Here is a 56,969-nt window from a genome sequence, read left to right on the forward strand (position 1 = left end):
CCAACCTGCACGACTTCCCGATGCTGGTGCTGGCGTTTGCCGTGCCGTTCATTTGCGTCGGCACGCTGACCGTGCAGCCGCGATTCTACCTCGGCATGCTGCTGACGCTGGTTAATACCTCGTCGTTCATCAGTATTCAGGGTGCTTACGACGCGGACTTTTTCGCCTTTGCCAACTCCAACCTTGCCGGGCCGCTGGGGCTGTTGTTCGCCTTTATCTGGACGCTGGTGGCGCGACCGTTCGGCGCCGAGCTGGCGGCCAAGCGTCTGACCCGGTTCAGCTGGAAAGACATCGTCAGCATGACCGAGCCGGCCAGTCTCGCCGAGCATCGGCATTTGGGCGTGCAGCTGCTCGATCGGCTGATGCAGCACCTGCCGCGTCTTGCCCTGACCGGTCAGGACACCGGTATTGCCATGCGTGAAGTGCGTGTCGGTCTGAATATGCTCGATCTGCTTGCCTACACCCCGCGCGTCACTGGCGTGCCAAACGCCCTGCTGCGACAAGTGGTGGGCGAGGTTGGCGAGTATTTCCGCGCCTGCCTCAAAGCCGACGAACGCCTGCCCGCACCGAGCGGTCTGCTGATGACCCTTGATCGCACCCGCCGTGCGCTGAACGGCCAGGGCGACGATGAAACCCGTCGACACCTGTTGCACGCCTTGAGCGGTCTGCGTCTGGCCTTGCTGCCCGGCGTCGAATTCGTCTCCAGCGCCGAGCCCGAAGAACCGCTGCCCGATGGAGCGCCCCTATGATCGGTGATCTGGATATCAGCGGCATCTTCCTGCCGACCCTGCTGGTGCTGATGGGCATCACTTACGTGCTGTTTTTGTTGGTGCATGGCGTGCTGCAACGCCTGCACTTTTACCGTCTGGTCTGGCACCGGGCATTGTTCAACGTGGCGCTCTACGCCGTGCTGCTGTACGGCGTGGACTCACTCAGTCGATACCTGATGACATGAAAAAACCGTTTCTGACCATCGGTCGCGTGGTCCTGACCCTGCTGATCGTGACTTTTGCCGTTGTCCTCGTCTGGCGCATGGTGATGTATTACATGTTCGCGCCGTGGACGCGCGACGGCCACATTCGCGCCGACATCATCCAGATCGCCCCGGACGTGTCCGGGTTGATCCAGCAGGTCGAGGTAAAGGACAACCAGTTGATCAAGCGTGGCCAGGTGCTGTTCAGCATCGACCAGGATCGCTTCAAACTGGCCCTGCGCCAGGCCAAGGCCGCCGTTGCCGATCGCGAAGAAACCCTCGCCCAGGCCCAGCGTGAAGCCAAGCGTAACCGTGGCCTCGGCAATCTGGTGCCGGCCGAACAGCTGGAAGAAAGCCAGTCGCGCGTCGCCCGTGCACAGTCGGCATTGGCCGAGGCGTTGGTGGCGGTCGACAGTGCGCAGCTCAACCTCGATCGCTCGGTGATCCGCAGCCCGGTCGACGGTTACGTCAACGACCGCGCGCCGCGTCCGCAGGAATTCGTCACCGCCGGGCGCCCGGTGTTGTCGGTGGTCGACAGCAACTCCTTCCACATCGACGGCTATTTTGAAGAAACCAAACTCGACGGCATCCACGTCGGGCAATCGGTGGATATTCGCGTGATCGGCGACCGCGCGCGGTTGCGCGGACATGTCGAAAGTATCGTCGCCGGCATCGAAGACCGCGACCGCACCAGCGGCAGCAACCTGCTGCCCAACGTCAACCCGGCGTTCAGTTGGGTGCGCCTGGCGCAGCGGATTCCGGTGCGCATCGCTTTTGATGAGGTGCCGGCCGACTTCCGCATGATCGCCGGGCGTACCGCCACCGTGTCGATCATCGACGACCAGCATGAGGAGTCGCAGCCATGAGCAGGGCCTGGTTGATCGCCGGGTTGGGCGTGATGCTCTCGGCCTGTCAGATGGTCGGCCCGGATTATCAGGTGCCCGCCGACGCGGCGGTGCAGCGCAAGGATATTCAGGGTGAGCTGGCAGTCGCCGGCAAACCGGTGGTCTCGGCGCCGGTGCCGGCGGACTGGTGGCGGCTGTATAAAGACCCGCGCCTCGATCAACTGGTGCAGCAGGCCATGGCTTCCAATACCGACCTGCGCGTGGCGGCGGCGAACCTGTCGAGGGCACGTGCTCAGGTGGATGAAGCCGAGGCCGCTGGCGGCTGGAGCGGCGGGGTGAAAATGGGCGCGCAACGTTTGCAGGAATCCGGTCAGGCGTTCCTGCTGCCGGAGAAAGTCCCGGTGGCCAACATTGCCGATATCGGCATCAGCGCTTCGTACCAGTTCGACCTGTGGGGCACCTTGCAACGCGGCATCGAAGCGGCCAAAGCCAATGCCGATGCGACTCAGGCCGCAGCCGACACGGCGCGTATCACCTTGGTGGCGGACGTGGTTCGCGCCTATACGCAAGTCTGCGCAGCCAACGAAGAGCGGGAAATCGCCGAGCACTCTCTCGACCTGCAATCGCAGAGCACCACGCTGATCCAGCGTCTGCGCGATGCCGGGCGTGGTGACGAGACTCAGGTCACCCGTTCGCAGACCCAATTCAAATCCCTGCGCGCCGACTTGCCGCGCTATGAAGCAGCGCGTCAGGCCGGGCTGTTTCGTTTGTCGATGCTGCTGGCCAAACCGGTCGAACAGTTGCCGGCAGGTACCGCCAGTTGCGCCGAGTTGCCGAAGATCGCGCAACTGGTGCCGGTCGGTGACGGCGCTGCGCTGCTCAAGCGCCGCCCGGATATTCGTCAGGCCGAGCGGCGTCTTGCAGCGGCAACCGCCGGCATCGGCATCGCCACCGGTGAGCTGTACCCGGACATCAGCATCGGCGCGACCATCGGCACCGTCGGCATCATTGATGACCTCGGCGATCCGTCGACCAACCGCTGGGGCTTTGGCCCGTCGCTGAGCTGGAAAGTACCGACCAACGGCGCCCGTGCGCGCATTCGTGAAGCCGAGGCCAACACTCAAGGCGCGCTGGCGCATTTCGACGGCGTGGTGCTCAACGCCATCCGCGAAACGCAGACCGGTCTGGCCCAGTACAGCGCCTTGCTGCAACGCCGCGATGCGCTGGCCGAAGCCGAGCAGTCGGCCAAGCTCGCCGCCGAGCAGACGCACCGCTTCTTCCAGGCCGGCCGCGAGTCGTTCCTTGCCGACCTGCAAGCAACCCGCACCTACACCGATGTCACCGCGCAACTGGCCGCCGCCAACACCCAGGTCGCGATGAGCCAGATCGATTTGTTCCTCGCCCTGGGCGGTGGCTGGGAAAGCGGACGAACGAACACCTCGAGCGCCAGCAAACCCTGAGGCCGTTGCTATGCTTTGAAGTGTTGGAGGGGCGCCCCATGCCAAGCGCTCCTGCAATGCACATTGCTAGTGCTGGTCCAGGGGAAACCAATAATGAAAAACCCTTACGCTCTCGGCTTCTGGTGCGCTCTGGTGGCACTGGTGCTGCTCTCGGCCACGTATTTCTACGGGATCATGCTGGCCCACCAGATCGATACGGCGATGATCTTCCTCGACAGCGCCGTTGCGCTGATCGCGGTGATGGCGATCGTCGTCGTCGCGTGGACCTCGATTCAGCTGCAACGGGTCAAGAAGCGCCAGCTCGAACGCGGCAAGATGCTCGTGCTGATCTGGGATACCAAAGTCGCCCTGCGCCGCGTCGAGACCGTGTTCGACCGCTATTTCTGGGGCAGCTACTGGCAGCCCGGGCGAACCTTCGCCGAAGTCATGGGCGAGCTCACCGGCACGCCGCTGGAAAAAAGCCTCGAAGCCCTGAAGAAGCAATGCCTGGAACTCGACAAGCAGATCGCCGATGACGGCTGGCACTGGCTGAACAACGCCCGCGAGCTGTCCGACGTCGCCACGGCCATGGCTCGTGAACGCTATCAGCTGGATTTCTGCGATGTGCGAGCGGATACCACCGGCGGGGCGGTGATCGATCGCGACTTTGAAGTGCTGGTGTATACCTGGACCGCGCGGCTGAAGAGCTTTGATCATCAGCTGAATGAAATCGAGGTTCAGTATTCCTGATTTGCTGTGAATCCACCGACCTCTTCGCGAGCAGGCTCGCTCCCACAAGTACAGCACTGTCCCGGTGGGAGCGAGCCTGCTCGCGAAGAGGCCCGCAAAAACACTGAAACTCTTCGCTCCTGCCGACTGTCCATTCCCCCCATAGACACTCTTTAACCTTTAAACATTGGGCCGTCGTCCGCGCCCGGTGCTAATCTCCACCGCTTAATTGCGCACAGTCGAGCCGCGACCCGATCCCGGGTTCAAGGAAGACGACTTCATCCACAGCCACGGAAACCGATCAGGTCATTCATGAATAAATCAGCAGGCGTGCTTCTCGGAATTGTTGTTGCCATTGGCGCGATCAGCGCAGGCGGGGCCTGGTACACCGGGACCAAGATCGAAGGCGTGCTGAACAACGCCGTGACCAATGCCAACAAAGAGTTGCAGACCGCCATGGCCGGCTCCAACGGCACCGCGTCGCTGGAACTGGTGTCGCTGGAACGCCACACCTTCACCAGCACCGCGCACTATCGCCTCAAGGGCGAAGGCGAAATGTTCGGTGATGCGCCGGTCGAGCTGCTGTTTGTCGACCACATCGAGCACGGCCCGCTGCCGTTCTCGCGTCTGGTTTCGCTGAAGTGGCTGCCGGTCATGGCCACCAGCAACTACGAGCTGGAAAAGAGCCCGTCCACGGAAAAATGGTTCGCCGCCACCAACGGCGCCGCGCCGCTCAAGGGCGTGACCAACATCGGTTACGACGAATCGACCACCAGCACTCTGAATCTGGTGCCGTTCGAAACTGCGCTGGATGAGCAATCGAGCCTGAAGTTTTCCGGTCTGAGCATGGACATCGCCGCCAGCGCCCAGGCGCAGAAGGTCAAGGCCGACGGCTACATGGACAACCTGAAACTGGTCACCGTGTCGGAAGACCAGGCGCCGGTGCAGGTCGAGCTCAACGGCCTGACCCTGGCCAGCAACCTCGCCAAGAGCAGCTACGGCTACTACACCGGGGAAAACACCCTGGAAGTGACCAGCAGCAAAACTACCTTCGGCGCCAAGCCGATGGTGCTGGGCGTGAAGAACTTCGAAATGAAGAACCGCACCGAAGAAAACGGCAGCAACGCCTCGGGCCGCGCCGACTACAAAATCGGCGAAGTAACGCTCAATGACAAGAAAGTCGGTTCGGCGGCCATGGCCATGAGCCTGAAGAACCTCGACATTCCATCGACCATGTCGCTGATGCAGATCTACCAGACCAAATTGCAGCCATACGAAAAAGCTGCCGCCGAGGCCGCCGCGCAGGGTCTGCCGGCACCGGAGCTGAACCTGACCGAAGCGGAAAACGCCCAGGTCAAAGCCGATCTGCAGAAGCTGCTGGCTGCCGGCCCGCAACTGGCGCTGGAGAACCTGTCGTTCAACACCGCCAACGGTGAAAGCCGCGCCAATCTGGTGATCGACCTGACCAAGCCGCAATCGATGGATCTGCCGCCGGATCAACTCGGCAAGCAACTGATCGCGCTGCTCGACCTGAATATCCAGGTGTCCAAACCCATGCTGGTCGATCTGCTCAACGTGCAGGCGCAGCTCGATGGCCAGACTGACGCCAAAGCCATCGTCGATCAGTCCAAGGAAGCGGCGGACATGTTCGCCGGCATGGCGGTCGGCTCGCAATTGGCTGTCGCCGACGGCACCAACGTGGTGACCAAACTGCATTACGCGGCCAATCAGGTCGAATTCAACGGCCAGAAAATGACCGTCGAGCAGTTCATCGGCTTCCTCATGAGCAAGTTTGCCGGCGTCACCCAAGAGCAATAAGCCCAACCGCGCGCCCTCCAGACGCCCGGCCCCTGTGTGAACAGGCGCCGGGCGTTTTGCTGTACGGGTTTTGTACATGCGTGCCGATTCTGAACAATTATTGCGTTGTGAAAATTCGACTACGCTTGCGTGCAGACTGCCTCACCAAGCTTGGCCGAGGGCTGTCATTGTCGGCCACCGTTACGAATGGGCAAGGAGGGCATTGCGACCCGGCTGGCCATGTAAGGATGCTGACAAATGCCGCGTATTGATGGCCCTGTATTACATCGTGGTTTGCGCCCTTTGTTCCGATTCGCCCTGTGCAGCCAGTTGCTCTGGCCAGTGCTGGCGTTGGCCGACACACCCTACGACGAGATGGTGCGCGATGCCCGCGCCGGGCATTACACGCCTGCGCTGACGGTTTTGCGTCAGGTGCCGCCGGGCCAGGCCAGCGACGGCCAGGTCAGCGATCACCTGCAAATCGCCAGTTGGGCCGGGCTCGATGCCGAAGTGGTCAAGGTCTATGAAACCCAAGGTCGCGACCGCGTCCTGCCGGTGCAGGCACTGACCGCCGCCGCGCGTGCCTATCGCAACCTCAAGCGCTGGGATCAGGCCACCCAGGTCTACAACAAAGCGCTGGCGCTGGAGCCGGACAACGCTGACCTGCAACTGGGCCTCGCGCTGACTCAGGCCGATGCTGGCAAGCCCGATCAGGCCGTCACCCGCGCGCAGGCGCTGGTTGCCGCCAAACCCGACGATCCGTCGCGCCGCCTGGCCTTGGGCTATGCCCTCGGTCGCGCCGGCAAACAGTACGATGCGCTGTTTGAATTCGATCAAGCCTTCATCCGCGCCGGCAACAAACCGGAAGTCGCCCGCGAGTACGTGGTCGCCCTGCAAAAGGCCCGTCTGCCTGAACCGGCGCTGCGTCTGGCCAGTCAACGACCCGGCCTGATTGATCCGGTGACCTTGCGCCGCCTGGAAGGCGATCTCGCCGCCGAACGCGTGCGCCTCGCCGAACTGGCCACGCGCAGCGAGAAGGAACGCTACGTCATTGCCGACCGCGCGCTGGCCGATTACGACAAATTGCTCGCGACCTGGACCCCTGACGCCACTGCTCACGACGACGTGACGCGCTGGCGCATCGACCGCATGGGCGCGCTCAAGGCCCGCGCGCGCACTGCCGACGTCATCAGTGAATACCAGAAACTGCAAGCCGAGGGTGTGGAGATTCCGACTTACGCCTTGCGTTGGGTGGCGGCGTCTTATCTGGATCAACGCGAGCCTGAGATTGCCACCGATCTGTATCGCCAGGTGCTTTCGGCGCCGGACGCCGATGTCGGTGATCGTCTTGAGGACACCACTGCGCTGTACTACTCGCTGCTGGAAAGCGACCGCGCCGATGAGGCGCGCAAGGTCGCCGAAGACGCAGCGAAAGCGCAGCGTCCGCGCGTCGAGCTCAAGGGCTTGCCGATCGGCAACCCCAACGACGAATGGATGGACGCCCAGCAACTCGCCGCCCAGGCCGGTACCTACGGTTCCGATCTTCCGCACGGCGAAGAGCGTTTGCAGACGCTGGTCGATCAGGCGCCGGGCAACCTTGGCTTGCGTCTGGCCCAGGCCGATCTCTACCTCGCCCGCCAGATGCCGCGCCGCGCGGAAAGCCAGCTCAAGGAAACCGAGAGCATGGCGCCCCGCGATGCCGGCCTGGAGGTCGCGCAGGCGCGCACCGCGATGGAGTTGCAGGAGTGGCGGCAGAACGATGCACTGGTCGACGACGTGGTCGCGCGCTATCCGGACAACCGCCAGGTGCAGCGCCTGGCTCGCGAACGGGAAGTGCATGACATGGCCGAACTGCGCGTCGAAGCCTACGGCGGCAAGGCCAACGGTGGCGGCAGCGGCGATGCCGGTGCGGTCAGCGGCAGCCGTGATTTCGGTATCCAGAGCACCCTTTACAGCCCACCGATCAACGAAGACTGGCGCGTGTTCGCCGGTGCCGGTTATGCCACCGGTGATTTCGCCGAAGGCACCGGTCACCATCGCTTCCAGCGCGTCGGCCTGGAACGGCGCACCCGTGACATGACCCTCGAAGCCGAGGTGTCGAATCACGATTACGGCTTCGGTGACAAACAGGGCGCGCGCCTGGCGATTGCCCGCGACATCAACGATCACTGGCAGTACGGCGGCAGCCTCGAATACCTCTCGGCGGAAACGCCGTTGCGCGCGCTCAACAGCGACATCAAGGCTAACGGCGGCAGTGCGTTCCTGCGCTGGCGCGCCAACGAAAGCCGCGAGTGGCGCGTGTCGGTCAGCCCGTCGCACTTCAGCGATGGCAACAATCGCGTCGAAGCCCTGGTGACCGGGCGCGAGGGCATTTACACCGCGCCGAACATTCAGGTCGACGCCGGCCTGGAAGTCGGCACCAGCCACAACTCGAAATCCGACGACGTGCCGTACTTCAACCCGAAATCGGACTTCAGCGTGATGCCGCTGGTCAACGTCAATCACGTGCTCTACCACCGCTACGAGACTTCCTGGAGCCAGCAATTTCAGGCCGGCGCGGGCACCTACAGCCAGCGCGACCACGGCACCGGCGGCATGGCATTGCTCGGTTACGGCCAACGGTACGCCTGGAACGACGTGTTCGATGTGGGCGGCATGTTCAGTGTGATCAACCGGCCTTACGACGGTGATCGGGAAACTGATCTGCGTCTGCTCGTCGACCTCACTTTCCGCTTCTAGAAGAGTTTGAAGATGCCTTTTATCTCGCGTTTCATCCTTCTGCTGGGAGCGCTGCTGATCAGCGCCTGCGCCCAGCAAGCCCCGGCCTTCGCGCCGCCCTCCGAGCGCCCGGTCGCGGCCAGTGAACAACCGTGGCCAAAAAACCATGTGCTCGGCATTGCCTACCACGATGTCGAAGACCGTGATCCCGATCAGGCCGTGGTGGCGGTGCGCACCGAGCGCATGATCGAGCAGCTCGCCTGGCTGCGCGAGAACGGCTACAAACCAGTGACCGTCGACCAGATCATGGCCGCGCGCAAGGGTGGCCCGGAGCTGCCGGCGAGAGCGGTGCTGCTCAGTTTCGACGACGGTTACGCCAGCTTCTATACCCGCGTGCTGCCGGTGCTGCGCGCCTACAACTGGCCAGCCTTGCTGGCGCCGGTGGGCACCTGGATCGACACGCCGCTCAATCAACCGGTGGATTTCGCCGGCACGCCGCGTAACCGTGACAACTTCCTGACCTGGCAGCAGATCCGCGAAATTTCCAAGTCCGGTCTGGTAGAGATCGCCGCTCACACCGATGCCAACCACAAAGGCATCCTTGGCAACCCGCAGGGCAACCTGCAGCCGGCCGCCGCGACCCGGCGTTATGACCCGGTGACCAAGCGCTATGAATCCGAAGCCGATTTCCAGGCACGCATTCGTACCGACGTGAAGAACATTTCCGAGAAGATCCGCAAGGCCACCGGTTACAAACCTCGGGTCTGGGTCTGGCCGTACGGCACCGCCGACGGTACCTCGCTGACCGTGGTCGGTGAGGAGGGCTATGAAATGGCCCTGACCCTGGACGACGGCCTCGACACCCTCGATAACCTGATGAGCGGGCCGCGCTTCCTCGTCGCGTCCGATCCTGACGGCGAGCATTTCGCCAACAGCATCGTTTCGGTGCAGGCCGAAGGGCCGATGCGCGTGGTGCATGTCGATCTCGACAACGTCTACGACCCGGACCCGGCCCAGCAGGACATCAACCTCGGCAAACTGGTGCAGCGCATGGCTGACCTGGGCGCCAGCACGGTGTTCCTGCAAGCCTTCGCCGATCCCAAGGGCGATGGTCTGGTGCATTCGCTGTACTTCCCCAACCGCCACCTGCCGATGCGCGCCGACCTGTTCGACCGCGTCGCCTGGCAACTGCGCACCCGTGCCCATGTGAAAGTCTTTGCTTGGATGCCGGTGCTGAGTTTCGAGCTGGATTCGAAGCTGCCGCGTGTAACCCGCTGGGACCCGAAAACCGCCATCACCTCGGTCGATCCGAAGCAGTACAAACGCCTGTCACCGTTCAATCCCGAAGTGCGCAAGATCATCGGTGAAATCTATGAAGACGTGGCGCGGCTGACCTCGGTCGACGGCATTCTCTACCACGACGATGCGGTGCTCTCGGATTTCGAAGACGCCAGCCCGGATGCCATGAAGGCCTACGCCGCTCAAGGTCTGCCGGGTTCGATTGCCGCGCTGCGTGACGATCCGGCGGCGATGCAACGCTGGACGCGCTTCAAGAGCCGCTACCTGATCGACTTCACCAACGAACTGACCGCCAAGGTCCGTGCGATTCGCGGCCCGCAAGTGCTGACCGCGCGCAACATCTTCGCCGAACCGATGCTCAACCCTGAAAGCGAAGCGTGGTTCGCGCAGAACCTCGATGACTTCCTCGCCACCTACGACTGGACGGCGCCGATGGCCATGCCATTGATGGAAAAACAGACGCTGGCCGAATCCGGCCCGTGGCTGGAAGAACTGGTTGCCACGGTGAAGAAACGTCCCGGCGCGCTCAACCGCACCGTGTTCGAATTGCAGGCGCGTGACTGGAACCAGAAGGATCAGGCCGATATCGATGCCGTGCATCTGGCGGACTGGATGGGCCGGCTCAAGCGCCAGGGCGCGACCAGTTTCGGTTACTACCCGGACAACTTCCTCGACAACCTGCCAGACCTGAAAACCGTAAGGCCTGCACTCTCCAACAAATGGAATCCATAACATGCTGGATAGACTGTTAGCCCTGCTTGTTCTGGCGATTGTCCTTGGCGTTCCGCTGGGGCTGATCTTCCTCGTGACCGGCCAGTTCCTGATGTCGTTCGTGTTCTTCTACCCACTGTTCATGTCCGGGTTGTGGATCGCCGGCGGCCTGTATTTCTGGCTGCACTGGGAGCGTCACTGGCCATGGCAGGACGACACGCTGCCGCCGCCGCTGGAAGGCGAGCCGCTGATTTCGATCCTGATTCCTTGCTACAACGAAGGCGATAACGCTGCCGATACCATTTACGCGGCGCTGGCCCAGCACTACCCGAACATCGAAGTCATCGCGATCAACGACGGCTCCAAGGACAACACTGCCGAAGTGCTCGATGCGCTGGCCAAGGAAGATCCGCGACTGCGGGTTCTGCATCTGGCGGAAAACCAGGGCAAGGCTGTGGCTCTGCGCATGGGCGCGATCGCTGCGCGCAGCGAGTATCTGGTGTGCATCGACGGCGACGCCTTGCTGGCCCCGAACACTGCGGCTTATCTGGTCGCGCCGATGCTGGATAACGCACGTCTTGGCGCGGTCACCGGCAACCCGCGTATCCGCACGCGTTCGACCTTGATCGGGCGGGTGCAGGTCGGCGAGTTCTCTTCGATCATCGGTCTGATCAAACGCACGCAACGGGTGTTCGGGCGCATCTTTACCGTCTCCGGCGTGATCGTCGCGTTCCGTCGTACTGCGCTGAACCGGGTCGGCTACTGGAGCCCGGACATGATCACCGAAGACATCGACATCAGCTGGAAGCTGCAACTCGATCACTGGAGCATCTTCTACGAACCGCGTGCGCTGTGCTGGATCCTCATGCCGGAAACCCTTGGTGGCCTGTGGAAGCAGCGTCTGCGCTGGGCTCAGGGCGGCGCCGAAGTGCTGTTCAAGAACATTCGCGGCATCTGGCAGTACCGCCATCGCTACCTGTGGCCGCTGCTGTTCGAGTACTGCCTGTCCACCGGTTGGGCGTTCACTTTCCTGCTGTCGGTGATTTTCTGGGGCATGGGCAAGTTCATGGTCATGCCCGACGCGATCGCCGTCGATCACCTGATGCCACCGGCCTTTACCGGTCTGTTGCTGGCGTTCGTCTGCCTGGTGCAGTTCGCTGTCAGCATCATCATCGATCGGCGCTATGAACCGGGTCTGGGCAAGACCATGTTCTGGGTGGTCTGGTATCCGCTGGTGTTCTGGCTCGTCAGTCTGCTGACCACCCTGGTCAGCTTCCCCAAGGTGTTGTTCAGCCAACACAAAAAACGCGCGCGCTGGGTCAGTCCTGATCGGGGTATCAAACCGCTGGGCGACGACCAGGAGGAAGTCATCAAATGAAAATTATCCGGACTCGCCAACGGCCCTTTCTGGTGGTGATCGACGTGATCCTCACCGTCCTGGCCTGGGTCGGCCTGTTGTTCCTGCTGGTACGCGGGTTATGGCCATTGATCGAAACCAGCGGCGGCCCGCGCATCGAGAACTCGGCGTTCGATGCCTTAGGCACTCTGCAGGTTTATATGTGGGTGGCGCTGGTCAACGCGGTAATCCTGATCGGCTGGGCGCGTTACCAGCAACGCAAAAGCCGCAGCTTCGCCCAGCGCCGTTTGCCGTCACCGGTGATTGGCGATGAAGGTCTGAGCAAGAGTTTCAAGCTGTGCGACGAGCGTTTCCAGAAATTGCGCACGCCGGGAGTGATGACCATTCACAACGATCAGGACGGCGACATCAGCCATGTCGAAACGCATTTGTGGCCGCTTCAGCAGCAAGCACTACCGGCGCCGCTGGCACCTTTGGAGCATCCACGGGTGATCTTTCTGCATGCCGAAGAAGACGACAGTCGCGAGCCGGTGAAACGCCTGACCTGACCTCGTACAGCGCCGGTGTCAGGCCTGGATCAGCGTCCAGGCCTCTTTCATCCGCAAAGGTTGCTTCATGCGCTCAGCCAGCAGCGCCATTGCGCGTTGCTTGTCGCAGGCCACCGCCGCAACAACGATGCCGTCTTTTGCGAACAGGCCAATGAACGGCGGCTGTTCCGGCTCACCGCTGAACTCGACCTCGTCCCATTCTTGCGCGTGACCGAGATAGTCGTAGTTCTTGCCAAAGTGGTAGGTCCAGAAAAACGGCACATCCAGATAATGTTCCTCGCCACCGAGCATGTTGGCCGCAGCGATGCGCGCGTGTTGCTGGGCCAGGCGCCAATGCTCAATGCGGGTTGGCTGGCCGTTCAACGGAAACGTGGCGATATCGCCGATGGCCCACAGGCCATCGGCGACGCGCATGCCGTCATCGACACGCAAGGATTGGTCTTCTTCCTTGGGCAATGATTCGAAAGGTTCAGTGGCCGGGTGAACGCCGACGCCGGCGAGAACCAGATCTGCCGCCAGCCTCAAGCCATTATCGAGCAGCACGCCCTCGACCTTGTCCTCGCCAAAGATCTGCGTAGCCTCGTGTTCGCTGATGAACTTCACCCCGTGCTCTTCGTGCAGGGCGCGAATCGCCTTGCCCACGGCCTCGCCGAATTGCTTGGCAAACGGGATCGCATGACGTGCCAGTACGGTGACGTCGAGGCCGAACTCGCGCAGGGCTGACGCGCATTCGAGGGCGATGAAACTGTCGCCGATGATCACCGCGCGCTGGCCCGGTTGAGCGGCGTTGATGATCTGTTCAGCCTGTGCTTTCGAACGCAGGACGAAGACGTTGGCCAACTCGGCACCAGGCAGCTTCAACGGATTGGGCACGCCACCGGTGGCGAGTACAGCGGCGTCGTAGCGCAGGATGCCGCCGTTGTTCAGATGGAGCGCTTTGCCTGGGGCGTCGAGTGAAGTCACTTCGCTTTGTGCGCGTTCAATGCGTTGCGCTTGATAGAACGCCTCATCGCGCAGGGGCGGCACTTCTTTCGGCGACATCTCCCCGGCGAGAACAAATTTGCTCAACACCGTGCGGTCGTAGCCGGCATCCGGTTCGCCATCGACCAGCACGATGCGTCCGCCGAAACCCTTCTCCCGTAGCGCCGCCGCGCAAGCCGTGCCCGCGGCGCCGGCACCCACGACAACAAAGGTTCTTGGATCGTCAGCGGGCGGGGTGTGCGGATCGGGCAGGGGCTGGTCATCGACCCAGACTTCATCGCCGCGCAACTCCAGCGGATAGCGCTTGAGACTGTCCAGCGATGGCGGCTCGCACAGGCCACCGTCCTCGGCGCGGTACGCGGCTTTGTGCCAGGGGCAGATCAACCGGCCGTGACACAACGCCCCCTCGGCCAACGGTGCGCCGGCATGTGGACACAGGCCCTGAAACGCCCGCAACTCGCCGTTGGCACGCAGCAGGACGATCTTGCAGTCACCGATTTCGACTTGCAGGCCACGGTCTTGCGGGACGTCGGCGAAACGGGCGACACGGTGCAGGGACATTTTCGGCTTCCTCGCAGGCATTTCTCTTGTGAGTTGGCGGCGCCGCGCGAGGTTCAGCCATTTGCTACTGCCAAGGCACGAACGGTACAGCTATAGTTTGCGGGCCGACGACGGCCTCACTGCACAAGGTGCTCCCGGAATGACCCGATTGACCTCTCTCAACCCATGTCTGGCGGCCATCGCCGTGACCCTTTGCGTGCAGTTCCCGGCACAGGCCCAGGAGCGCTTCACCCTGAGCATCCCCGGCGTGTCGGATAACCGTCTGTTCACCTCAGCCGCCGCCAGCGACGCACCCGGTTGCGGCGGCAAGAACCAGTCGCCGGCGCTGAGCTGGAACGCCGGCCCGGCCGGAACCCAGAGCTACGCCATCGTCATGCACGACCCGGATGGCCAGAAAGGTCTGGGCGTCGATCACTGGATTCACTACGGCATCAAACCCACCACCCACCAGATCGCGGCCGGCGTCGGCGCCAAATCCGCGCTCGAAGGCGTCGGCGGCACCAACAGCAAAGGCAACACCCACTACATGGGTCCGTGCCCGCCAGTGGGCGACAGCGCGCACCACTACATCATCCAGATCTACGCCCTCGATCTTGCCCCGGACGCCCTGCCTGCCGGCCTGACCCGCGCCGAGCTGATGGAGAAAATCAAAGGCCATGTGCTGCGTAACAGCAGCGCGGTGCGGCGTTATCACCGCTGAGGTTCGGCCGCTCACGGGCGGCTGACTGCCCTGATTCCCCAGCCATTTGGCATTGCCCCGCGAAAACGCGCACTATCGAGCCATTGCCAATGCGCTGGAGGACACCGTGGCAGCAAAAATCGACCGCATCGCCCAGCTACTCAACTGCCCGGAAAAGGGCGAACAAATGCGGCGCGCAGTAACCGAGACACGTAAGGAATTTCTGCTGAATCAGCCGGAAGAAGACCTCGTTGAAGAAGACGAGGTATTTGACGAGGCTGAGGAGGAGGGGGATGACGACGATGAATATGATGAGTTTGACTGGACCACGGAATGACGTGCTTTGAAATCCTACCTCCATAGGCGATGGATGCGTTTGACCCTTGACCGCGAATAGCTGACGCCTGCACGCCGTTGGCTATTTGCTGATTGACCCAAGACTTCTGAAAAGAGCACTATTAGGTACTTTTTTACGTACCCTTGGAGTCGTTATGGAGCAGCTGCTTGCTAATCGCTCGGTGAGTATTACCGAATTGAAACGCAGTCCCAGTACGGTGATTGACCAGGCTGGGACAGAACCCATCGCCGTTCTCAACCATAACCGTCCGGCTGCCTATTTATTAGCCCATGCGACATATCAAGAACTATTGGATCGTCTTCGAGCGGCTGAATTGCGTGAAGCGATTGCTGCAAGTCGAAATGATCTTCGTCCGCCTGTTGCAGCCGATACGGTATTTGCGGAGCTTGATGCGCTTATAGATGGCATCGAAGCTGAGCAAAATCATGGATGAAGCGATTATTATTTTCTGAAATCTCTCGAGATGATCTGTTGCAGATTGCCCGCTATATCGCTCGTGACAATCCTGGACGTGCTCGTTCTTTCGTCGCCGAATTACGTATGCGATGTGCTCGATTGACCAGTTTGCCAAATCAAGGAATTGCCCGGGAGGATTGCGCCAGAGGTCTGAAAATGATCACTCACGGCAGATACCTCATTTTCTACTCAATATTGAAAAGTGATGTGCTGATAGAGCGGGTACTACGTGGCGCGCGGGATATAACGCGGCTATTTGATACCCCCACCACGGATCAGCCTCAATAAGTCTCATATATCGTTACCCACAAAAAAGCCCCGGACCATCACAGTCCGGGGCTTTCTCGTTTGATTCATGGTGCACCAGGCGGGATTCGAACCCACGACCCCTGCCTTCGGAGGGCAGTACTCTATCCAGCTGAGCTACTGGTGCAGCGGGCGACATCATACCTAGGTCGGCTCGGGGCGTCCATGCCGGGTTTGGCGGGTTTTGTCAGTGTGCGTGTCGGCACAAAATCGCTGCATTCCTTAAAGCGGTAACGTCCTGCAAAACCCTCGCTTGGCGCTTTGCCGGGGTTGATCTAAGGTTTTTCCTGCGGCAAGGGTTTTCGGTACGTTGATCTGAAAAGCGGCATTTTTGTTCTTTTTTTCGAACGACCTATTGTCCTTTACCCCCTTTGAACCTACGATCCGTTTGAGATTTCAAACGCTCTTTGGCGGGATGTTGCAGCGCAAGTGCGCCCGGTCGTGCACTGTTGATGCGCCACAATCCGCTCACTGATTTCCCTGACGGCAGCCTTGCGAGGCGCCTTTCTACAATCATAATTTGCTCCGCGCAGGCCGCGGTGCTGTTAAGGAAAGCCGACATGCAGCTTAAAGACACCCAGTTGTTCCGCCAGCAAGCCTTCATCGATGGCGCTTGGGTCGATGCCGACAACGGTCAGACGATCAAGGTCAACAACCCGGCCACCGGCGAAATCCTCGGCACCGTGCCGAAGATGGGCGCCGCTGAAACCCGCCGTGCCATCGAGGCCGCCGACAAGGCGCTGCCGGCCTGGCGTGCACTGACCGCCAAAGAGCGTGCCGGCAAGCTGCGTCGCTGGTTCGAACTGATGATCGAGAACCAGGACGACCTCGCGCGCCTGATGACCCTCGAGCAAGGCAAGCCGCTGGCCGAAGCCAAGGGCGAAATCGTTTACGCCGCATCGTTCATCGAGTGGTTCGCCGAAGAAGCCAAGCGCATCTACGGTGATGTGATTCCAGGCCACCAGCCGGACAAGCGCCTGATCGTGATCAAGCAGCCGATCGGCGTCACAGCTGCGATCACCCCGTGGAACTTCCCGGCAGCAATGATCACTCGCAAGGCCGGCCCGGCGCTGGCCGCCGGTTGCACCATGGTGCTCAAGCCGGCTTCGCAAACTCCGTTTTCCGCTTTCGCCCTGGCCGAACTGGCTCAGCGTGCAGGCATTCCGGCGGGCGTGTTCAGCGTGGTATCCGGCAGCGCCGGCGACATCGGCAGCGAGCTGACCAGCAACCCGATCGTGCGCAAACTGTCCTTCACCGGCTCGACCGAAATCGGTCGCCAGTTGATGGCCGAATGCGCCAAGGACATCAAGAAAGTCTCGCTGGAACTGGGCGGCAACGCGCCGTTCATCGTGTTCGACGACGCCGATCTGGATAAGGCCGTCGAAGGCGCGATCATTTCCAAGTACCGCAACAACGGTCAGACCTGCGTCTGCGCCAACCGTCTGTACATTCAGGACGCGGTCTACGATGCGTTCGCCGAGAAGCTGAAAGTGGCGGTGGCCAAACTGAAGATCGGCAACGGTCTGGAAGACGGCACCACCACCGGCCCGCTGATCGACGAAAAAGCCGTGGCCAAGGTTCAGGAACACATCGCTGACGCCGTAAGCAAAGGCGCCACCGTACTGGCTGGCGGCAAGGCGATGGAAGGCAACTTCTTCGAGCCCACCATCCTCACCAACGTGCCGAAAAACGCGGCCGTGGCCAAGGAAGAAACCTTTGGTCCGCTGGCGCCGCTGTTCCGCTTCAAAGACGAAGCCGAAGTGATCGCCATGTCCAACGACACCGAATTCGGTCTGGCCTCGTATTTCTATGCACGTGATCTGGGCCGCGTGTTCCGTGTCGCCGAAGCGCTGGAGTACGGCATGGTCGGCGTCAACACCGGGCTGATCTCCAACGAAGTCGCGCCGTTTGGCGGCATCAAGGCTTCCGGCCTGGGCCGTGAAGGCTCCAAGTACGGCATTGAAGATTACCTGGAAATCAAATACCTCTGCCTGGGCATCTAAGCCGGGAAAGGGATCGCTGCAAACGCAAAGGGCACGAGAGCGCTGTCCCTTTGCGTGGTTTCAAACAGAAATTTTCTCTGCGGCCGGGAACGCCGTGGCAGTCGATCATCGCATGCTGCCACCGCCGATTCCTCCCGCTTCATCCTTGAACCACGCCGCCCGATGAGCGGCGAATGAGGACTGTAATGAGCAAGACTAACGCTGAACTGATGGCCCGCCGCACCAATGCCGTACCTCGTGGTGTTGGCCAGATTCACCCGATCTTCGCCGAGTCGGCAAAGAACGCCACCGTGACCGACGTTGAAGGTCGTGAGTTCATCGACTTCGCCGGCGGTATCGCTGTACTGAACACCGGCCACGTGCACCCGAAAATCATCGCCGCCGTGACTGAACAGCTGAACAAGCTGACCCACACCTGCTTCCAGGTGCTGGCTTACGAGCCCTACGTTGAGCTGTGCGAAAAAATCAACGCCAAGGTTCCGGGTGACTACGCCAAGAAAACCCTGCTGGTCACCACCGGTTCCGAAGCCGTTGAAAACGCTGTGAAGATCGCCCGTGCCGCCACTGGCCGCGCTGGCGTGATTGCCTTCACCGGCGCTTACCACGGTCGCACCATGATGACCCTGGGTTTGACCGGTAAAGTTGTGCCGTACTCGGCGGGCATGGGCCTGATGCCAGGCGGCATCTTCCGCGCGTTGTACCCGAACGAACTGCACGGCGTGAGCATTGACGATTCGATCGCTTCGATCGAGCGCATCTTCAAGAACGACGCCGAGCCGAAAGACATCGCTGCGATCATCATCGAGCCGGTGCAGGGCGAAGGTGGTTTCTACGTCGCGCCGAAGGAATTCATGAAGCGTCTGCGTGCGCTGTGCGACCAGCACGGCATCCTGCTGATCGCTGACGAAGTGCAGACTGGCGCTGGCCGTACCGGCACCTTCTTCGCCATGGAACAGATGGGCGTTGCCGCCGATCTGACCACCTTCGCCAAGTCCATCGCTGGCGGCTTCCCGCTGGCCGGCGTGTGCGGCAAGGCCGAATACATGGACGCCATTGCTCCGGGCGGCCTGGGCGGCACCTACGCCGGTAGCCCGATCGCTTGCGCAGCTGCGCTGGCAGTCATGGAAGTGTTTGAAGAAGAGCAATTGCTGGACCGCTGCAAGGCTGTCGGCGAGCGCCTGGTCACCGGTTTGAAGGCGATTCAGGCCAAGTACCCGGTCATCGGTGAAGTGCGTGCGCTGGGCGCGATGATCGCGGTCGAGCTGTTCGAAAACGGCGACAGCCACAAGCCGAACCCGACTGCCGTGGCTGCCGTGGTGGCCAAGGCGCGTGACAAGGGCCTGATCCTGCTGTCCTGCGGCACTTACGGTAACGTGTTGCGTGTGCTGGTTCCGCTGACGTCGCCGGACGAGCAACTGGACAAAGGGCTGGCGATCATCGAAGAGTGCTTCTCTGAACTCTGATCCGCTCGTGTGACCCGCTCGACAAAAACCCGCTTCGGCGGGTTTTTTTCGTCCCTTGAAACACATCGGACCTGTTTGCGCTGTATCGAATCGCCAGCATTGGCTAAGGTTCAGGCATTGCAAGGAGAGCGCGCATGACTGCCGTTGATTTACCCGCCGTACCCCGGGTGCTGATTGCCGAGGCTGATCCCTGGTCCCGCGACCTGCTCAAACAAGTGCTGCTCAACGTGCGCTGCGATGCGCGCCTGGATTTGTGTGCCGATGGCCAGCAGGCGATGTCGTTGCTCAACGAGGTGCCCTATGACTTGGCCATCGTCGATTGGGAGCTGCCTGGCATCGACGGATTACATGTGCTGCGCAGCGTCCGCCAGCGCAAACGCAATCCGCCGCTGCCGTTCATTCTGATGAGCAGCCGCAACGACAGCGCCAGCGTGCGCGAAGCGATTCCGCTGGCGCCGACGGCGTACCTGACCAAACCGTTGAACATGGAAGGCCTGACCGAGCGCTTGCAGGGCTTGCTGCTCAACGCTGGCGAAGCGGTGGTTTGCGAAGTGCCGGCACTGGCGCCGGGCATGACCCTGTCGGTGTTCCTTGAGCGGCGTCGCGAGCAGGCCGATGGCGCGCCGTTGATGACCGACGTGCAAGTGGCGGTCAAGCGCAGCCTCAATCCCGAGGGGCTGGACCTCAAACTGCTGGAAGAAGAGGTCCGCACTGACCCGCAGATTACCGCCGTGCTGATCGCAGCCGCCAACAGTGCCGCGCAACACTACGGCGCGCCGGTGCAAACCCTGGCCCAGGCGCTGCACCGACTCGGCACCGGGCAGAGCATGAACCTGATTCTCGGCCTGGCGCTCAAACGCAGCGCGCGGCTCAGCGATCCATGCCTGGCGGATTACGCCGAGCGCTACTGGAGGCTGTCACTGCACACGGCGGAATACGCCCGCACGCTGGCGCGCCTGCTCGATCTGGATCAGGAGCGCTGCTATTGCGCGGGCATGCTGCATCGGCTCGGTGATCTGGCGCTGCTGCGCTGCTTGCAGGAATGGCAGCAAGCTGGCGGCGAACTGGACGAGTTGGAGGAGGTCGGTGAAGCGTTGGCGAAGTTTGGCGCCTCTTATGGCTCGGCATTGCGCACCCGCTGGCGTCTGCCGCTGGAGTTGCGCGAGTTGATTGCTTCGGCCTACCAGCTCGGTGGTGGCGTTTACAGTCGCGAGGCGCTGGTGATGCACATGGCCGCGCAGATGGCGCGGCTGACCGAGCATGAAGGCGTAGAGGAGCTGGCGAAGAGCCGGACGGCGCGGTTGCTCAAGATCGGGCTGCCGGAGTTGATGCGGATGCGCAAATGACAGATCACCACATTCCGATGTGGGAGAGAGCCTGCTCGCGAAGGCGCCAGCGCAGGCAACATTTTTTGTTGAAGGTGCGGGCCTCAACGCGGGCAAGCCCGCTCTCACAGGAATTGCGGCAGCCACAAAATATGGGTCAGACCGCAATGATCCGGTTTTTGCCCTGCCGTTTCGCCTCGTACATCGCGGCATCCGCGCGGGCGAACAGGCTGTCCAGGCTCTTGTCTTCGTCGGTGAGGTTGGTCAGGCCCTGGCTTACGGTGATGCTGAATGCTTGGCCGTCGTGGTTGAAGCGCAGTCGCTGGATCTCCTGTTGCAGGCGCTCCGCCACTTGCACGGCCATCTCCGGCGCGCAGCCGGGAAACACCGCGGCGAACTCCTCACCGCCAATCCGCCCGAACAGGTCGCCACGGCGCAATGAGCCGCGCCCGCATTCGGCGATCCGTTGCAGCACATTGTCGCCTTCGGGGTGGCCGTAGCTGTCGTTGATCACTTTGAAATCGTCGATGTCCAGCAGCAGGAAGGCCAGCGGTGTGCCTTGGCGCCGCGCCTCGGCGAACTCGCGGTGGGCGCATTCGAAGAAGTGGCGGCGGTTGCTGCTTTGCGTCAGCACATCGGTGGTGGCCAAGCGTTGCAGCTCGGTTTCCATGTGTTTTTTGTCGGTGATGTCTTCGGCGATGCCGACGATGATCACCGGCTGCCCGGGCTCGTCCTGGCGATTGATAAAGCATTTGTCGCTGAGCCAGCGCACCTGGCCATCGGCCGCGATGATGCGGTACTCGCGATCTTCCACCGCACCTCGGTGCAGGACTTCGGCAAGGCTTTGTTCAGCGTACTCCAGATCATCGGGGTAAATGCTGTCACGCCACTGGTTGTAGTCAGCCAGCACAAGCGCGGCGGAACGGCCGAAGATCCGCTCATAGGCCGGACTGACGTACAGCACCTGCCGGGTTTCCCAGTTGAAAGCCCAGAGCACGGCGTTGACGCTGACCAGCAGCGAACTGATCAATTGTTCGCGCTCGCTCAGGCGCGCGACTTCGCCCTGCGCATGCATCAGCGCCATCAGCGTTTGCGCGGCCTCGGGCCATTGGGTGAAGGTTGTGTCTTTCTGGTTGTTGTTGACCATCGGCACAAATCTCAAAGGGCGCGCCGCAATATCGACAACGGCCACAGGACAACCCGCCGGAGTGGCGAAGTGTCTTTGAGATAGAGGATTTTCGGCGAAGTTCCCGGCCATTACCGAGTCCCGCCGGGCGGCGGGGTTAAGGAGGCGACGTGTGTAACGAGGCTGCGATCTTCGAGATCACAGCCTCGTTGCAGGTCAGGCAGTCGCAGGACGCAGCGAGTAGGTTTTCAGCTGATCAGCAAAGTCACGCAACGACTGGATGCCACTGGCCTCGGCCTCGTGAATCCATTCCTTGATGGCGGCGAGCATGTCGTGGCCATTGGAGCTGGTCTTGACCCAGATCTGCTGCAAAGCCAGGCGTTTTTCGTAAATGACTTTCAACGCCTGGCTGTGTTCGAGCATGGTCTGGATGCGCAGGTGATGACGATCTTCCAGCAGGCTGGTTTCCCGCGACAGCAGGCGTTTGGCCCGGTGGAACTGGTGGCGCACCGAATGATCGACCTTGGCCAGCTCTTGCTTGACCAGCGGGCCGATCACCAATTTGCGGTACTGGGCCATGATCTGGAAGCGGTTGTTGAGGATCGCCATGGCGGTGTCCATGTCCAGGCTGCCCTTGCCCTCGACGCGGTGGGCAATCGGTGCGACCCGCTGCACCTTGGCCAGACGCAGGAAGCAGAAGACCTTGATCCACGCCCAGCCGAGGTCGAATTCCCACTTCTTCACCGACAGCTTGGCGGAGTTGGGGTAGGTGTGATGGTTGTTGTGCAGCTCTTCGCCGCCGATCAGGATGCCCCACGGCACCAGATTGGTCGCCGCGTCACGGCATTCGAAGTTGCGGTAGCCGACAGCATGGCCCAGACCGTTGATCACGCCAGCGGCCCACACCGGAATCCACATCATCTGGATCGCCCAGATGGTGATGCCGATGGTGCCGAACAGCAGCAGGTCGATCACGCCCATGATCGCCACGCCCAGCAGCGGATAGCGGCTGTAGACGTTGCGTTCGATCCAGTCTTCCGGGCAGTTCTTGCCGTAGATGCGCAGGGTTTCCGGGTTCTGCGCTTCGCTGCGATACAGCTCGGCGCCGGTGCGCAGCACCGTGGACAAGCCCTTGATGACCGGGCTGTGCGGGTCATCTTCGGTTTCGCATTTGGCGTGGTGTTTACGGTGGATGGCGGTCCACTCGCGGGTGTTCTGCGCCGTGGTCAGCCACAGCCAGAAACGGAAAAAGTGCTTGAGACCCGCATTCAGCTCGAGCGAGCGGTGGGCCGAGTAACGGTGCAGATAGACCGTGACGGCAACAATCGTCACATGGGTCATCAGCAGGGTGACCGCGACCAGTGACCAGGCCGACAAGCCAAGAAAACCTTCGTACCACATAGGCTATAGGGCCCTCGATAAAGATAAAAACAGCCGTTGCATTATCACTAAGCACACAGATAAAACCAGTCGCCCTTTCAGATAAGAAGTCGCTGAATGTTTCTTCACCTATAATTCCAACCTTTTTGTAGGGACATGGACGACCGAATGTCTGCGACTTACCGCGATGCCTTGCGTGCAGCGCTGCTCTACCTCGTACTCGCCGCCGTATGGCTGCAGGTTTCTGATCATTTATTAAGCAGATTCTTCGATGACTCCAGTGCGCTGGCCCGCTGGCAACTGATCAACGGTTATTTGCTGGCAGCGATCAGTGCCGGGCTGATTTTTCTCGCGCGGGCGCGGCTGTGTCGGTTTCTCGGCATCGGTGCCCGCCTGCGCGAGCGCCACAGCGACCGTGAGCGTCTGCGTCAGGCGGCCGCCGTGTTCGATTGCACCCGCGAAGGCGTGCTGGTTACCGATCACCGGGGCCTGATCGTCCACGTCAACCGCGCCTTTATCCAGATCACCGGTTATCGGCGCGACGAAGTCATCGGCCAGCAGCCCAGTCTGTTCAAGTCCGGCCATCATCCGCCGGGCTTCTATCAGGCGATGTTCGCCACCCTTGAGGCTGAAAGTGAATGGAGCGGTGAGATCTGGAACCGGCGCAAGACCGGCGAGATTTATCCACAGTGGCAGACCATTCGGGTGATTCACGATGATTTCGGCCGGCTCAGCCATTACGTGGCGGTGTTCTCCGACATCAGTGCGATCAAGGATTCCGAGTCCGAGCTCAAACACCTGGCGCATCACGATCCGTTGACCGATCTGCCCAATCGCCTGCTTTTCAGCGACCGCGCCGAGCAGGCGTTGTCTTCCGCGCAGACACACAAGCGTGGCTGCGCGCTGCTGATGCTCGATCTGGATCATTTCAAGATGATCAACGACAGCCTCGGGCATAACGTCGGCGATCGGTTGCTCAAAGCGGTGGCGACGCGGTTGCAGGCATTGTTCGGCCCCGGCATCACCCTCGCAAGGCTCGGCGGTGACGAGTTCGCGGTGCTCGCGGAAAGTTGTCCACAGCCGGCCCAGGCCGCCGCGCTGGCGCAACGGACTCTGGACGCGTTGAAGGAGCCGGTGCTGGTAGATGGCAATCAACTGTTCATCAACGCGAGCATCGGCATCAGCCTGTTTCCCAGCGATGCCCTCAGCGCCGAGCAGTTGTTGCGCAATGCCGACAGTGCGCTGTTCAAGGCCAAAAGCAGCGGGCGCAATGGCTACGCGCTGTACACCGAAGAGCTCACCGCCCACGCCCAGCAACGGGTCGAAATCGCCTTCGAGCTGCGCCGTGCACTGGAGCAGGAAGAGCTGCGCGTCTACTACCAACCGGTGCATGACCTGCAAAGCAGCCGTCTGATCGGCGTCGAGGCACTGGTGCGCTGGCAGCATCCGCAGCGCGGGCTGGTGTCGCCGGCGGAGTTCATTCCGATTGCCGAGCGCACCGGGCTGATCGCCGAGATCGATGCCTGGGTGATGCAGCAGGCCTGCCGACAGATGTGCCAATGGCAGCAGAGCGGTGTGGTGCTGGCGTTCGTCGCGGTGAATGTTTCGTCGCGGCTGTTTGCCCGACGTAAGCTTTACCAGCAGGTGGCGCAGGTGCTGCACGACACGGGGCTGGATCCGGCGTATCTGGAGCTGGAAGTTACCGAAAGCGCGGTGATGGATGATCCGGAAGTGGCGCTGGAACAGATGCATCGCTTGCGCGAGCTGGGTGTGCGTCTGGCCATCGATGATTTCGGCACCGGCTATTCGTCGTTGCTGCGGCTCAAGCGCCTGCCGGTGCAGAAACTCAAGATCGATCAGGGCTTCGTCGCAGGGTTGCCGTGGGATGAGGATGACGTGGCGATTGTCCGGGTGATCATCGCGCTGGCGCGGAGCATGGGTATGCAGGTGCATGCCGAGGGGATCGAGCAGGCTGAGCAGGCAATATTTCTGTTGGCGCAGGAATGCGATCTGGGGCAGGGCTACTGGTTTGGGCGGCCGGTGTCTGCGGATCGGCTTGATTGGGCGAAAACGCCATTGATTGGCTGAATAGGTCTTATATGGTTAACACCGACCTTGTGGTGAGGGGATTTATCCCCCTTGGGTCGCGTAGCGGCCCCAAGAAATGGGACTGCTACGCAGTCCAACGGGGATAAATCCCCTCGCCACAAGTTCTCTTGACGAGTTCAAATCAGCGCAAACCCCTTGCCCTTCCTCATATTATTTTCTGGTTATATAAACATTCTTAAATAGTCTTTTTAAGAATATCCATGCCTCTCTTATATTGCTCCCACGCCGAACGCAGTGCCGCCCACTGCCAGGCAAACCCCCTTCAAAGGAGCAGCACCATGAGCGCATCCCTTCGCAGCGTTGACGGTCAGGACGAAAGCACCATCTTGCGGGAAATCCAGAGCGCCCTGCGCGATCTGCGGTTCGGCGCGGTGGAGATCACTGTGCACAACGCGCAAGTGGTACAGATCGAACGCAAAGAGAAATTTCGTTTGCAGCAACCCGGTAAACAACCGGGCTGAAATAAAAAGATCGCAGCCTGCGGCAGCTCCTACAGGGGGCTGTGTGCAGGAGCTGGCGAAGGCGGCGATCTTTGAAACGGGACCGATTTCAGCAATACATAAGAAAAAGCCACCACCAGGAATTCCAGGAGCTTTCACCATGTCGTCGATTCGCCGTTATGCTTTGGCCGCGCTGGCCAGTGCCGTGTTTGCCGGTTCCGCCGTTGCCAAGGATTACGAGCTGCTCAACGTGTCGTATGACCCGACGCGCGAGCTGTATCAGGAATACAACGCCGAATTCATCAAGTTCTGGCAGCAGGATCATGCCGGCGACACGGTGAAAATCCAGCAGTCCCATGGCGGTTCGGGCAAGCAGGGCCGTGCGGTAATCGACGGTCTGCGGGCTGATGTGGTGACCCTGGCCCTGGCCGGTGACATCGATGAAATCGCCAAGCTCGGCAAGAGCCTGCCCGCCGACTGGCAGAAGCGTCTGCCGGAAGCGAGCACGCCGTACACCTCGACCATCGTGTTTCTGGTGCGCAAGGGCAACCCGAAAGGCATCAAGGACTGGGGCGATCTGGTCAAGAACGACGTTTCGGTGATCACGCCGAACCCGAAAACTTCGGGTGGCGCGCGCTGGAACTTCCTCGCCGCTTGGGCCTATGGCCTGAAAGCCAACGGTGGTGACGAAGCCAAGGCGAAGGAATACGTACAGACTCTGTTCAAGCACGTGCCGATCCTCGATACCGGCGCCCGTGGTTCGACCATTACCTTCGTCAACAACGGTCAGGGCGACGTGTTGCTAGCCTGGGAGAACGAAGCATTCCTGGCGCTGAAAGAAGACGGCGGCGCAGACAAGTTCGATATCGTCGTGCCGTCGCTGTCGATCCTCGCCGAACCGCCAGTGGCGGTGGTCGACAAGAATGCCGAGAAGAAGGGCAACGCGCAGATCGCCGAAGCCTACCTCAAGCATCTGTACAGCCCGGCCGGCCAGGAAATCGCCGCGAAAAACTTCTATCGTCCACGTGACAAGGACGTAGCGGCCAAGTACGCCCAGCAGTTCCCGAAACTGGAGCTGGTGACCATCGACAAGGACTTCGGCGGCTGGAAATCCGCGCAGCCGAAATTCTTCAACGACGGCGGCGTGTTCGACCAGATTTATCAGGCGCAGTAATCTGACTTGCAAACTGAGGGAGTGAACTCTTGTGGCGAGGGGATTTATCCCCGTTGGGCTACGCAGTAGCCCCAAAATCAGCAATTGCGACAAACCAGATACACCGCATGCGATGGTTTTGGGGCAGCTACGCTGCCCAACGGGGATAAATCCCCTCGCCACAGGGCTCGCTCCCACATTGATGCGTTCAGCGGAATGCTTTTAACCAGGGACTTTTATGTCGCGTCGTATCTCCCCCGTCATACCCGGCTTCGGGCTGACGCTGGGTTACACCTTGGTGTACCTCAGTCTGATTGTGCTTATCCCGCTGGCGGCGATGTTCGTCCACGCCGCCCAGCTGACCTGGGATCAGTTCTGGACGATCATCTCCGCACCGCGGGTGCTGGCGGCGTTGAAGCTGAGCTTCGGCACCGCGCTGTGCGCGGCGATCATCAACGGCATCATCGGCACATTGCTGGCCTGGGTGCTGGTGCGCTACACCTTCCCCGGGCGCAAGGTGATCGACGCGATGATCGATCTGCCGTTCGCCCTGCCGACAGCCGTGGCCGGTATCGCGCTGACGGCGCTGTACGCGCCGGCCGGGCTGGTCGGGCAATTTGCCGCTGACCTCGGTTTCAAGATCGCCTACACCCCGCTGGGCATCACCCTCGCGCTGACCTTCGTCACGCTGCCGTTCGTGGTGCGCACGGTGCAACCGGTGCTGGCCGATATTCCCCGTGAAGTCGAAGAAGCGGCGGCGTGCCTGGGTGCCAAGCCATGGCAGGTATTTCGCCACATTCTGGTTCCGGCCTTGCTGCCCGCCTGGCTGACCGGTTTTGCGCTGGCGTTCGCGCGTGGCGTCGGTGAGTACGGTTCGGTGATTTTCATTGCCGGCAACATGCCGATGAAAACCGAGATCCTGCCGCTGCTGATCATGGTCAAACTCGACCAGTACGATTACACCGGCGCTACCGCCATTGGCGTACTGATGCTGGTGGTCTCCTTCATACTGTTGCTGCTGATCAACTTGCTGCAGCGGCGCATCGAAACCCCATAAGGAGGCGCGAACATGTCCCAATCGTCCATTGCGGCCGCCTCTTCGGCCAACGCTGCGCGCCGTGGCAGCGCCACTTCGCGCAGAGTCCTGATCGGTCTTGGCTGGCTGATCTTTTTCCTGTTTCTGCTGCTGCCGTTGTTCATCGTCGTATCGCAAGGTCTGAAAAACGGTCTCGGCGCGTTCTTCACCGCGATTTTTGAACCGGACGCACTGTCGGCACTGAAGCTCACCGTGTTCGCCGTGTTGATTTCGGTGCCGCTGAACCTGGTGTTCGGTGTCAGCGCCGCGTGGTGCGTGAGCAAATACTCGTTCCGTGGCAAGAGCATGCTGGTCACGCTGATCGACTTGCCGTTCTCGGTGTCGCCGGTAATTGCCGGTCTGGTCTACGTGCTGATGTTCGGTGCGCAGGGCCTGTTCGGGCCGTGGTTGCAGGATCACGACATCCAGATCGTCTTCGCCCTGCCGGGCATCGTGCTGGCGACGATTTTTGTCACCGTGCCGTTCGTGGCCCGTGAACTGATCCCGCTAATGCAGGAACAAGGCACGCAGGAAGAGGAAGCCGCGCGCCTGCTCGGTGCCAACGGCTGGCAGATGTTCTGGCACGTCACCGTGCCGAACATCAAGTGGGGCCTGATTTACGGCGTGGTGCTGTGTACGGCGCGGGCCATGGGTGAATTCGGTGCGGTGTCGGTGGTTTCCGGGCACATTCGCGGGGTGACCAACACCTTGCCGCTGCACGTCGAGATCCTCTACAACGAATACAACCACGTGGCCGCGTTCGCTGTGGCGAGCCTGTTGCTGATCCTGGCGCTCTTCATCCTGCTGCTCAAGCAGTGGAGCGAAAACCGTATCAACCGCCTGCGCGCCAGCGCCGCGGAGGAATAATTCATGTCGATCGAAGTGCGTAACGTCAGCAAGAATTTCAATGCGTTCAAGGCGCTGGACAACATCAGCCTGGACATCCAGAGCGGTGAGCTGGTCGCGCTGCTTGGCCCGTCGGGCTGCGGCAAGACCACTTTGCTGCGCATTATTGCCGGTCTGGAAACTCCGGATCAGGGCAGCATCGTCTTTCACGGTGAAGACGTCTCCGGCCACGACGTGCGTGATCGCAACGTCGGTTTCGTGTTCCAGCATTACGCCTTGTTCCGCCACATGACGGTGTTCGACAACGTCGCGTTCGGCCTGCGCATGAAACCGAAAAACCAGCGCCCGAGCGAGAGCCAGATCGCGGCCAAGGTTCATGAACTGTTGAACATGGTGCAACTGGACTGGCTGTCGGATCGCTACCCGGAGCAGTTGTCCGGTGGCCAGCGTCAGCGCATCGCGTTGGCCCGAGCCCTGGCGGTGGAACCGAAAGTGTTGCTGCTCGACGAGCCTTTCGGCGCCCTCGATGCCAAGGTGCGCAAGGAACTGCGGCGCTGGTTGGCGCGGCTGCACGAAGATATCAACCTGACGTCGGTGTTCGTGACCCACGACCAGGAAGAAGCGATGGAAGTCGCCGATCGTATCGTGGTGATGGACAAAGGCGTGATCGAGCAGATCGGCTCACCGGGCGACGTCTACGAAAACCCGGCCAGCGACTTTGTTTATCACTTCCTCGGCGACTCGAACCGCTTGCTGCTGAGCGATGACAACCATGTGCTGTTCCGCCCGCACGAAGTGTCGTTGTCCAGGCATGAGCTGGAAGATCACCATGCCGCTGAAGTGCGTGATATCCGCCCATTGGGTGCGACGACGCGGGTGACACTGAAGGTGGAAGGGCAGACCGATCTGATCGAAGCGGAAGTGGTCAAGGATCACGACAGCCTGATCGGTCTGGCCAAGGGTGAGACCTTGTTCTTCAAGCCGAAGGTCTGGCAGAAAGTCGCCAATATTTAAAGGCAAAAGCTTCGCGAGCAGGCTCGCTCCCACAGGGAAAACTCATTCCAAATGTGGGAGCGAGCCTGCTCGCGAATACGATCTAGACAGCAGCGCGATTCGGATTGACCCGCACCACCCCCGCCCGCAACTCGATCTCTTGTTTCAATTCCTGCCGCAGCCCGAGCAAGAACGCCAGCTCGGCCACGACAAACAACGGCCCGACAATCAGCCCGCTGATGTCATCGACAAATGCCGGTTTGCGCCCTTCATAGTGATGCCCGACAAACTGGATCACCCAGCCGATCACGAACATCGCCAGGCCGCTGCTCAGCCAGACCATGGTGCTATGTTGCGCCAGTGCATGTCCGGTCCACACCGACAGGCCCATCAGTACTGTCATCAACACGCCGAACTTCAACTCCAGACGCAGGTAAAACCACGCCGAGGCCAGCGCCACTAAAACGGCTGGAGATATCCACAACCCGCCCAGCGCCCACTGCGGCCGAGACAGCAGCACAGCCACCGCCACCACGATCAGCGGAATGCCGATAAAGTGGCTGGCGATGTTGCGCGGGTCGCGGTGGTAGGCGGCGTATTGACTGAGGTGGTCGACGAGGCTTTTCATTGTTGTTCCTCCAGTGGGGTTGAATGCATCATCCCTCGGGATCCGCGTTCGCTCTGTCGGGCAGGCGACACTCCAGGAGTGGTTATGCAAATTCGTGCACGGTTGCTCAACGGCCAGTGGTTCAGCCATCTGCCTGCATCTTTTCAGGATAGCCTGCTGGCGCTGGCCCGAGAGCGGCGGCTGACGGCGGGGCAACGGCTGTTCCAGCGTGGCGATGCACCGTGCGGTCTGTACGCGGTGCTCGATGGCGCCGTGCGCATTGGCGCGGTGAGCGAGCAGGGCAAGGAGGCGTTGTTGAGTCTGGTGGAGGCGCCGCACTGGTTCGGCGAAATCTGCCTGTTCGACGGTCAGCCACGCACCCATGACGCCTATGCGGTCGGGCCGTGTACCTTGTTGAATATTCCCCAGGCGGCGTTGCTCAAATTGCTCGACGAACAGCCGCAGTATTGGCGGCATCTGGCGCTGTTGATGAGCCACAAATTGCGCCTGGCCTTCATCAGTCTCGAACAGCTGAGCCTGCTGCCCGCCCCGGCGCGTCTGGCGCATCGCTTGCTGATGATCGCCGAAGGCTATGGCGAACTCGACGCACCGCGTCGGGTGCTGCAACTGCCGCAGGAGCAGTTGGCGGCGATGCTGTCGCTGTCGCGGCAGACCACCAATCAGATCCTCAAGGATCTGCAGGGGCAGGGGATTATCGGGTTGGCCTACGGCGAGATCGAAATCCTCGATGCCGCAAGACTGCGTGCCCTGGCCACGATCTAAAAACTCACGCCGATCCAATGTCGGAACTGGCACCTGTGGCGAGGGGATTGATCCCCGCTGGCGCGCGCAGCGGCCCTGAAAAAATGGGACCGCTGCGCAGTCCAACGGGCATAAATCCCCTCGCCACAGAAACCAGTTCCAACAAAGGATCTGTGTTTATTTTACGAACCGCGATAGGTCGAGAAACCGTACGGGCTCAGCAGCAGCGGGATGTGGTAGTGCTGATCAGTCTGCTTGACCTGGAAGATCACCGGAATTTCCGGGAAGAACGTCTCGTGCTTGATCTTCTGGTAGTACTCGCCGGTCTTGAACACCACGCGGTATTCACCGGCTTCGAATGGCTGTTTGGCCGGGAACAGCTCGGCGATCCGCCCTTGCTCGTTGGTGGTGCCTTGGGCCAGTGGTTGCCAGTTTTCGCCGACGTGTTTTTCCAGGGTTACGTTGATGCCCGGTGACGGCAGGCCGTTTTCCAGGTTGAGCACGTGCACGCTCAGCGGATTGCCGGCGGCCAGCGCCAGGCTGGAAACAGCGCTCAGGCCGAGCGCGGCGAGGGTCATGCGCAGGGTGGTCATGGTGGATCTCCTTAGTGGGAACGGGTGATGCTCAGGCCGGCTTTGTCGGCGGCGGCGCGGGCGCAGTTTTCATCTTGTTCACCGCCGCCGGAACCGGCCACGCCCATGGCGCCGACCAGTTCGCTGCCGGCGAACAGCGGAATGCCGCCGCCGAGCAAGAGCAATTCATCGAGGGTGTTGAGGTTGGCGGTTTCCGGATTGCTGCGGGCGCGCTCGGCGAACAGCCGCGTCGGCGTCTTGGTCGACAGCGCGGTGTAGGCCTTGCGCTGGCTGGCGGCGGTGTTGTGCGGGCCAACCCCGTCACCACGCAGAGTCACCAGCAGGTTGCCGCCACGGTCGAGTACCGACACCGTGCCGGTGCAACTGCTCATCGCCTTGTCCGCCAGCCAGCGTGCGGTTTTCAGGTCGAGATCGGCGTGGCGCGGCAGTTCTGGCGTGGCGCTCGCTACGCCGCTGAGGCCGAGGATCAGGCTGGCAACAAGGTATTTGACGGTCATGTGCAGGCTCCGATTGAGAAGGTCTGCACCTTAACCGGCGCACTTCGTCAGAACCCCGTCAGGCGGATTACAAGTTTGTAATGGGCAACGGCGGCGAACACGCCTAGCCTGTGTACCTGATCAATCGAGGTGTGCCATGCGTTTGCTGGTCGTAGAAGATGAAGCCAAAACCGCGAATTTCCTCGCCAAGGGCCTGGGCGAGTCGGGATTCGCCGTGGACGTGGCGCTCAATGGCCTCGACGGCCGCTATTTTATCGAGCAGCAGGAATACGACCTGATCATCCTCGACGTGATGCTGCCCGGTCTAAACGGCTGGCAATTGCTCCAGCTGATCCGCCAGCGCGGCGCCACACCGGTGCTGTTTCTCACCGCCAAGGACGCCATCGAAGACCGCGTCCGTGGTCTTGAGCTGGGCGCCGATGACTACCTGCTCAAACCCTTCGCCTTCGCCGAGTTGCTCGCGCGCGTGCGCACGCTGCTGCGGCGCGGGCCGATGCGCGAAGCCGAGTCGTACAGCATCGCCGACCTGGAAATCGACGTACTGCGCCGCCGGGTCAGTCGCGGCGGCCAGCGCATTGCCCTGACCAACAAGGAATTCGCCCTGTTGCAGCTGCTCGCCAGCCGCGAGGGCGAAGTGCTTTCGCGCACGCTGATTGCCTCGCAGGTGTGGAACCTGAATTTCGACAGCGACACCAACATGGTCGAGGTCGCCGTGCGTCGCCTGCGTGCCAAGGTCGATGACCCGTACATGCCGAAACTTATCCACACCGTGCGTGGCGTCGGTTATCAACTGGAAGCGCCGGACGATGTGGAGTAAGTCGATCGCCTGGCGATTGGCGCTGGCCTTCGCCATGGTCTGCGCGCTGGTGCTGAGCGCAATCGGCGTGTTTCTCTACCGCTCGCTGGCCTCGGAACTGGCCTTTCGTGACGACATGGCCTTGCTCGGTCGCCTCGAGCAAGTGCGCGCCTTGCTCGCCGACAGCGACAGCCTCGACGCCTTGCAGGCACGGCCACGGCTGTATCAGAACATGCTCGGCAATCTCGACAGTCTGTTGCTGGTGCGCCGGGCCGACGGTTCCAGCGTGATCGCGATCAACCCGCGCCAACGTGAATTGCCGGCGCTCAATGCATTAGCGCGAGAGCAAATTCCGCAGCGCCGTGACGTGCTCACCTGGCAGGCCAGTGACGGCGCCGAGCTGGCCTTGCTGTCCGGCCAGGCCCAAGGCCCCAACGGTGAAACCCTGACGGTGATCGCCGGCAAAGTGCTCAGCGAGCGCGAGCAGATGCTCGGCAGTTATCGCCTGCGTCTGTATCTGTCCGTCGGCCTCGGCGCGGTGCTCGCGTTTGCTCTGGGCCTGCTGTTGCTGCGGCGTGGCTTGCAGCCCTTGCATCAGTTGAGCGAAGCGGTGCGCAGTATCGATCTGCGCAGCCTCGATCGACGCCTGCCCACCGAGGGCACGCCGAGCGAACTGCGCGAACCGGTGCACGCGCTCAACACCATGCTGGCGCGGCTGGACGACAGCGTGCAGCGCCTGTCGCAGTTCTCCGCCGACCTTGCCCACGAAATCCGCACGCCGCTGCACACCTTGCTGGCCAGCAACGGCCAGGCCCTGAACCATCCGCGCAGCACGGCCGAATATCAGGAAGTGCTGGCCTCGAACATGGAAGAGTTCGAACGGCTCAAGCGCATGGCCGAGAACCTGATGTTCCTCGCCCGCGCCGAACAGGCCGAACGTGCGCTCAATCTGCACACGCTGGACTTGCGCAACGTCGGCGACGAGCTCTGCGATTACTTCGAAGCCCTCGCCGATGACCGCGACCTGCAACTGCAAAACCGCATGCACGGCGAATTGCTCGCCGACCAGCAACTGCTGCAACGCGCCCTCGGCAACCTGCTGGCCAACGCCGTACGCCACGCCGACCCCGGCACCCTGATCAGCCTGCAACGCTTCGATGAACCGGGTATGTGCTGGCTGCAAGTGCACAACCACGGCCCGGTCATCGCGCCAGAGCATCTGGGCAAACTGTTCGACCGTTTCTACCGCGTCGATCCTTCACGTGCGGAACCGGGAGATTCGGGTGGGCTGGGTTTGGCGATCGTGCAGTCGATCATGCAATTGCATGGCGGGCGGGTGCGGGTGAGGAGTGACGCCGACGGCACTGTTTTTGAGCTGGGGTTTGTGGTGGTCTGACGGCCTCTTCGCGAGCAGGCTCGCTCCCACAGGGGAACGCATTCCAACCGTGGCAGCGAGCCTGCTCGCCATGGCGCCGGATCAAACAATGGTGATTTCAGCTCAACGCAACCCATCGCGAAACTGCCCCGGCGTCATCCCGGTCCAGCGCTTGAACGCGCGGCTGAAGCTGCTGGTGTCGGCGAATCCCAGCAGATAGCTGACTTCACTCAAGGAACACTGCGGGTCACGCAGGTGCAGCAGCGCCAGATTTTCACGGCTTTCGTTGAGCAGGGTGTCGAAGCGACAGCCCTCATCCGCCAGATGCCGCTGCAGGCTGCGCAGGCTCAGGTGCAAGGCCTGGGCGATGCGTTCGGCGCTCGGTTCGCCGTCGGGCAGTTGTTCTTCAATGGCATCGCGCACCTTGCGCTCCCAGGTCAGCGGTTTGAGCTGGGCGAGGGTGCGTTTGAGTACGGCTTCGTTGTGTTCGGCCAGTTCCGGGTTGGCGTCGTCGAGGTGGCTGTCGAAGTCGCTGAGGGCGAATTCCAGGCGGTCTTCGGCGGCGCAAAAATGCACCGGCGCGCGGAAGACTTTGTGCCATTGCTGGGCATCGCTCGGTTCGGGGCGGCGCAAGTACACCGCCAGCGGTGCGTAGTCACGGCCGAGGCGATTGCGGCAGGTACGCACGTAGATCGCCGCGAAGGCGTCGATGGCTTCGACGGCCGGCGCCGGGTTGCCGGGCGGAATTTTCAGGCGGAATTGATAGCGGTCTTCGCTGCGGCTGAGCTCCAGTTCCAGCGCATCGCTGACCACCGGGTGATAGCGCACGATGCGCTCGAACACCTCGCGCAAGCTGCCGCTGGCCACCAGTGCATAACCGAGCGCGTGGAAGGTGGTCGGGCTGACGAAACGCGACACGCGCAAGCCCAGCGCCGGGTCGCCGCTGGCCTGCACGGCGAGTGCCCACAAGCGCGTGGTGCCGGACAGCGGATAGCGCGCGTTTGGGTCGTCCATCAGCGCTGGGTCGAGCCCGGCCTGTTGGCACAAGGCAAGGCTGTCCAGCCCGAGCGCGTCAAGTTGTTTGCGCAAGGCGCGGGTCCAGCTGGCGAGGGAGGTCGGTTCCTTCATGCGGATTGGCGCGTCCGGTCAACAGGTTGGCGTTCTTGGCTAGCGCGGATCGAACCCCGGCAAGGCACGATGCATTCATCTTAGACCCGAGGATGGAAGCATGGACGGTACTTCTGCAAGCCCTGAACGACTGAATGCGGCGCAGCGCTCGGCACATATTCGCCAGGTGGTGCTGGCCAAAGGTGCGCAATTGCGTGAGCGCTACCCGATTCTTCAGCATCAGGATGCCCTCGGTGCGGCGATTCTGGCGTTCGCGCTGGCCGGGATGATCGGCTCGGCGGCGCTGTACATCACTGGCCATATGGCTTGGTGGGTGTGCCTGCTGCTCAACGGGTTTTTCGCCTCGCTGACCCATGAGCTGGAACACGACCTGATCCACAGCATGTACTTCCGCAAACAGCGCGTACCGCACAACCTGATGATGGGCCTGGTCTGGCTGGCGCGGCCGAGCACAATCAACCCGTGGATCCGTCGCCACCTGCACCTCAACCATCACAAGGTTTCCGGCACTGAAGCCGACATGGAAGAGCGCGCAATCACCAACGGCGAGCCGTGGGGTTTTGCCCGTCTGCTGATGGTCGGCGACAACCTGATGTCGGCGTTTATCCGCCTGCTCCGCGCCAAGACCTGGGCACACAAGTGGAGCATCGGCAAACGCGTGCTCAAGGTCTACGCACCGCTGGCGCTGCTGCATTGGGGCGCGTGGTACGTGTTTCTCGGCTTTCACGGGGCCAATGGCATCGCCTATTTGCTGGGCTCGCCAATCGAGTGGTCGGCCACCACGCTCTCGGTGATGCAGGTGATTGATATCGCCGCCGTGGTGATCATCGGCCCCAACGTGCTGCGCACTTTCTGCCTGCACTTCATCAGCTCGAACATGCATTACTACGGCGACGTCGAACCGGGCAATGTGCTGCAGCAATGCCAGGTGCTGAACCCGTGGTGGCTGTGGCCGTTGCAAGCGTTCTGCTTCAACTTCGGCAGCAGTCACGGGATTCATCACTTCGTGGTCAAGGAGCCGTTTTACATTCGCCAGATGACCGTGCCGGTGGCGCACAAGGTGATGCGCGAGATGGGCGTGCGCTTTAATGATTTCGGCACGTTTGGACGGGCGAACCGGTTTGTGCGCAAAGATGAGGAAGTGGTGTCCGGGGAAGCGGTGGAGGCCTGACAGATGCCCCTCACCCTAACCCTCTCCCAAGGGAGAGGGGACTGACCGAGGGATATTGAAGAGCTACACCGACGTGAAAGAGTGCCAGTGAATCCATAATCGACCTGGATTTCGCAGGTCGATGTTTGACGGCAGACAACTCGGTCGGCTCCCTCTCCCTCTGGGAGAGGGCTGGGGTGAGGGGGGCTTTTGATCTTGCTTCAATCCGGCTGAAACGGCGAAGCACTGAGGATTACTCCGGTCTCTTCCACATACCGCTGCCAATGCCCGATCAAGTCAGTGAGTTTCTGCGGCTGACTCAACGCCAGATCATGAATCTCCCCCGGATCGCTCGCCAGATCATAAAGCTGCCAGGTCGCCGGCCCGACCGGTCCGGGAATCCACACGGCTTTCCACGAGCCCTGGCGAATCGCCCGGCGTCCGAACAATTCCCACCCTGTCACGGTGTGTTCGTCATGCACCTGCGCGGTCTCGCCGGACAGGAAGCCCAGCCATGATTTACCGCGCAGTGGCGCCACCGCTTTGCCTTTCCACTGTTTGCCCGGATGCCGCACGCCAGCCAGATCGAGAATGGTCGGGGTGATATCCATCACCGTGCCGAAACCATGGCTGATCCGCCCTTTGAGCGGCAGTTGCGGATAGTGCAGCAGCGCCGGCACGCGGATCCCGCCCTCGGTGGTGAAAGCCTTGAACAAGCGTGACGGCGCGGTTGCCACTTGCGCCCAGTTCGGCCCGTACCAGACGTAGGAATTGGCCCGGCCGATGTTGTCGAGGCTGTTGTCGTAATGCTGGTTGAGGTAGGTCATCAGCTCCGGGCCGAACTTGGGGAACGCTTCCAGCAGCGCGCCTTCGGCACCGTTGTCGGACATGAACAGGATGAAGGTGTTGTCGAGCTGGCCTTGCTGGCGCAGGTAATCGACGACCCGGCCGATGTTCCAGTCCATGCGCTCGACCATCGCCGCGTAGACCTCCATGGCTCGTGCGGAAATCTGCTTTTGCTCATCGCTCAAGGCGTCCCACTGCGCGCTGAGCTGAATCAGCGGGTGCGGCTCGACGTCCGCGTCGATCAGGCCCAGCGCCTTGAGTTTTTCCAGGCGTTCGAGGCGCAGCACTTGCGGGCCGGCGTCATAACGGCCACGGTATTTCTCGACGATCTCGGCCGGTGCCTGCAGCGGCCAGTGCGGCGCGGAGAAGGGCAGGTAAGCGAAGAACGGCCGGGTCTGATCGCGTTCCTTGAGGTACTGCAGCAGCTTGTCGCCGAAGGCATCGGAGGAATAGAAATCCTTCGGCAACTCGGCGAGAAACTGATCGTCTTCGATGTACAGCGCCGGGGTGGATTTCAGCAGCCCGGGGGTTTGCTCATCGTAGGTCGGCTCGAACCCATAGTGGTTTGCGGCGCCCGGCAGCAGCGAAAACGAGCGCTCGAAGCCGCGTGCATGGGGCGCCAGTTCAGCCTTCAGGCCGAGGTGCCATTTGCCGCTCATCAAGGTTTGATAACCGGCCTCGCGCAGCAGCTCGGGCAGGGCGACGACGCGGTCGTTGAGGTAGCCTTCGTAGCCGGGTTTGCCGATCAGGTCCGGGGTCAGCGCTTCGGCCATGGTGCCGATGCCGGCGATGTGGTGATCGGTGCCGGTCAGCAACATCGAGCGCGTCGGCGAGCAGGTCGGTGCGGTGTGGAAATCGGTCAGGCGCAGGCCGTTCTCGGCCAGCGCATCGAGGTTCGGCGTAGCGATTTCGCCGCCGAACGCACCGATGTCGGAAAAGCCCAGGTCGTCGGCCAGAATCACTAGAAAGTTGGGACGTTGCGGCATCGCGAAACTCCTGTTCAGCAGGCAATGAACGTCAGCGGCAGATCGCGGATCTGCACCGGTGCGCTCGGTTGGTAATGGTCATCACTGGTCAGCTCGTGCAGCAGTTCTTCGCGCAGCTGATGAAAGTCGTAACTGCTGCGCTGGCGCGGGTGCGGCAGGGCGATGTCGACCACTTGCTTGATCCGCCCCGGACGCGGCTCCATCACCACCACGCGGTCGGCCAGAAAAATCGCTTCCTCGACATCGTGGGTCACCAGAATCGTGGTGATCTGTGCCCGTTCGCGGATTGCCAGCAGTTCGTCCTGCATTTGCTGGCGGGTCAGTGCGTCGAGGGCGCCGAAGGGTTCGTCGAGCAACAGGATTCGCGGGCTGGCGACGAGGCCGCGAGCAATCGCCACGCGCTGCGCCATGCCGCCGGAAAGTTGATGCGGATAGGCCTGGGTGAAATCGCTGAGGCCGACCAGCTCGATAAAGTCTTTGATGCGTTGTTGCTTCTGCGCTCCGCTCAGCGGTTCATTGACCAGGCCCAGGCCGATGTTGTCGGCGACTGTCAGCCACGGAAACAGACGATGTTCCTGAAAGACGATACCGCGCTCGCCGCCGATGCCGCTGACGGCCTTGCCATCGACACTGATCTGCCCGCGAAACTCGGTGTCGAGGCCGACCAGCAAACGCAGCAAAGTGGATTTGCCGCAGCCGCTGGAGCCGACGATGGCGACGAACTCGCCCTCGGCAATGTCCAGGTTGAATTCGCGGATCGCCTCCAGTTCGAAACCGTTGACGGCGAAGGATTTGCCTACGTGGTTGAAGCTGACAATCGGTGCGTTCATGCGTGTCTCCAGCGGGTCGCGCGAATTTCCAGGCGTTGGCCGATCAGGTTGAGCAGGGCGCCGGTGAGGCCGACCAGCAGCATGCCGGCCATGATCAGATCCATGCGCAGCAGCTGCTGCGCGCCGATCATCTGGCTGCCGATGCCGCCATTGGACGGCATGAAATATTCAGCGCCGATGGTGCCGAGCCAGGCGTAGATCAGGCTCAATCGCAGCCCGGCGAAGATCCCCGGCGCAGCACCGGGCAGGACCAGTCGACGCAGGCGCTGGCCGAGGCCGAGGCGCAGCACTTGCGCGGCTTCGTTGAGTTGCGGCGAGAGGTTGGCGACGCTGCGCTGGGTGGCGATGAACAGCGGGAAGAAGGCGGCGAGAGCGACGAACACCCACTTGGCCAGTTCGCCGAGACCGAACCACGCGGTGAGCAGTGGCACCCAGGCGAAAATCGCGATCTGCCGCAGTGCGGCGAGTGTCGGGCCGAGCAGGCGTTCGCTGAGACGTGACAGGCCGAGGAGCAAGCCCAGGGCGAAACCGAGGCCGCCACCGATCAGCAAGCCGCCCAGGGTGCGGCTCAGGCTCAGCGCCATGCCGTTGACCAGCGTACCGTCGAGCAGTCCGTCCCATGTCGTGCTCAGCACAGCCGCAGGGCTGATCAGAATATTCGCGTCGACCCACTGCTGATCATTGGCGTGTTGCCAGAGCGCCAACAAGCCCAGCGGCAACAGCCACGGTTGCAGGCGTTGCCAGCTTTGATAGCGCGGGCCGCGTGTGATGTGCGCGGTGGCCGGGTGCGGCCAGTGCACCAGTTTGCGGTCGAGCAGGCCGATGCCGCGATCCATCGCCACGCCGATCAGACCGATCACCACGATGCACACGAACACGATGTCGAGCATGAACAACTGCCGCGCCCAGACCATCAGATAGCCGATGCCTTCGCTGGAGGCCAGCAGCTCGACCGCCAGCAACGAGGTCCAGCCGGCGGCGAGTGCCAGGCGCACGCCGGCCATGAACGCCGGCAGCGCAGCGGGAAGCACCAGGCGCCAAATCAGCAAGCGCGGCGGCAGGCGCAACACGGCGGCGGCTTCGCGCAGTTTCGGTTGTGCATCGCGCACACCAACCAGTGTGTGCAAGGTCACCGGCACCACAATGGCCTTGATCAGCACCACCAGTTTCAGCAGTTCGCCGATGCCGAAAAACACCATGAACAGCGGAATCCACGCCAGCGTCGGCACCTGCGCCAATCCGGCGAATGTCGGAAAAACCAGGCGCTCCAGACGTCGACTGAAGCCCAGTGCGGCGCCAAGCACCGCGCCGGTCGAAACGCCTGCCAACAAGCCCCAGAACAACCGTTGCAGGCTGATCCACAAATGACTCCACAACTCGCCTTGGGCCAGTTCCACAGCGCTGCTCCACACCAGCGATGGCGCCGGCAGGATCTGCTCGCTCATCCACTGATTGCGCGCGGCCAGCCACCACAGGACGAACAGGCTGACGGGCAACAGCCAGGGCAACAGGCGTTGATTCAGGCTCGGCCAGGTGCGACGGCTTTTCAGCGGCGGCGCGGCCAGCGGCAGGCTGAGCAGAGATTGACGGGCCATGGGTGACCTCCGTTGTCGGGTTGGATCAAGATCGAGTCAAGACCAGAAGATCGCAGCCTTCGGCAGCTCCTACATGAATCGCAATCCCCTGTAGGAGCTGCCGAAGGCTGCGATCTTTAGCGGTATTAGCCACACTAAAATAGTTATAAGCCGGCGATTAAAATATCAATTTGGAGATAAGCGAAGCCATTTAAGGCTTACAGCCCTGACGCATCCAATGCATTCGAAAAATATTTTCGATGCTGTTAATGCATATCGCGCTGCAAACCGCACACGCCCTCGCTTAGCTCATATGGATATAAAAATGTGCATTTATAGTATTTAAGTGAAGGTGGGCATCCAGCCTACTTTCGGCTCCTCAGCGATCAAGGAGCCGCACCCATGAACTTTCCCTTCAAACGAATCATCAGCCTGCTGGCCGCCCCGGCGCTTGCAGGCTTTCTTGCGCTTGGCGCCCAAGCCGAAGAACTCAAGGAAATCCGCATCGCCGTGCCCGACCTCAGCGCCGGCACTCAACACAGCGGCGGCGGTATCGTCGATGTGCTGCGCGATCAGCAGATCTTCGAAAAGGCATTCGCCGAGCAGGGCATCAAGATCCAGTGGAGTTTCTTCAAGGGCGCCGGGCCGGTGATCAATGAGGCGTTTGCCAACGGCCAGGTTGATCTGGCTTATCTCGGCGATCTGGCCGCGATCATCGGCAAATCCAATGGTCTGGACACGCGCCTGCTCAGCGCCACGGCGCGTGGGGTCAAGCAATACCTCGGCGTGGTGCCCGGCTCGGGGATCAAGACCCTGCAGGATCTCAAGGGCAAACGCGTGGCGATCTTTCGCGGGACGGCGACGCAGCTGTCGTTCGATGCGGCGCTCGCCAGTCAGGGCCTGAGCGAGAAGGATCTGAAGGTCATCAATCTGGATTTCAACGCGGCGGTTTCGGCACTCGCGGCCAAGCAGATCGATGCCTCGTGGGGCAGCTCCGCGCTGAGTGCCTTGCAAGCCAAAGGCCTGGCGGAATTGCCGCTCAACACCAAGGACCTCGGCGGCGCTGGCAGCGTGCAGGCGGTGTTGCTGGGTAATGGCAAGTTTGTGGACGCCCATCCTGAGGTCATTGCGAAACTGCTCAAGGCGCAGCAGCAAGCGGTCGAGTGGCTGACGCAGGACAGCAACAAGGACGCCTATGTGCAGCTGGTATCAGGGCTGGCCAGTTATCCGCCGGTGATTCTGGCTCAGGATCTGAAGGATCAGAATCTCAGCGAGATTTTCCCGTCGACACTGGATCCGGTGTTCTTGAGCGGCCTGCAGGACAAGGTTGACCTGGCGGCGGAGCAGAAGCTGATTCGCAAGCCGTTCAAGGTCAGCGATTGGGTGGCGCCAGAGCTTTCTGCAGCCAGGCTTTAGATCTCCAGCGTCTTTCCAGATCGTTCCCACGCTCCGCGTGGGAATGCAGCCGAGGACGCTCCGCGTCCTTTGTGACGCAGAGCGTCACGGGTTTCATTCCCACGCAGAGCGTGGGAACGATCGGCGTGTGCCACGAAGGTTTTTCAGACGGCGACGCTGACGTCCTGCCGATCCACCGCGACCAACGTCTCGATCATTGCCCTCGCCGCCGGCGACAACCGGAATCCGGTGCGGCTGACGATGCCGCAGCGGGCGTTCATGCTTTCGAGGTTCTGCGGCAGGTTGCGCCAGTGCAACAGCACCAGCGAACCCTTGGCGACATCCTCAATAAACGCCTCCTCCGTGCCGACGCCGATTGCATTGGATTGCAGCACCACTTTGACCAGTGCCGGAAAGTGCTCGGTCTCGATGGTCGGCGAGAAATCGATGCGCCCGCTGAGATTCGCCAGCAGCTTGCGAATGCCCGGCGGGATCAGGGTGGCGGCCAGCGGGTAGTCGAACATGTCGTTGGTCGACAGGCTTTCCTTGGCCAGCAACGGATGCCCCGGCCGGCAGAAAAATACCCCGCGCTTGGGCGTCAGCGGTTGCGTCTGGAAATTCGGATCGGACTCGAAATGACGGATGTCGGCGATGAAGAATTCGATCTCTTCGCGGCTCAGCGCGCGGCTCAGTTTTTCCCAGTTATCAACCTGAAAACAGGTGCGCACTTTCGGGTGCGCATTGATGAATTGCGCCACCGCGTCCGGCACCAGTTTCACCGCTGGCGCCGGCCCGCAACCAAAATGCACTTCGCCGGCGTCGAGCTTGGTCATTTGCGTCACTTCAGCGCTGAGCAACGCTGCGCCCTGCACCAGGCTCAAGGCGTGTTGCAGCACCACCTGGCCCTCGGGCGTGGGGCGCAGATCCTTGTTGCCGCGATCGACCAGCACGCAACCGAACTCCTGCTCCAGCCCCTGAATGCTGCGGCTGAACGCCGGTTGAGTGATGCCCATGGCGTCGGCCGCACGGACAAAACTGCGGTGTTCGTTGAGGGCGATGAAGTAGCGCAACTGGCGAAGATCCATATGCTTTTCCGGCATCCTAAAAATAGCTCGAAGGCATTTGCGACAAGGGTTGCTTGAGGTTTTAAATGCAAGCTCTTATTCCGTCAACGAAGCATGTGAATATCTATTAGATATAAATGGAATATAGATAGAGCGTTGTTTCGCTGCCGCCAAAACCGCAAACCGTCGATGAGGGTCTTCCCATGAGCAATGCTGCACTCGCCGTAAAACCCGTTTCTCACGCGCTGGAAATTCACCCGGTAGCCGGACGTATCGGTGCCGAAATCCGCGGCGTGCATCTGTCCGGTGAGCTGGACGCCGCCACTGTCGAAGCCATCCAGCAAGCCTTGGTCGAATACAAAGTGCTGTTCTTCCGCGAGCAGACGCAGCTCGACGATCAGCGTCAGGAAGCCTTCGCCCATCTGCTTGGCGAACCGGTGGCACACCCGACCGTGCCATCGCGCGAAGGCACCCGTTACCTGCTCGAGCTGGACGGCGCCGAAGGTCAGCGCGCCAACTCCTGGCACACCGACGTAACCTTCGTCGACGCCTACCCGAAAGCCTCGATCCTGCGCTCGGTGGTCGCCCCGGCCTTCGGCGGCGATACGCTGTGGGCCAACACCGCAACGGCATACAGCGGCTTGCCGAGCGAGCTGCGTGAGCTGGCCGACAAACTGACCGCTGTGCACAGCAACGAGTACGACTACGCCGGTGCGAAGCCGGACGTCTCGGCAGAGAAGCTGGAGCGCTATCGCAAAGTCTTCACCTCGACTGTCTACGAAACCGAGCACCCGGTGGTGCGCGTGCACCCGATCAGCGGCGAGAAGAGCTTGCTGCTGGGGCATTTCGTCAAACGCATCAAAGGTTATTCACAGGCCGATTCGGCACACTTGTTCGGCTTGCTGCAGAGCCATGTGATCCGCCAGGAAAACACTGTGCGCTGGCGCTGGCAGGCCGGTGATGTGGCGATCTGGGACAACCGCTCGACGCAGCATTACGCGATTGATGATTACGGCACCCAGGATCGCGTGGTGCGCCGGGTGACGCTCAAGGGCGAGGTGCCAGTAGGGGTGAGTGGGCAGCGCAGCCAGACCATCAAAGGTCCGGATATCGTCGGCGTCTGATCGGGCCTCTTCGCGAGCTGGCTCGCTCCCACATTGATCGTTCCCGCGCTCTGCGTGGGAATGCCTCAACGGACGCTCTGCGTCCGGTTTTGGGACGCGGAGCGTCCCGGGCTGCATTCCCACGCGGAGCGTGGGAACGATCATTTGATCACGGCTACCACACACCAATCTGAACAACCTTCTCGGTTTCCGGCTCGCCATAACGAAACCGCTGCCCGCGCAAGTCGATCTCCTGATGGCTGATCGTCGTCCGCCGCTTCAGTCCGCGCATCCACTGAAACAGATACCCCGCATGCTCCTCGCGCACCGCCGCGTACGCCGGGTCCTCACCCAGATCACTCAGCTCCTGCGGATCATTCAACAGATCAAACAGCTGCGGTCTAAACCCGTCGTACGCCAGGTATTTCCAGCGCTCGCTGCGCACCATGGTCATGCGGCACCGGTCGATCGGCTGGCCGAGGCGTTCCCGCGCCGGGGCCTGGAAGGCGTAGTCGTATTCGCTGATTGCATAGCGGCGCCAATCGGGATTTTCCCCGTGCAGCAGCGGGATCAATGAACGCCCTTCCAGCCGGTGTTCCGCGCCCGCTAATCCCAACGCTTGAAGAAACGTCGGCAACGCATCAATGGTTTCCGCCAGCCGCTCATCGACAGTGCCGCGAGTGACATCCGCCGCCGCCCGAGGATCGCGAACGATCAGCGGCACGCCCACCGCCTGCTCCAGCAAAAACTCCTTCTCACCGAGCCAATGATCGCCAAGGAAATCGCCGTGATCGCTGGTGAACACGATCAACGTGTCATCCCAACGCCCGTTGCTCTGCAGAAAATCGAACAGCCGCCCCAACTGATCATCCACTTGCTTGATCAGGCCCATGTAGGTGGGGATTACATTCAATCGTACTGAATCGCGGGAGAAGTTGAGGCTTTCCTCATGCTGGCGAAAGGCAGTGTATACGGGGTGTTTGCTGGCTGCGGAGGGCGTCGCGCGGACCGCTTCGAGAATCGATTTCGTACTGTACAAGGCGTGGTACGGTTCCGGTACGATGTAGGGCCAGTGCGGTTTGATGTACGAGAGGTGTAAACACCAGGATTTCTCGCCTTGCTCGGTGATGAAGTCGATGGCGCGATTTGTAGTGTAGACAGTCTCTGAGTGTTGCTCGGGAATTCGTGCTGGCAAATTCGCATGACGCATTTTCCAGCCGCTGAGGATTTCACCGTTCTCGCCTTCGGCGGCATTCGCCCAGTCGTGCCAGGGATTCTTGCCATCGAAGCCCTGCGCGCGCAGGTATTGGGTATAGGGCGCGGATTCGCGCTTGTCGTCGAATGACGGATCGTCGGGGTAGATACCGTCGTGGCGCAGGTACGGTTCGAAGCCGACCTCATTGAGCAACTCGGCTTGCGCGCTGTCCGGGTTGATTGCCAGGCGCTGCAAGGCGTCGACATTGGCCGTCGCATGGGTCTTGCCGACCAGCGCGGTGCGGATGCCGTGAGGTCGCAGGTAATCGCCGATCGTCAATTCATCCAGCGGCAACGGCACCGCGTTCCAGGCCACTTGATGGCTGCTGACATAGCGCCCGGTGTAGGCCGACATCCGCGACGGGCCGCAGATCGTGCCTTGGGTGTAGGCACGGCTGAAACGAACGCCTTCGGCGGCGAGGCGATTGATGTTCGGTGTGTGCAGATGCGGGTGGCCGTAGCAGGACAGGTAATCGCGGCGCAGTTGATCGCACATGATGTACAGCACGTTGCGCACGGGGTTGGATGGGGTGGGCATGGAGTTCACCGGTCAGTGGGACAGGTGAGGGTTTTCGCTGTCGGTGGGGGTTTTCGGCAAGTGCATTTGGGGAATGGTTTTTATGCAGCGATTGCATCAGCCTGCTCGCGAAGGGGCCAGCTCAGACAGCAAAATTCTCCAGCGAACACACCTCCTCATCCTCCGCATCAACCACTTTGATCTGCTCAATCATCGCTTCGGCCAGCGGCGACAGCCGATACCCCGCGCGGCTGACAATGCCGTAGCGGGTGTACAGCTCCTCCAGATCATCCGCCAGGCCTTCGATCTTCAAACAGACCAGCTCACCCTTGGCCAGATGCAGCGTATCGGAATACGCGCCGACAATTCCGATCGCCTCCGAACGCAGCACCACGCTCAACAGCGTCGAACCGTTTTCGCATTCCACATTCGGGGTGAAATCCGGACGACCGCTGAGGTCGACGATGACCTTGCGCAGGTTCGGCGGGCGGATGCTGACCGCCAGTGGATAACTCAGCAATTGCTCGGCAGTGATGCGTTCAAACGCCGTCAGTGGATGCCCGGCGCGGCAGCAGAAATGCCATTTGCGTGCCCGCAAGCGGTAGGTCTGGTAATCCGGATCGGCCTCGAATTGCCGGGTATCGGCGACGAAGAATTCGAACTCTTCGCTGAGCAGGCGTTTGCTCAGGCTCTGCCAGTCATCGACCAGAAACTGTACGCGCGCCTTCGGGTAGCGGCCGATGAATGCGCCGATCGCGCGCGGGATCAATCCGGCGGCTGGCGCCGGCCCGCAACCAAAGCGCAATTCCCCGGCCTCGAGGCCATTGAACTGGCTGATCTCATTGGCCATCTGCTGCGCACCGCTGACCAGTCGCCGCGCATGTTCGAGCAGCACATGGCCCTGTTTGGTCGGCGGCAATTCCTTGCGCCCACGGTCGACCAACTGGCAGCCGACGCTGTGTTCCAGTGCTTGGATGCTGCGGCTGAATGCCGACTGCGACAGGTTCACCGCCTGCGCGCCAGCGACGAAGCTGCGTTGCTCAACCAGAGCGATGAAGTGACGCAGTTGGCGCAAGTCGATATGCATTTTTCACATAAAAAATATCCGGGAAATGCATTGGATATGCATTAGGTCGACTCCTTATAAAGGCAATCTCTTATGCAGTAAATATTTGTAAATCCATAAATAAATAACTGAAAAGAATATGCAGCAGTGAATATGTCTGTGTGTTTTTTGACCAGGAGCCGCGCCATGAGTCCGTTGAATCTCGCGTTACCCCCATCTCCCCGACGGCTCAAACGCCTGCCTTTGGCGCTGTTGCTGGCAGGCAGCGCCACCTGGACTCACGGCTATGCCGCCGAAGCCGAAACCCCTCCGCCCGTCCCCGCAGGCACAGCGGCGGCCAGCGGTTCCCAGCTGGAAACCGTGACCGTCACCACGCGCCGCCGCGAAGAAAGTTCGCAAGACGTGCCGACGCCAATGAGCGTGGTCAGTGGGCAGAATCTGGAGACGCAACGGGTGTACCGGATTCAGGATCTGCAGCAACTGGTGCCCAGCGTCAACGTCGCCTACATGCATGCGCGCCAATCCAGCGTGTCGATCCGTGGCCTGGGCAACAACCCGGCCAGTGATGGTCTGGAAGGCAGCGTTGGTCTGTACATCGACAACGTCTATCTGGGCCGTCCGGGGATGGCGGTGTTCGACCTGATGGACATCGAGCAGCTCGAAGTCTTGCGCGGTCCACAAGGCACGCTGTTCGGCAAGAACACCACCGCCGGGGTTATCAACATCAGCACCCGCGCGCCCAGTTTCACGCCTGAACGCAGCATCGAAACCTCGGTCGGCGAGGATGGGTACTTCCAGACCAAGGGTACGATTTCCGGACCGCTCAACGACCAACTGGCCGGGCGCTTCTCGGCGTATCGCACGCGCAGTGACGGCGACATCAAGAACGAATACGACGGCCACGACCTCAACGGCGGCTCCCGCGAGGGCTTCCGCGCGCAGCTGTTGTTCAAGCCCAATGAAGATTTCAATCTGCGCTGGATCGGCGATTACAACGAGGAAGATTCCAGCGCCGGCACCCGCGTGCTGTACAACACCGGGCCGACCATCAACGGCGTCAATCTGTATGAATCGCGGGCCAGTGCGGCCGGGGCGACGCTGGTCAACGGCCGGCATCGCAAAGTCAATCTCGACAATGATCAGCACGTCACCGTGCATCAGGGCGGCACGTCGGTGGAAGCCAACTGGACGTTGCCGAGCGACTTCACCCTGACGTCGGTCAGCTCTTATCGTTTCTGGAATTTCACCCCGCGCAACGACGATGGCCTCAACGTGCCGGCCAGTTACAACGCCGGCGTGTCGGTGGAAGACAAACAGTATTCGCAGGAATTTCGCCTGGCCTCGCCCAAGGGTGAGTTCTTCGATTATGTGGTTGGCGCCTACTATTTCGGCTCGGATCTGAACAACAAATCCTTCTCCTATTACGGCCCGCAGGCCGACATCTGGAATGGCACCCCGGCGGGCAGCCTGGCCAATGTCACCAGCATCGGCAACGGCCATATCCAGACCGACAGTTTCGCCCTCTTTGCCCAAGGCACCTGGCACGTGAGCGAACGCCTGGATTTCACTGCTGGGGTGCGTGGCACCTATGAAGAGAAAAACGCCTCGGTCGGCCGCAACGCGCCGGTCGGCGGTGTAGCTGTGGCCGGCGCGGCAGCCAATGCGCGTCGGGGGCGTGCCGGCGCCTACGATTCCGGTGACTTGAATCAGTACAGCTCCAGCCCCTCGGGACTGCTCAACCTGAGCTATCGCATCACCGACGACGTGCTCGGTTACGCCACGCTGTCCCACGGCGAAAAATCCGGCGGGGTCAACCTCGCGGTCGGCTCAGCACCGACGGCTGGCGCCGACTCGCTATTGATCGGCACCGAGCGCGCCAACAACGCCGAACTCGGTTTCAAAAGCACCCTGTGGGATCGCCGCCTGCAACTCAACGCCAACGTGTTCTGGACCCAGGTCAACGCCTACCAGACCAACGCCTATGACGCCGCCAATCGCGTGCAATACCTGACCAACGCCGGTTCCGTGCGCTCGCGCGGCGTCGAGTTCGAAAGCACCCTGGTGCCGCTGCGTGGGCTGACGCTGAATTTCAACGGCTCGTACAACGACGTCAGCTACCTCTCGTACAAAGATGCACCGTGCCCGCCGGAAGTCAGCCAGGCCCCGGGTGCACCGGCCTCGTGCGACCTCAGCGGCCATCAAGTGGTCGGCGCGTCGAAATGGATCGGCAACGCCAACGGCGAATACAAATGGAATCTGGCTAACGGCTACGAACCCTACGTCACCGGCAGCTATGCGTTCCGCTCCAAAGCGGTGGGCACGGTCGAGGATTCCGATTACGGGCAGATCCCCAGTTATGCGGTGGTCAACTTCTCCACCGGCCTGCGCGGCGATTTCAATCAGGGCCAATGGGACGTCTCGCTGTGGCTGAAAAACGCCTTCGACAAAACCTACTACACGACCCTGTGGACCGGCGGCAACGGCGGCTATGAGGGCCTGCTCGGCACGCCACGGACCCTCGGCGTTACCGGTCGCTACGACTTCTGATTTGCCTTCAAGGAGCTGCACCATGTTGCCCATCAAAAGCGCTTTACCCCTGCTGTTATCCGGCGCAGTCCTGAGCAGCGGCGCCTTCGCCGCGCCCAGCGTGTACCCGACTGGCGTCACCCGTTATGACCCGGACAAGGCGTTCAACCAGTACGTGATCTTCAGCGGCGCCGACAAGCAGACGCACCTGATCGACATGAACGGCAACGAAGTGAAAGCCTGGGCGCAGGCCGGTTTCCCTTCAGCCATCATCGACCCGCAACTGGTCGGCGGTAAACGCGGCCACGTACTGCTGCAATTGAGTGAAAAGGATCCCGGCAAGCTCGGCTCTGCGGGTAATGGCTTGGGCAACCAGAGCGTAGGCGAACTCGACTGGGACGGCAAAGTGGTCTGGCAGTGGGGCGACAAGGCGCCCGGTGGCGCGGCGCAGCAGCACCATGATCAGCGCCGCTTGAGCAACGGCAACACCGTGGTGCTGGCGAACAAGGTGCACAAGGCCACAGGCTTCAAGGCGCCCGAAGTGATCGATGATGTGATCTACGAAGTCAGCCCCGACGGTGCAGTGAAATGGCAGTGGCTGGCCTCGGATCATCTGAACGAATTCGGCTTCACTGCCGAGCAACTGAAGCTGGTGCGCGCCAGTGACAATCCGGATTACCTGCACATCAACAACCTCAGTCTGGTCGGGCCGAACAAGTGGTTCGACGGCGGGGACAAGCGCTTCAATCCGGACAATCTGTTGATCGATTCACGCAACGCCAACTTCATCGCCATCATCGACAAAAGCAGCGGCAAAGTGGTCTGGCGTTTAGGGCCGAACCTGCCGCTGATCAATCCTAAAACCGCGCAGAAACTACCGCGTCCGGTGGATCAGTTCGTCGGCCAGCACGATGCGCACATCATCCCTGCCGGGCTGCCCGGGGCCGGCAATCTGCTGGTGTTCGACAACCAGGGCTCGGCGGGCTATCCGAACGTCACCCTGGGCTTGATCTGCGGCTCGCGGGTCTTGGAAATCGACCCGCAGAAAAATGAAATCGTCTGGCAGTACAGCGCGGCCAATTCGAAGCAGCCGGGCTGGGCGTTCTACAGCTCGTTCATCAGCAGTGCGCGACGGTTGCCCAATGGCAACACGTTGATCGATGAAGGCATGAACGGACGGTTTTTCCAGGTAACCGCCAGCGGTGAAAACGTCTGGGAGTACGTCAGCCCGTATCTGGGCAAAGCGCCGGGTGGGGACGCGATCAGCAACTGGGTGTATCGAGCGCTGCCGGTGAGCTACGACTGGGTGCCGGTCGGTACGCCACGCTCGGAGACGGCGGTAATCGCCCCCGCGATCGGCGTTCAGCAAGCCAATGCCAGTCGTTGAGAGGCGCTGGCGGATGCCGTGGGCGAATACTTTTCATGCCGCAAAAGCAAGGGGTTTATCGCTGATCGCTGCAGCCCTTGTGGCGCGCGGCCTCGGTGGAAAAAGCCGATTTGTATATTCCATGCAGATCTACGCATAACTTTAAAGATTACTTTCGGTGATAAGCGTTCAGGCCCAATGATTGCCCCATCGACTACGCCGTGGGGGCTTCAAGAATGGCGGGTCGATCGCTTTGGCTAGTAGAACGAAAGAGACCGCAGGGAGTTGAACAATGGGCAATGTCCAGACCGCCGCCAGCGCAGGGGAATTGCTGTGGCGGCACATGCCGAGTGGCGAACTGGTCGATCTTGGCCGGCCGCATCGGGTGCCGTTGGGGCAGTTGCGTTTGCAGCGTGCACCCAAGGGCATTTTGAGTCGGCGCGAAACCCTTTTGCTCGGTGTGCTCGCCTTGGTCGTGCATGGCGCGGTGATTTACTGGGTCAGCCAGAAACCGACGCCAGTGCTGCCGGTGGTACCGCCGGAAATTCCGCCGATGACCATCGAGTTTTCGCATCCGGCTCCGCCCGCGCCGCCGGTTGTTGCGCCGCCACCACCGGCACCGGTGGTCGAGCCGCCACCGCCAGTGGAAGACGAGTTGGCGGTGAAGCCGCCGCCGCCCAAGCCGATCGCCAAACCCAAACCGGTGGTGAAACCGCCGCCCAAACCGGCGCCGAAGGCAGTAGAGCAACCGCCAGCGCCAGCGCCAGCGAAGCCCGCAGCCCCGGTCGCCGCGCCAGCGCCTCCTGCGCCACCGGCACCGGCGCCCGTTACCCCGGCGTCAGCCAACGCTGCGTATCTGAAAAATCCGGCGCCGGAATACCCGTCGCTGGCCCAGCGGCGCGGTTGGGAAGGCACGGTGTTGTTACGAGTGCATGTGTTGGCCAGTGGCAAACCGGGGGAGATTCAGATAGCCAAAAGCAGCGGCCGGCAGCAGCTCGACGATGCGGCGCTGAATGCCGTCAAGCGCTGGAGTTTCGTCCCGGCCAAGCAGGGTGATGTCGCCCAGGACGGCTGGGTCAGCGTGCCTATCGATTTCAAGATTCATTAAACCGAAACCAAATTCGCGCGAAATGTTTACACGAGGGAACACATCATGACGTTACTGGCATCTCCACTGGAATCCATCGAAAGCGCGGTGATCTGGCTGCTGGTGGTTTTTTCCGTCGCCACTTGGGGCCTGGCGTTGCTGAAGGCTGTGCAGTTCGGTCGTTTGAAAGCGCAGGATCGGCGCTTTCATAAACGTTTCTGGGCGGCGTCGAGCCTGGATGCCGCCGCCGAGTTGAGCGAAACCCAGCCCGGCGCCGCAGCGCGAGTGGCGCAGGCCGGTTATGCGGCGATCCAGGTGGGCGAGGCGCCGCAGGCAAATGACCTGAGCCAGGCGATCAACCATCAGGATCGCCTCGAACGCGCCTTGCGCCAGCAGATCGTGCGCGAGCGGCGTTCGCTGGAAACCGGTCTGGCGGTTGTCGCGAGTATCGGCAGCACCTCGCCGTTCATTGGTCTGTTTGGCACGGTGTGGGGAATCATGGAGGCCTTGAAAGGCATCAGCGCCGCCGGTTCGGCGAGCCTGGAAACGGTGGCCGGGCCGATCGGTGCGGCACTGGTCGCGACTGGCGTGGGGATCGCCGTCGCGGTGCCGGCGGTGCTGGTTTACAACTACTTTCTGCGTCGTCTGAAATTGACCGCGGCGGATCTCGATGACTTCGCCCACGACTTCTACAGCCTGGCGCAGAAGAGCGCGTTCCGCGTGCTGATCCACCCGACCGCACACAAGGTGGCAACGTCGGGCAACGCGGCAAAAGTGAAGGAGGCGTCCTGATATGGCCTTCTCCACGCAAGACACGGATGAGGTGCTCAGCGAAATCAACGTGACGCCGCTGGTAGACGTGATGCTGGTGCTGCTGGTGGTGTTTATCGTCACCGCGCCGCTGCTGACCAACGCGATCCCGATCAACCTGCCGAAGACCGAAGCGGTGGCACCGGTCGAGCAGAAGGATCCGCTGGTGGTGAGCATCGACGGCGCCGGCAAGCTGTTTATCAACAAGGACCAGATTCAGCCCGACTTGCTGGAATTCAACCTCAAGTCGGCCAAGGCCAAGGACCCGCAAGTGCGCGTGCAATTGCAGGCCGATGACGGGGTGAACTACGGCGAAGTGGCGCGAGCCATGGCTTCGATCGAACGGGCGGGGATTACCAAGTTGTCGGTGATTACTGCGCGGTGACAGGTTTTTGCTTTTCCGGGGCCGTCTCCTTGGCAGGGTGCGGCCCTTTTTTTATCCCGCGTTATTGCCACAACACACTCACCCTGTGGGAGCGCCTCATATGCATTATGGGTATTAATAAATAGCTTCTTATTCCTTAACGAATATAACTCCCATCCCTATACTCGACCCGGAACAGACACGCCGCAGGAGAGCTTCCCCATGCGCAACGAATCAATCCGCTACCTGATTGTGCCGGGCTGGCAAGGATCGTCAGAAGATCATTGGCAAAGCCACTGGCAGAACAGCCTGCCGAACAGCGCACGGGTGGAACAGGCCGATTGGCTGACGCCGCGCCGTGAGGACTGGGTCGCCGCGCTGGCCGAAGCGATTGCCGCCGACAGCACGCCGGTCATTCTCATCGCTCACAGCCTCGGTTGCATCACCGTTGCCCACTGGGCGGCGACAGCGCCGTTGCAATACCTGCGTCAGGTGCGCGGGGCATTGCTGGTTGCGCCCGCCGATGTCGAGCGTCCAGCCTGTGCGCCGGCACTGCGCAACTTCGCACCGATTCCGACCGATCTTTTGCCGTTTCCCAGTCAGGTCGTCAGCTCCGACAACGACGCCGCCGTCAGTGCGCCGCGCGCATTGGAACTGGCGCGCAACTGGGGCGCGGAGGCGGGGATTCTCGCCGGGGCCGGGCACATCAACGTCAAGTCCGGGCATCAGCGTTGGGAGCAGGGATTTGCCTATCTCTATCGCCTGCAAAACCGTCTGGAACATCACGCCCGCCGTCGCGCCTGACCTTACTATTCAACGCCCCCGTCGGCTGGCGGTTTTGGGCGGGAGCCTGCCATGAGTCTCGAAACCTTCGGTCAGCCCTTGTTGACCTTTCCCGATGCGGAAAAAAGCCCCCTGAGCATTCGCGCCAAGGCGTTGGTGTTTGTCGACCCGCGTTCGCGGCAATTGCGCGAGGAGTTGGAGCAGTTGGCTCCACGTGCGATTTCAGTGTTGATTCGCGGTGAGACTGGCACCGGTAAAGAGCTGCTCGCCCGGCATATCCACCGCGCCAGTGATCGCAGCGGGCTTTTCGTTTCGGTGAACTGCGGCGCGATCAGCCCGACCTACGCCGACGCCGAACTGTTCGGCTACGCCGCTGGCAGTTACAGCGGTTCGGCCAGCAGCCGCGCCGGCTGGTTCGGCTCGGCCAACGGCGGCACCTTGTACCTGGATGAGATCGGCGATTTGCCGCTGCCGATTCAGGTCAAGTTGCTCGCGGCGCTGGAAAATCACGAAGTCACCCGCGTCGGTGCGCATCAGCCGAGCCCGGTGGATGTGCGCCTGGTCGCGGCGACCAGCATCGATCTGGCTCAGGCCGTGGATGCCGGCAAATTCCACGAGCGGCTCTATCACTACCTCAGCGAGGGTCATCTGGAGCTGCCGGCGTTGCGCGCACGTACCGGCGACATTCTCTCGCTGGCGGAATATTTCCTTGGCATCTACAGCCAGCGTCTCGACTTGCCCGTGCCGCTGATCAGCGAAGCCGCTCAGCATGTACTCGAACAACACAGCTGGCCGGGCAACACTCGCGAACTGGAAAACGTCATCCACTTTGCCCTGCTGGTCAGCACCGGCGACGAGATCCTGCCGGAACATCTGAACCTGCCTGACGCGTCTGCGCCGCAGGTTCAGATCGAACGTCTGGTCAGGCAGACCCATATAGGTGGTAGCAGTGCAGAGCGTAAGGCCTTGAAAGATTGGCTGATTCGCTTGAGCGAGGCGGTGTGAACATTTTCATCAACATGAACAAAATGGAATATGAAGCTGAATAAACGTTATTGTCGGGGAATAAAAAATCCGGGTATTGTCCGCCTCACGCCAGCGATATCACTTCACTGGCACACGTATTAAATGCCGTCGTCGATGACGACCGTGATTTTCGATAAGGACACTGCATGAAAAAGGTTCTGTTGTTTACCGCATTGGCGGCTGCGCTCACGGCTTCTTTCGCCAACGCTGGCGAGAAACTGGTGGTTGCCGCAACGCCGGTGCCACACGCTGAAATCCTTGAGCTGATCAAACCGACCCTGGCCAAAGAAGGCGTGGATCTGGAAATCAAGGTATTCACCGATTACGTGCAACCGAACGTACAGGTCGGCGAGAAGCGTCTGGACGCCAACTACTTTCAGACCCTGCCGTACCTGAACAGCTTCAACCAGGGTAAATACAAGGATGACAAATCCAAGTACCTGGTGACCGTGCAGGGCGTCCACGTTGAACCGTTCGGTGGCTACTCGAGCAAGTACAAGACTCTGGCTGAGCTGCCGGACGGCGCGACCATCGCCATCCCCAACGAAGGCAGCAACAGCGGCCGCGCCCTGATCCTGCTGCAGAAGGCCGGCCTGATCGAACTGAAAGATCCGAAAAACGCTCTGGCAACGCCGAAAGACATCGCCAAGAACCCGCATAACTTCAAGTTCAAGGAACTGGAATCGGCCCTGCTGCCGCGCGTGCTGAAGGAAGTTGATTTGGACATGATCAACACCAACTACGCGCTGGAAGCCAAGCTGAATCCGCAGAAAGACGCGCTGGTGATCGAAGGTGCTGACTCGCCGTACGTGAACTTCCTGGTTGCCCGTGAGGACAACAAGAACAGCGACGCGATCCAGAAACTGGCCAAGGCCCTGACCAGCCCGGAAGTCAAAGCCTTCATCGAGAAGAAGTACAGCGGCGCGGTGTTGCCGGCGTTCTGATCTGACTTGAGTGAATCTGCTTCAGATGCAAAAACGCCGATGGCCTTGATGGTCATCGGCGTTTTTGTGTGTGCGTTAAAAAGCCCCTCACCCTAACCCTCTCCCAGAGGGAGAGGGAACCGATACGGGGATATTCGAGAGATACGCCGACCTGAACGTATCGCTCTGAATCCAGCATCGCTGAAGCCCAGCCAAGCCATAATCGCCAAGATCTTCCAGGTCGATGTACAACGCGAGACACCTCGGTCGGCCCCCTCTCCCTCCGGGAGAGGGCTGGGGTGAGGGGCTTTTGATTTACGCTGTGGTCTTCAACGCCCGTCTCAACGCCACCAGCAATTTCACGATGTCCTGCGGATCCAGCCGCTGCGGCACTTTTACGTCCATGTTGTTCTTCCTTGTGGTGAATGGGCCGGAGAGTCTGGCCAAAAGCTGTGGTTCCTTGGAGGTCTTTCGTGGAAAAAAGATCCGTCCTACAGCGCAAAGAAAAATAGCCGTCTTATTCCTTCCCGGCAAATCCACAGGATAGTTTTTTGGGTGATATCAATATGCTTTAAAGGTATTTAAATTATGGTTTTTATACCTATAAAGTCAGTGCCTGCCGGGCGGCCATCCGCCGTCCATGGATTGCATCATCGCCGCTTACCAAGCAGCGTCAGGACGCTTCATGACTTTCGACTACGCCTTTATCCTCAGCACCTTGCCGGCTTTTCTCAAAGCCGTCGGCGTGACTCTGCAGGTCGGTTTGATTGTGATCGGCACTTCGCTGCTGGTGGCGCTGCTCAACGCGACGATTCTGGTGTTTCGCACGCCATACCTGCAAAAACTGGTCGGCCTCTACGTAGAGCTGGCG

Annotated in this window: 51 protein-coding genes and 1 tRNA gene (2 of these 52 cut by a window edge); 38 read left to right on the forward strand and 14 right to left on the reverse strand. The window is 61.2% G+C overall.

Features of this window, described 5'->3' with window-relative positions:
- From HU724_RS01755 to pgaD, 10 genes are all read left to right on the forward strand, one after another.
- Positions 1 to 749, forward strand: the final stretch of a protein-coding gene (locus HU724_RS01755; RefSeq protein ID WP_133337580.1) for an FUSC family protein. Its footprint begins 1,315 nt before the window's first position; the window shows 749 of its 2,064 coding nt (coding positions 1,316-2,064); the start codon falls outside the window, past its left edge; it ends in the stop codon at positions 747 to 749.
- On the forward strand, positions 746 to 955 hold the full coding sequence (locus HU724_RS01760; RefSeq protein WP_016772264.1) for a DUF1656 domain-containing protein: 210 nt from the start codon (positions 746 to 748) through the stop codon (positions 953 to 955). The genes HU724_RS01755 and HU724_RS01760 overlap by 4 nt, the downstream gene beginning before the upstream one ends.
- Positions 952 to 1,839 (forward strand): efflux RND transporter periplasmic adaptor subunit, encoded by an 888-nt coding sequence (locus HU724_RS01765; protein WP_073471476.1) that lies wholly within the window; start codon positions 952 to 954, stop codon positions 1,837 to 1,839. The genes HU724_RS01760 and HU724_RS01765 overlap by 4 nt, the downstream gene beginning before the upstream one ends.
- Entirely contained in the window at positions 1,836 to 3,278 is a 1,443-nt protein-coding gene (locus tag HU724_RS01770) for an efflux transporter outer membrane subunit (protein WP_073471477.1), read from the forward strand. The genes HU724_RS01765 and HU724_RS01770 overlap by 4 nt, the downstream gene beginning before the upstream one ends.
- A 93-nt stretch (positions 3,279 to 3,371) precedes the next feature.
- On the forward strand, positions 3,372 to 4,007 hold the full coding sequence (locus HU724_RS01775) for an NADH:ubiquinone oxidoreductase subunit N (RefSeq protein WP_186568452.1): 636 nt from the start codon (positions 3,372 to 3,374) through the stop codon (positions 4,005 to 4,007).
- 291 nt (positions 4,008 to 4,298) lie between these two features.
- Entirely contained in the window at positions 4,299 to 5,804 is a 1,506-nt protein-coding gene (locus HU724_RS01780; RefSeq protein WP_186568454.1) for a YdgA family protein, read from the forward strand.
- 237 nt (positions 5,805 to 6,041) lie between these two features.
- Positions 6,042 to 8,522 carry a poly-beta-1,6 N-acetyl-D-glucosamine export porin PgaA gene (gene pgaA / locus HU724_RS01785; RefSeq protein ID WP_123444122.1) on the forward strand — a complete coding sequence of 827 codons (2,481 nt, stop codon included), beginning with the start codon at positions 6,042 to 6,044 and terminating at the stop codon, positions 8,520 to 8,522.
- Between the two features lie 12 nt (positions 8,523 to 8,534).
- Positions 8,535 to 10,532 carry a poly-beta-1,6-N-acetyl-D-glucosamine N-deacetylase PgaB gene (gene pgaB, locus HU724_RS01790; RefSeq protein WP_186568456.1) on the forward strand — a complete coding sequence of 666 codons (1,998 nt, stop codon included), beginning with the start codon at positions 8,535 to 8,537 and terminating at the stop codon, positions 10,530 to 10,532.
- Between the two features lies 1 nt (position 10,533).
- The gene (pgaC, locus tag HU724_RS01795; RefSeq protein WP_056786973.1) at positions 10,534 to 11,889 is read left to right on the forward strand and encodes a poly-beta-1,6-N-acetyl-D-glucosamine synthase; all 1,356 of its coding nucleotides are present in this window, start codon (positions 10,534 to 10,536) and stop codon (positions 11,887 to 11,889) included.
- Positions 11,886 to 12,416 carry a poly-beta-1,6-N-acetyl-D-glucosamine biosynthesis protein PgaD gene (gene pgaD / locus HU724_RS01800; protein WP_186568458.1) on the forward strand — a complete coding sequence of 177 codons (531 nt, stop codon included), beginning with the start codon at positions 11,886 to 11,888 and terminating at the stop codon, positions 12,414 to 12,416. The genes pgaC and pgaD overlap by 4 nt, the downstream gene beginning before the upstream one ends.
- A gap of 18 nt (positions 12,417 to 12,434) precedes the next feature.
- On the opposite strand, the gene HU724_RS01805 is transcribed toward pgaD, so the two are convergent.
- On the reverse strand, positions 12,435 to 13,958 hold the full coding sequence (locus tag HU724_RS01805) for an FAD-dependent oxidoreductase (protein WP_186568460.1): 1,524 nt from the start codon (positions 13,956 to 13,958) through the stop codon (positions 12,435 to 12,437).
- 139 nt (positions 13,959 to 14,097) lie between these two features.
- Between HU724_RS01805 and HU724_RS01810 the strand changes: the two genes are divergently transcribed.
- The 4 genes from HU724_RS01810 (at position 14,098) to HU724_RS01825 (ending at position 15,739) form a co-directional block, all read left to right on the forward strand.
- Entirely contained in the window at positions 14,098 to 14,658 is a 561-nt protein-coding gene (locus HU724_RS01810) for a YbhB/YbcL family Raf kinase inhibitor-like protein (protein ID WP_186568462.1), read from the forward strand.
- A gap of 46 nt (positions 14,659 to 14,704) precedes the next feature.
- The gene (locus tag HU724_RS01815) at positions 14,705 to 14,974 is read left to right on the forward strand and encodes a hypothetical protein (protein ID WP_016772252.1); all 270 of its coding nucleotides are present in this window, start codon (positions 14,705 to 14,707) and stop codon (positions 14,972 to 14,974) included.
- 154 nt (positions 14,975 to 15,128) lie between these two features.
- A complete protein-coding gene (locus HU724_RS01820) occupies positions 15,129 to 15,428 on the forward strand; it encodes a type II toxin-antitoxin system Phd/YefM family antitoxin (protein WP_133337568.1) in 300 nt (99 codons plus the stop codon).
- Positions 15,425 to 15,739 carry a type II toxin-antitoxin system RelE/ParE family toxin gene (locus tag HU724_RS01825; RefSeq protein ID WP_186568463.1) on the forward strand — a complete coding sequence of 105 codons (315 nt, stop codon included), beginning with the start codon at positions 15,425 to 15,427 and terminating at the stop codon, positions 15,737 to 15,739. Before HU724_RS01820 ends, HU724_RS01825 begins: the two co-directional genes overlap by 4 nt.
- Positions 15,740 to 15,807: 68 nt before the next feature.
- On the opposite strand, the gene HU724_RS01830 is transcribed toward HU724_RS01825, so the two are convergent.
- Positions 15,808 to 15,884 (reverse strand) — tRNA-Arg (locus HU724_RS01830).
- A 433-nt stretch (positions 15,885 to 16,317) separates the two neighbouring features.
- Between HU724_RS01830 and gabD the strand changes: the two genes are divergently transcribed.
- The 3 genes from gabD to HU724_RS01845 all read left to right on the forward strand — a co-directional run bounded on the left by gabD (position 16,318) and on the right by HU724_RS01845 (position 20,569).
- On the forward strand, positions 16,318 to 17,760 hold the full coding sequence (gabD, locus tag HU724_RS01835; protein ID WP_024011131.1) for an NADP-dependent succinate-semialdehyde dehydrogenase: 1,443 nt from the start codon (positions 16,318 to 16,320) through the stop codon (positions 17,758 to 17,760).
- Between the two features lie 185 nt (positions 17,761 to 17,945).
- Positions 17,946 to 19,223: a 4-aminobutyrate--2-oxoglutarate transaminase gene (gene gabT, locus HU724_RS01840; RefSeq protein WP_186568465.1), complete on the forward strand. Its 1,278-nt coding sequence runs from the start codon at positions 17,946 to 17,948 to the stop codon at positions 19,221 to 19,223.
- A 134-nt stretch (positions 19,224 to 19,357) separates the two neighbouring features.
- Positions 19,358 to 20,569, forward strand: a complete 1,212-nt coding sequence (locus tag HU724_RS01845) for a response regulator (protein ID WP_186568467.1) — start codon at positions 19,358 to 19,360, stop codon at positions 20,567 to 20,569.
- Positions 20,570 to 20,705: 136 nt separating this feature from the next.
- Here the strand turns inward: HU724_RS01845 and HU724_RS01850 are convergent, their stop codons facing one another.
- Positions 20,706 to 21,695, reverse strand: a complete 990-nt coding sequence (locus HU724_RS01850) for a GGDEF domain-containing protein (protein ID WP_186568469.1) — start codon at positions 21,693 to 21,695, stop codon at positions 20,706 to 20,708.
- A gap of 195 nt (positions 21,696 to 21,890) precedes the next feature.
- Positions 21,891 to 23,075, reverse strand: coding sequence for a delta-9 fatty acid desaturase DesA (desA, locus tag HU724_RS01855; protein WP_122508377.1), 1,185 nt, complete (start codon positions 23,073 to 23,075; stop codon positions 21,891 to 21,893).
- A gap of 147 nt (positions 23,076 to 23,222) precedes the next feature.
- Here desA and dibA point away from each other — a divergent pair, with 147 nt between their 5' ends.
- The 6 genes from dibA (at position 23,223) to HU724_RS01885 (ending at position 29,691) form a co-directional block, all read left to right on the forward strand.
- Complete coding sequence (gene dibA, locus HU724_RS01860; protein WP_186568471.1) at positions 23,223 to 25,142, forward strand: phosphodiesterase DibA; 1,920 nt, start codon at positions 23,223 to 23,225, stop codon at positions 25,140 to 25,142.
- A gap of 299 nt (positions 25,143 to 25,441) precedes the next feature.
- Positions 25,442 to 25,624: a sulfur starvation response protein OscA gene (oscA, locus tag HU724_RS01865; RefSeq protein ID WP_007917682.1), complete on the forward strand. Its 183-nt coding sequence runs from the start codon at positions 25,442 to 25,444 to the stop codon at positions 25,622 to 25,624.
- A gap of 139 nt (positions 25,625 to 25,763) precedes the next feature.
- Entirely contained in the window at positions 25,764 to 26,777 is a 1,014-nt protein-coding gene (locus HU724_RS01870) for a sulfate ABC transporter substrate-binding protein (RefSeq protein ID WP_024011134.1), read from the forward strand.
- Positions 26,778 to 26,994: 217 nt separating this feature from the next.
- Positions 26,995 to 27,813: a sulfate ABC transporter permease subunit CysT gene (cysT, locus tag HU724_RS01875; protein WP_016772245.1), complete on the forward strand. Its 819-nt coding sequence runs from the start codon at positions 26,995 to 26,997 to the stop codon at positions 27,811 to 27,813.
- A 12-nt stretch (positions 27,814 to 27,825) separates the two neighbouring features.
- Entirely contained in the window at positions 27,826 to 28,698 is an 873-nt protein-coding gene (cysW, locus tag HU724_RS01880) for a sulfate ABC transporter permease subunit CysW (protein ID WP_041477435.1), read from the forward strand.
- Between the two features lie 3 nt (positions 28,699 to 28,701).
- On the forward strand, positions 28,702 to 29,691 hold the full coding sequence (locus HU724_RS01885; RefSeq protein ID WP_186568473.1) for a sulfate/molybdate ABC transporter ATP-binding protein: 990 nt from the start codon (positions 28,702 to 28,704) through the stop codon (positions 29,689 to 29,691).
- An 82-nt stretch (positions 29,692 to 29,773) separates the two neighbouring features.
- Here HU724_RS01885 and HU724_RS01890 read toward each other — a convergent pair whose 3' ends face one another.
- Positions 29,774 to 30,298, reverse strand: a complete 525-nt coding sequence (locus HU724_RS01890) for an Mpo1 family 2-hydroxy fatty acid dioxygenase (RefSeq protein WP_186568475.1) — start codon at positions 30,296 to 30,298, stop codon at positions 29,774 to 29,776.
- Positions 30,299 to 30,382: 84 nt separating this feature from the next.
- Between HU724_RS01890 and HU724_RS01895 the strand changes: the two genes are divergently transcribed.
- Positions 30,383 to 31,060, forward strand: coding sequence for a Crp/Fnr family transcriptional regulator (locus HU724_RS01895; protein ID WP_186568477.1), 678 nt, complete (start codon positions 30,383 to 30,385; stop codon positions 31,058 to 31,060).
- A 161-nt stretch (positions 31,061 to 31,221) separates the two neighbouring features.
- Here HU724_RS01895 and uraH read toward each other — a convergent pair whose 3' ends face one another.
- Positions 31,222 to 31,632, reverse strand: coding sequence for a hydroxyisourate hydrolase (gene uraH / locus HU724_RS01900; protein WP_042610175.1), 411 nt, complete (start codon positions 31,630 to 31,632; stop codon positions 31,222 to 31,224).
- A gap of 11 nt (positions 31,633 to 31,643) precedes the next feature.
- Positions 31,644 to 32,129, reverse strand: coding sequence for a GlcG/HbpS family heme-binding protein (locus HU724_RS01905; RefSeq protein ID WP_039756342.1), 486 nt, complete (start codon positions 32,127 to 32,129; stop codon positions 31,644 to 31,646).
- A gap of 136 nt (positions 32,130 to 32,265) precedes the next feature.
- On the opposite strand from HU724_RS01905, the gene HU724_RS01910 reads away from it, so the two are divergent.
- Together HU724_RS01910 and HU724_RS01915 are read left to right on the forward strand one after the other, a co-directional pair.
- The gene (locus HU724_RS01910; RefSeq protein WP_186568479.1) at positions 32,266 to 32,946 is read left to right on the forward strand and encodes a heavy metal response regulator transcription factor; all 681 of its coding nucleotides are present in this window, start codon (positions 32,266 to 32,268) and stop codon (positions 32,944 to 32,946) included.
- Complete coding sequence (locus tag HU724_RS01915; RefSeq protein WP_186568480.1) at positions 32,936 to 34,321, forward strand: heavy metal sensor histidine kinase; 1,386 nt, start codon at positions 32,936 to 32,938, stop codon at positions 34,319 to 34,321. The genes HU724_RS01910 and HU724_RS01915 overlap by 11 nt, the downstream gene beginning before the upstream one ends.
- 102 nt (positions 34,322 to 34,423) lie before the next feature.
- Here the strand turns inward: HU724_RS01915 and HU724_RS01920 are convergent, their stop codons facing one another.
- Complete coding sequence (locus HU724_RS01920; RefSeq protein ID WP_186568481.1) at positions 34,424 to 35,428, reverse strand: AraC family transcriptional regulator; 1,005 nt, start codon at positions 35,426 to 35,428, stop codon at positions 34,424 to 34,426.
- A 100-nt stretch (positions 35,429 to 35,528) separates the two neighbouring features.
- Between HU724_RS01920 and HU724_RS01925 the strand changes: the two genes are divergently transcribed.
- Entirely contained in the window at positions 35,529 to 36,599 is a 1,071-nt protein-coding gene (locus HU724_RS01925) for a fatty acid desaturase (protein WP_186568483.1), read from the forward strand.
- 200 nt (positions 36,600 to 36,799) lie between these two features.
- Here HU724_RS01925 and HU724_RS01930 read toward each other — a convergent pair whose 3' ends face one another.
- From HU724_RS01930 to HU724_RS01940, 3 genes are read right to left on the reverse strand one after another with little or no spacing between them, the layout of a single operon-like run.
- Positions 36,800 to 38,410 carry an arylsulfatase gene (locus HU724_RS01930; protein ID WP_186568485.1) on the reverse strand — a complete coding sequence of 537 codons (1,611 nt, stop codon included), beginning with the start codon at positions 38,408 to 38,410 and terminating at the stop codon, positions 36,800 to 36,802.
- 14 nt (positions 38,411 to 38,424) lie between these two features.
- Positions 38,425 to 39,240 carry an ABC transporter ATP-binding protein gene (locus HU724_RS01935; protein WP_186568487.1) on the reverse strand — a complete coding sequence of 272 codons (816 nt, stop codon included), beginning with the start codon at positions 39,238 to 39,240 and terminating at the stop codon, positions 38,425 to 38,427.
- Positions 39,237 to 40,835 (reverse strand): ABC transporter permease, encoded by a 1,599-nt coding sequence (locus HU724_RS01940; protein ID WP_186568488.1) that lies wholly within the window; start codon positions 40,833 to 40,835, stop codon positions 39,237 to 39,239. Before HU724_RS01940 ends, HU724_RS01935 begins: the two co-directional genes overlap by 4 nt.
- A gap of 381 nt (positions 40,836 to 41,216) precedes the next feature.
- On the opposite strand from HU724_RS01940, the gene HU724_RS01945 reads away from it, so the two are divergent.
- Positions 41,217 to 42,230, forward strand: coding sequence for an ABC transporter substrate-binding protein (locus tag HU724_RS01945; protein ID WP_186568490.1), 1,014 nt, complete (start codon positions 41,217 to 41,219; stop codon positions 42,228 to 42,230).
- Between the two features lie 143 nt (positions 42,231 to 42,373).
- Here HU724_RS01945 and HU724_RS01950 read toward each other — a convergent pair whose 3' ends face one another.
- Positions 42,374 to 43,294 (reverse strand): LysR family transcriptional regulator, encoded by a 921-nt coding sequence (locus HU724_RS01950; RefSeq protein ID WP_038860809.1) that lies wholly within the window; start codon positions 43,292 to 43,294, stop codon positions 42,374 to 42,376.
- 182 nt (positions 43,295 to 43,476) lie between these two features.
- Here HU724_RS01950 and HU724_RS01955 point away from each other — a divergent pair, with 182 nt between their 5' ends.
- A complete protein-coding gene (locus HU724_RS01955) occupies positions 43,477 to 44,397 on the forward strand; it encodes a TauD/TfdA dioxygenase family protein (RefSeq protein ID WP_024011146.1) in 921 nt (306 codons plus the stop codon).
- Positions 44,398 to 44,551: 154 nt separating this feature from the next.
- Here HU724_RS01955 and HU724_RS01960 read toward each other — a convergent pair whose 3' ends face one another.
- Together HU724_RS01960 and HU724_RS01965 are read right to left on the reverse strand one after the other, a co-directional pair.
- Positions 44,552 to 46,168, reverse strand: a complete 1,617-nt coding sequence (locus tag HU724_RS01960) for an alkaline phosphatase family protein (protein ID WP_186568492.1) — start codon at positions 46,166 to 46,168, stop codon at positions 44,552 to 44,554.
- 121 nt (positions 46,169 to 46,289) lie between these two features.
- Positions 46,290 to 47,234: a LysR family transcriptional regulator gene (locus HU724_RS01965; RefSeq protein WP_186568494.1), complete on the reverse strand. Its 945-nt coding sequence runs from the start codon at positions 47,232 to 47,234 to the stop codon at positions 46,290 to 46,292.
- 165 nt (positions 47,235 to 47,399) lie between these two features.
- On the opposite strand from HU724_RS01965, the gene HU724_RS01970 reads away from it, so the two are divergent.
- The 9 genes from HU724_RS01970 to HU724_RS02010 all read left to right on the forward strand — a co-directional run.
- A complete protein-coding gene (locus HU724_RS01970) occupies positions 47,400 to 49,760 on the forward strand; it encodes a TonB-dependent receptor (RefSeq protein ID WP_186568496.1) in 2,361 nt (786 codons plus the stop codon).
- Between the two features lie 22 nt (positions 49,761 to 49,782).
- Entirely contained in the window at positions 49,783 to 51,126 is a 1,344-nt protein-coding gene (locus tag HU724_RS01975; protein WP_186568498.1) for an aryl-sulfate sulfotransferase, read from the forward strand.
- 271 nt (positions 51,127 to 51,397) lie between these two features.
- Entirely contained in the window at positions 51,398 to 52,213 is an 816-nt protein-coding gene (locus HU724_RS01980) for an energy transducer TonB (protein ID WP_186568500.1), read from the forward strand.
- Between the two features lie 45 nt (positions 52,214 to 52,258).
- The gene (locus HU724_RS01985) at positions 52,259 to 52,984 is read left to right on the forward strand and encodes a MotA/TolQ/ExbB proton channel family protein (protein WP_041477454.1); all 726 of its coding nucleotides are present in this window, start codon (positions 52,259 to 52,261) and stop codon (positions 52,982 to 52,984) included.
- 1 nt (position 52,985) lies between these two features.
- A complete protein-coding gene (locus tag HU724_RS01990; RefSeq protein ID WP_186568502.1) occupies positions 52,986 to 53,387 on the forward strand; it encodes an ExbD/TolR family protein in 402 nt (133 codons plus the stop codon).
- 201 nt (positions 53,388 to 53,588) lie between these two features.
- Positions 53,589 to 54,170: an alpha/beta hydrolase gene (locus HU724_RS01995; RefSeq protein ID WP_186568504.1), complete on the forward strand. Its 582-nt coding sequence runs from the start codon at positions 53,589 to 53,591 to the stop codon at positions 54,168 to 54,170.
- Between the two features lie 51 nt (positions 54,171 to 54,221).
- Positions 54,222 to 55,154: a sigma 54-interacting transcriptional regulator gene (locus HU724_RS02000; protein WP_186568505.1), complete on the forward strand. Its 933-nt coding sequence runs from the start codon at positions 54,222 to 54,224 to the stop codon at positions 55,152 to 55,154.
- 167 nt (positions 55,155 to 55,321) lie between these two features.
- Entirely contained in the window at positions 55,322 to 56,119 is a 798-nt protein-coding gene (locus HU724_RS02005; RefSeq protein WP_016772222.1) for a MetQ/NlpA family ABC transporter substrate-binding protein, read from the forward strand.
- A 664-nt stretch (positions 56,120 to 56,783) separates the two neighbouring features.
- Positions 56,784 to 56,969: the beginning of an amino acid ABC transporter permease gene (locus HU724_RS02010; RefSeq protein WP_186568507.1), read on the forward strand. Its footprint extends 480 nt past the window's final position; 186 of the gene's 666 nt are visible here — the first part of the coding sequence; the start codon lies at positions 56,784 to 56,786; its stop codon lies beyond the right edge, outside the window.

The sequence above is a fragment of the Pseudomonas iranensis genome (assembly GCF_014268585.2).
Taxonomy (GTDB): domain Bacteria; phylum Pseudomonadota; class Gammaproteobacteria; order Pseudomonadales; family Pseudomonadaceae; genus Aquipseudomonas; species Aquipseudomonas iranensis.

Coding starts and splice junctions, on each gene's coding strand:
- HU724_RS01760 (WP_016772264.1), top strand. CDS start 746: ATGATCGGTGATCTGGATATCAGCGGCATCTTCCTGCCGACCCTGCTG.
- HU724_RS01765 (WP_073471476.1), top strand. CDS start 952: ATGAAAAAACCGTTTCTGACCATCGGTCGCGTGGTCCTGACCCTGCTG.
- HU724_RS01770 (WP_073471477.1), top strand. CDS start 1,836: ATGAGCAGGGCCTGGTTGATCGCCGGGTTGGGCGTGATGCTCTCGGCC.
- HU724_RS01775 (WP_186568452.1), top strand. CDS start 3,372: ATGAAAAACCCTTACGCTCTCGGCTTCTGGTGCGCTCTGGTGGCACTG.
- HU724_RS01780 (WP_186568454.1), top strand. CDS start 4,299: ATGAATAAATCAGCAGGCGTGCTTCTCGGAATTGTTGTTGCCATTGGC.
- pgaA (WP_123444122.1), top strand. CDS start 6,042: ATGCCGCGTATTGATGGCCCTGTATTACATCGTGGTTTGCGCCCTTTG.
- pgaB (WP_186568456.1), top strand. CDS start 8,535: ATGCCTTTTATCTCGCGTTTCATCCTTCTGCTGGGAGCGCTGCTGATC.
- pgaC (WP_056786973.1), top strand. CDS start 10,534: ATGCTGGATAGACTGTTAGCCCTGCTTGTTCTGGCGATTGTCCTTGGC.
- pgaD (WP_186568458.1), top strand. CDS start 11,886: ATGAAAATTATCCGGACTCGCCAACGGCCCTTTCTGGTGGTGATCGAC.
- HU724_RS01805 (WP_186568460.1), bottom strand. CDS start 13,958: ATGTCCCTGCACCGTGTCGCCCGTTTCGCCGACGTCCCGCAAGACCGT.
- HU724_RS01810 (WP_186568462.1), top strand. CDS start 14,098: ATGACCCGATTGACCTCTCTCAACCCATGTCTGGCGGCCATCGCCGTG.
- HU724_RS01820 (WP_133337568.1), top strand. CDS start 15,129: ATGGAGCAGCTGCTTGCTAATCGCTCGGTGAGTATTACCGAATTGAAA.
- HU724_RS01825 (WP_186568463.1), top strand. CDS start 15,425: ATGAAGCGATTATTATTTTCTGAAATCTCTCGAGATGATCTGTTGCAG.
- gabD (WP_024011131.1), top strand. CDS start 16,318: ATGCAGCTTAAAGACACCCAGTTGTTCCGCCAGCAAGCCTTCATCGAT.
- gabT (WP_186568465.1), top strand. CDS start 17,946: ATGAGCAAGACTAACGCTGAACTGATGGCCCGCCGCACCAATGCCGTA.
- HU724_RS01845 (WP_186568467.1), top strand. CDS start 19,358: ATGACTGCCGTTGATTTACCCGCCGTACCCCGGGTGCTGATTGCCGAG.
- HU724_RS01850 (WP_186568469.1), bottom strand. CDS start 21,695: ATGGTCAACAACAACCAGAAAGACACAACCTTCACCCAATGGCCCGAG.
- desA (WP_122508377.1), bottom strand. CDS start 23,075: ATGTGGTACGAAGGTTTTCTTGGCTTGTCGGCCTGGTCACTGGTCGCG.
- dibA (WP_186568471.1), top strand. CDS start 23,223: ATGTCTGCGACTTACCGCGATGCCTTGCGTGCAGCGCTGCTCTACCTC.
- oscA (WP_007917682.1), top strand. CDS start 25,442: ATGAGCGCATCCCTTCGCAGCGTTGACGGTCAGGACGAAAGCACCATC.
- HU724_RS01870 (WP_024011134.1), top strand. CDS start 25,764: ATGTCGTCGATTCGCCGTTATGCTTTGGCCGCGCTGGCCAGTGCCGTG.
- cysT (WP_016772245.1), top strand. CDS start 26,995: ATGTCGCGTCGTATCTCCCCCGTCATACCCGGCTTCGGGCTGACGCTG.
- cysW (WP_041477435.1), top strand. CDS start 27,826: ATGTCCCAATCGTCCATTGCGGCCGCCTCTTCGGCCAACGCTGCGCGC.
- HU724_RS01885 (WP_186568473.1), top strand. CDS start 28,702: ATGTCGATCGAAGTGCGTAACGTCAGCAAGAATTTCAATGCGTTCAAG.
- HU724_RS01890 (WP_186568475.1), bottom strand. CDS start 30,298: ATGAAAAGCCTCGTCGACCACCTCAGTCAATACGCCGCCTACCACCGC.
- HU724_RS01895 (WP_186568477.1), top strand. CDS start 30,383: ATGCAAATTCGTGCACGGTTGCTCAACGGCCAGTGGTTCAGCCATCTG.
- uraH (WP_042610175.1), bottom strand. CDS start 31,632: ATGACCACCCTGCGCATGACCCTCGCCGCGCTCGGCCTGAGCGCTGTT.
- HU724_RS01905 (WP_039756342.1), bottom strand. CDS start 32,129: ATGACCGTCAAATACCTTGTTGCCAGCCTGATCCTCGGCCTCAGCGGC.
- HU724_RS01910 (WP_186568479.1), top strand. CDS start 32,266: ATGCGTTTGCTGGTCGTAGAAGATGAAGCCAAAACCGCGAATTTCCTC.
- HU724_RS01915 (WP_186568480.1), top strand. CDS start 32,936: ATGTGGAGTAAGTCGATCGCCTGGCGATTGGCGCTGGCCTTCGCCATG.
- HU724_RS01920 (WP_186568481.1), bottom strand. CDS start 35,428: ATGAAGGAACCGACCTCCCTCGCCAGCTGGACCCGCGCCTTGCGCAAA.
- HU724_RS01925 (WP_186568483.1), top strand. CDS start 35,529: ATGGACGGTACTTCTGCAAGCCCTGAACGACTGAATGCGGCGCAGCGC.
- HU724_RS01930 (WP_186568485.1), bottom strand. CDS start 38,410: ATGCCGCAACGTCCCAACTTTCTAGTGATTCTGGCCGACGACCTGGGC.
- HU724_RS01935 (WP_186568487.1), bottom strand. CDS start 39,240: ATGAACGCACCGATTGTCAGCTTCAACCACGTAGGCAAATCCTTCGCC.
- HU724_RS01940 (WP_186568488.1), bottom strand. CDS start 40,835: ATGGCCCGTCAATCTCTGCTCAGCCTGCCGCTGGCCGCGCCGCCGCTG.
- HU724_RS01945 (WP_186568490.1), top strand. CDS start 41,217: ATGAACTTTCCCTTCAAACGAATCATCAGCCTGCTGGCCGCCCCGGCG.
- HU724_RS01950 (WP_038860809.1), bottom strand. CDS start 43,294: ATGGATCTTCGCCAGTTGCGCTACTTCATCGCCCTCAACGAACACCGC.
- HU724_RS01955 (WP_024011146.1), top strand. CDS start 43,477: ATGAGCAATGCTGCACTCGCCGTAAAACCCGTTTCTCACGCGCTGGAA.
- HU724_RS01960 (WP_186568492.1), bottom strand. CDS start 46,168: ATGCCCACCCCATCCAACCCCGTGCGCAACGTGCTGTACATCATGTGC.
- HU724_RS01965 (WP_186568494.1), bottom strand. CDS start 47,234: ATGCATATCGACTTGCGCCAACTGCGTCACTTCATCGCTCTGGTTGAG.
- HU724_RS01970 (WP_186568496.1), top strand. CDS start 47,400: ATGAGTCCGTTGAATCTCGCGTTACCCCCATCTCCCCGACGGCTCAAA.
- HU724_RS01975 (WP_186568498.1), top strand. CDS start 49,783: ATGTTGCCCATCAAAAGCGCTTTACCCCTGCTGTTATCCGGCGCAGTC.
- HU724_RS01980 (WP_186568500.1), top strand. CDS start 51,398: ATGGGCAATGTCCAGACCGCCGCCAGCGCAGGGGAATTGCTGTGGCGG.
- HU724_RS01985 (WP_041477454.1), top strand. CDS start 52,259: ATGACGTTACTGGCATCTCCACTGGAATCCATCGAAAGCGCGGTGATC.
- HU724_RS01990 (WP_186568502.1), top strand. CDS start 52,986: ATGGCCTTCTCCACGCAAGACACGGATGAGGTGCTCAGCGAAATCAAC.
- HU724_RS01995 (WP_186568504.1), top strand. CDS start 53,589: ATGCGCAACGAATCAATCCGCTACCTGATTGTGCCGGGCTGGCAAGGA.
- HU724_RS02000 (WP_186568505.1), top strand. CDS start 54,222: ATGAGTCTCGAAACCTTCGGTCAGCCCTTGTTGACCTTTCCCGATGCG.
- HU724_RS02005 (WP_016772222.1), top strand. CDS start 55,322: ATGAAAAAGGTTCTGTTGTTTACCGCATTGGCGGCTGCGCTCACGGCT.